This is a genomic window from Edwardsiella sp. A.80236 (genome assembly GCF_044540725.1).
Lineage (GTDB): Bacteria > Pseudomonadota > Gammaproteobacteria > Enterobacterales > Enterobacteriaceae > Edwardsiella > Edwardsiella tarda.
In genome coordinates this window covers 1-56,970 of record NZ_JBIUCY010000011.1, presented here as the reverse complement: position 1 = coordinate 56,970, position 56,970 = coordinate 1, and the positions used below count along the sequence as shown (strand labels likewise).

53 protein-coding genes and 1 tRNA gene (1 of these 54 only partly in view) are annotated in these 56,970 nt (G+C 57.9%); 32 read left to right on the top strand and 22 right to left on the bottom strand.

Annotation, left to right across the window (positions count from 1 at the left end):
• A protein-coding gene (locus ACEQFP_RS10730) for a Kdo(2)-lipid IV(A) acyltransferase (RefSeq protein WP_005281671.1) crosses the window boundary here: on the top strand, positions 1–344 show its 3' portion. It extends 586 nt beyond the left edge of the window; only the last 344 of its 930 coding nucleotides appear in the window; the start codon falls outside the window, past its left edge; the stop codon is at positions 342–344.
• A 25-nt stretch (positions 345–369) separates the two neighbouring features.
• Here ACEQFP_RS10730 and glnE read toward each other — a convergent pair whose 3' ends face one another.
• Together glnE and ACEQFP_RS10720 are read right to left on the bottom strand one after the other, a co-directional pair.
• Complete coding sequence (gene glnE / locus ACEQFP_RS10725) at positions 370–3,207, bottom strand: bifunctional [glutamate--ammonia ligase]-adenylyl-L-tyrosine phosphorylase/[glutamate--ammonia-ligase] adenylyltransferase (protein WP_370546993.1); 2,838 nt, start codon at positions 3,205–3,207, stop codon at positions 370–372.
• 69 nt (positions 3,208–3,276) lie between these two features.
• Complete coding sequence (locus tag ACEQFP_RS10720; protein ID WP_370546994.1) at positions 3,277–4,581, bottom strand: inorganic triphosphatase; 1,305 nt, start codon at positions 4,579–4,581, stop codon at positions 3,277–3,279.
• Between the two features lie 150 nt (positions 4,582–4,731).
• Here ACEQFP_RS10720 and ACEQFP_RS10715 point away from each other — a divergent pair, with 150 nt between their 5' ends.
• From ACEQFP_RS10715 to ACEQFP_RS10700, 4 genes are all read left to right on the top strand, one after another.
• Positions 4,732–5,412, top strand: a complete 681-nt coding sequence (locus ACEQFP_RS10715; protein WP_005281666.1) for a TIGR00153 family protein — start codon at positions 4,732–4,734, stop codon at positions 5,410–5,412.
• Between the two features lie 22 nt (positions 5,413–5,434).
• Positions 5,435–6,700 (top strand): inorganic phosphate transporter, encoded by a 1,266-nt coding sequence (locus ACEQFP_RS10710; RefSeq protein ID WP_005281664.1) that lies wholly within the window; start codon positions 5,435–5,437, stop codon positions 6,698–6,700.
• Between the two features lie 207 nt (positions 6,701–6,907).
• Positions 6,908–7,525 carry a TIGR04211 family SH3 domain-containing protein gene (locus ACEQFP_RS10705; protein ID WP_005295807.1) on the top strand — a complete coding sequence of 206 codons (618 nt, stop codon included), beginning with the start codon at positions 6,908–6,910 and terminating at the stop codon, positions 7,523–7,525.
• Between the two features lie 120 nt (positions 7,526–7,645).
• The gene (locus ACEQFP_RS10700) at positions 7,646–8,893 is read left to right on the top strand and encodes a multifunctional CCA addition/repair protein (RefSeq protein ID WP_005281658.1); all 1,248 of its coding nucleotides are present in this window, start codon (positions 7,646–7,648) and stop codon (positions 8,891–8,893) included.
• A gap of 25 nt (positions 8,894–8,918) precedes the next feature.
• Here ACEQFP_RS10700 and bacA read toward each other — a convergent pair whose 3' ends face one another.
• Together bacA and folB are read right to left on the bottom strand one after the other, a co-directional pair.
• Positions 8,919–9,737, bottom strand: coding sequence for an undecaprenyl-diphosphate phosphatase (gene bacA, locus ACEQFP_RS10695; protein ID WP_035597157.1), 819 nt, complete (start codon positions 9,735–9,737; stop codon positions 8,919–8,921).
• 36 nt (positions 9,738–9,773) lie between these two features.
• Complete coding sequence (gene folB / locus ACEQFP_RS10690; RefSeq protein ID WP_279508740.1) at positions 9,774–10,139, bottom strand: bifunctional dihydroneopterin aldolase/7,8-dihydroneopterin epimerase; 366 nt, start codon at positions 10,137–10,139, stop codon at positions 9,774–9,776.
• A gap of 176 nt (positions 10,140–10,315) precedes the next feature.
• On the opposite strand from folB, the gene plsY reads away from it, so the two are divergent.
• Entirely contained in the window at positions 10,316–10,999 is a 684-nt protein-coding gene (gene plsY, locus ACEQFP_RS10685) for a glycerol-3-phosphate 1-O-acyltransferase PlsY (RefSeq protein ID WP_370546995.1), read from the top strand.
• Between the two features lie 22 nt (positions 11,000–11,021).
• On the opposite strand, the gene tsaD is transcribed toward plsY, so the two are convergent.
• A complete protein-coding gene (gene tsaD / locus ACEQFP_RS10680) occupies positions 11,022–12,047 on the bottom strand; it encodes a tRNA (adenosine(37)-N6)-threonylcarbamoyltransferase complex transferase subunit TsaD (RefSeq protein ID WP_047060505.1) in 1,026 nt (341 codons plus the stop codon).
• Between the two features lie 213 nt (positions 12,048–12,260).
• Between tsaD and rpsU the strand changes: the two genes are divergently transcribed.
• From rpsU to rpoD, 3 genes are all read left to right on the top strand, one after another.
• Positions 12,261–12,476 (top strand): 30S ribosomal protein S21, encoded by a 216-nt coding sequence (rpsU, locus tag ACEQFP_RS10675; RefSeq protein WP_005295814.1) that lies wholly within the window; start codon positions 12,261–12,263, stop codon positions 12,474–12,476.
• Positions 12,477–12,666: 190 nt separating this feature from the next.
• Entirely contained in the window at positions 12,667–14,415 is a 1,749-nt protein-coding gene (gene dnaG, locus ACEQFP_RS10670; RefSeq protein ID WP_035597148.1) for a DNA primase, read from the top strand.
• 235 nt (positions 14,416–14,650) lie between these two features.
• Positions 14,651–16,492 carry an RNA polymerase sigma factor RpoD gene (gene rpoD / locus ACEQFP_RS10665; protein WP_005281642.1) on the top strand — a complete coding sequence of 614 codons (1,842 nt, stop codon included), beginning with the start codon at positions 14,651–14,653 and terminating at the stop codon, positions 16,490–16,492.
• An 88-nt stretch (positions 16,493–16,580) separates the two neighbouring features.
• On the opposite strand, the gene mug is transcribed toward rpoD, so the two are convergent.
• On the bottom strand, positions 16,581–17,075 hold the full coding sequence (mug, locus tag ACEQFP_RS10660) for a G/U mismatch-specific DNA glycosylase (RefSeq protein WP_068871231.1): 495 nt from the start codon (positions 17,073–17,075) through the stop codon (positions 16,581–16,583).
• A 135-nt stretch (positions 17,076–17,210) separates the two neighbouring features.
• On the opposite strand from mug, the gene ACEQFP_RS10655 reads away from it, so the two are divergent.
• A tRNA-Ile gene (locus ACEQFP_RS10655) sits at positions 17,211–17,286 on the top strand.
• Positions 17,287–17,483: 197 nt separating this feature from the next.
• On the opposite strand, the gene fsa is transcribed toward ACEQFP_RS10655, so the two are convergent.
• Positions 17,484–18,146 carry a fructose-6-phosphate aldolase gene (gene fsa, locus ACEQFP_RS10650; RefSeq protein WP_098142663.1) on the bottom strand — a complete coding sequence of 221 codons (663 nt, stop codon included), beginning with the start codon at positions 18,144–18,146 and terminating at the stop codon, positions 17,484–17,486.
• Between the two features lie 144 nt (positions 18,147–18,290).
• Here fsa and ACEQFP_RS10645 point away from each other — a divergent pair, with 144 nt between their 5' ends.
• Both ACEQFP_RS10645 and ACEQFP_RS10640 read left to right on the top strand, forming a co-directional pair.
• The gene (locus ACEQFP_RS10645) at positions 18,291–19,190 is read left to right on the top strand and encodes a glycyl-radical enzyme activating protein (protein ID WP_370547564.1); all 900 of its coding nucleotides are present in this window, start codon (positions 18,291–18,293) and stop codon (positions 19,188–19,190) included.
• 4 nt (positions 19,191–19,194) lie between these two features.
• A complete protein-coding gene (locus ACEQFP_RS10640) occupies positions 19,195–21,627 on the top strand; it encodes a formate C-acetyltransferase/glycerol dehydratase family glycyl radical enzyme (RefSeq protein ID WP_068871146.1) in 2,433 nt (810 codons plus the stop codon).
• 57 nt (positions 21,628–21,684) lie between these two features.
• Here ACEQFP_RS10640 and ACEQFP_RS10635 read toward each other — a convergent pair whose 3' ends face one another.
• Entirely contained in the window at positions 21,685–22,083 is a 399-nt protein-coding gene (locus tag ACEQFP_RS10635; protein ID WP_005281507.1) for a YgiW/YdeI family stress tolerance OB fold protein, read from the bottom strand.
• A gap of 213 nt (positions 22,084–22,296) precedes the next feature.
• On the opposite strand from ACEQFP_RS10635, the gene qseB reads away from it, so the two are divergent.
• Both qseB and qseC read left to right on the top strand, forming a co-directional pair.
• A complete protein-coding gene (qseB, locus tag ACEQFP_RS10630; protein WP_005295876.1) occupies positions 22,297–22,956 on the top strand; it encodes a quorum sensing response regulator transcription factor QseB in 660 nt (219 codons plus the stop codon).
• Complete coding sequence (gene qseC / locus ACEQFP_RS10625) at positions 22,956–24,320, top strand: quorum sensing histidine kinase QseC (protein WP_370546996.1); 1,365 nt, start codon at positions 22,956–22,958, stop codon at positions 24,318–24,320. Before qseB ends, qseC begins: the two co-directional genes overlap by 1 nt.
• Positions 24,321–24,330: 10 nt before the next feature.
• Here qseC and ACEQFP_RS10620 read toward each other — a convergent pair whose 3' ends face one another.
• Together ACEQFP_RS10620 and rlmG are read right to left on the bottom strand one after the other, a co-directional pair.
• Positions 24,331–25,491 (bottom strand): histidinol-phosphate transaminase, encoded by a 1,161-nt coding sequence (locus tag ACEQFP_RS10620; protein WP_068871144.1) that lies wholly within the window; start codon positions 25,489–25,491, stop codon positions 24,331–24,333.
• 161 nt (positions 25,492–25,652) lie between these two features.
• Positions 25,653–26,810, bottom strand: a complete 1,158-nt coding sequence (gene rlmG, locus ACEQFP_RS10615; RefSeq protein ID WP_370546997.1) for a 23S rRNA (guanine(1835)-N(2))-methyltransferase RlmG — start codon at positions 26,808–26,810, stop codon at positions 25,653–25,655.
• A gap of 76 nt (positions 26,811–26,886) precedes the next feature.
• On the opposite strand from rlmG, the gene ACEQFP_RS10610 reads away from it, so the two are divergent.
• Positions 26,887–27,390, top strand: a complete 504-nt coding sequence (locus tag ACEQFP_RS10610) for a M48 family metallopeptidase (RefSeq protein ID WP_005295882.1) — start codon at positions 26,887–26,889, stop codon at positions 27,388–27,390.
• Between the two features lie 55 nt (positions 27,391–27,445).
• Complete coding sequence (locus ACEQFP_RS10605; RefSeq protein WP_098143440.1) at positions 27,446–28,426, top strand: Gfo/Idh/MocA family protein; 981 nt, start codon at positions 27,446–27,448, stop codon at positions 28,424–28,426.
• 13 nt (positions 28,427–28,439) lie between these two features.
• Here the strand turns inward: ACEQFP_RS10605 and ACEQFP_RS10600 are convergent, their stop codons facing one another.
• Entirely contained in the window at positions 28,440–29,357 is a 918-nt protein-coding gene (locus ACEQFP_RS10600) for a DMT family transporter (RefSeq protein WP_035597119.1), read from the bottom strand.
• Between the two features lie 405 nt (positions 29,358–29,762).
• Here ACEQFP_RS10600 and ACEQFP_RS10595 point away from each other — a divergent pair, with 405 nt between their 5' ends.
• Both ACEQFP_RS10595 and sstT read left to right on the top strand, forming a co-directional pair.
• Positions 29,763–30,731, top strand: a complete 969-nt coding sequence (locus ACEQFP_RS10595; protein WP_005281478.1) for a TerC family protein — start codon at positions 29,763–29,765, stop codon at positions 30,729–30,731.
• Between the two features lie 348 nt (positions 30,732–31,079).
• A complete protein-coding gene (sstT, locus tag ACEQFP_RS10590; protein WP_370546998.1) occupies positions 31,080–32,321 on the top strand; it encodes a serine/threonine transporter SstT in 1,242 nt (413 codons plus the stop codon).
• A gap of 47 nt (positions 32,322–32,368) precedes the next feature.
• Here sstT and ACEQFP_RS10585 read toward each other — a convergent pair whose 3' ends face one another.
• The 4 genes from ACEQFP_RS10585 to uxaC all read right to left on the bottom strand — a co-directional run bounded on the left by ACEQFP_RS10585 (position 32,369) and on the right by uxaC (position 37,451).
• Positions 32,369–32,893 (bottom strand): YgjV family protein, encoded by a 525-nt coding sequence (locus ACEQFP_RS10585; protein ID WP_005281469.1) that lies wholly within the window; start codon positions 32,891–32,893, stop codon positions 32,369–32,371.
• Between the two features lie 61 nt (positions 32,894–32,954).
• Positions 32,955–34,445, bottom strand: coding sequence for a UxaA family hydrolase (locus ACEQFP_RS10580; protein ID WP_370546999.1), 1,491 nt, complete (start codon positions 34,443–34,445; stop codon positions 32,955–32,957).
• Between the two features lie 18 nt (positions 34,446–34,463).
• Positions 34,464–35,942, bottom strand: coding sequence for a tagaturonate reductase (locus ACEQFP_RS10575; RefSeq protein ID WP_370547000.1), 1,479 nt, complete (start codon positions 35,940–35,942; stop codon positions 34,464–34,466).
• Between the two features lie 99 nt (positions 35,943–36,041).
• The gene (uxaC, locus tag ACEQFP_RS10570) at positions 36,042–37,451 is read right to left on the bottom strand and encodes a glucuronate isomerase (RefSeq protein ID WP_005281461.1); all 1,410 of its coding nucleotides are present in this window, start codon (positions 37,449–37,451) and stop codon (positions 36,042–36,044) included.
• A gap of 518 nt (positions 37,452–37,969) precedes the next feature.
• On the opposite strand from uxaC, the gene ACEQFP_RS10565 reads away from it, so the two are divergent.
• The 11 genes from ACEQFP_RS10565 to nrdG all read left to right on the top strand — a co-directional run bounded on the left by ACEQFP_RS10565 (position 37,970) and on the right by nrdG (position 47,083).
• Positions 37,970–39,265 carry an MFS transporter gene (locus ACEQFP_RS10565; protein WP_005281459.1) on the top strand — a complete coding sequence of 432 codons (1,296 nt, stop codon included), beginning with the start codon at positions 37,970–37,972 and terminating at the stop codon, positions 39,263–39,265.
• Between the two features lie 181 nt (positions 39,266–39,446).
• On the top strand, positions 39,447–40,214 hold the full coding sequence (gene exuR, locus ACEQFP_RS10560) for a transcriptional regulator ExuR (protein ID WP_005281457.1): 768 nt from the start codon (positions 39,447–39,449) through the stop codon (positions 40,212–40,214).
• Positions 40,215–40,493: 279 nt separating this feature from the next.
• Positions 40,494–40,883 (top strand): fluoride efflux transporter CrcB, encoded by a 390-nt coding sequence (gene crcB, locus ACEQFP_RS10555; protein WP_005281452.1) that lies wholly within the window; start codon positions 40,494–40,496, stop codon positions 40,881–40,883.
• 191 nt (positions 40,884–41,074) lie between these two features.
• Positions 41,075–41,539, top strand: coding sequence for a hypothetical protein (locus ACEQFP_RS10550; protein WP_005281448.1), 465 nt, complete (start codon positions 41,075–41,077; stop codon positions 41,537–41,539).
• Between the two features lie 101 nt (positions 41,540–41,640).
• Positions 41,641–42,321 carry a DedA family protein gene (locus ACEQFP_RS10545; protein WP_005281444.1) on the top strand — a complete coding sequence of 227 codons (681 nt, stop codon included), beginning with the start codon at positions 41,641–41,643 and terminating at the stop codon, positions 42,319–42,321.
• A 52-nt stretch (positions 42,322–42,373) separates the two neighbouring features.
• On the top strand, positions 42,374–42,736 hold the full coding sequence (gene mzrA / locus ACEQFP_RS10540; protein WP_035594201.1) for an EnvZ/OmpR regulon moderator MzrA: 363 nt from the start codon (positions 42,374–42,376) through the stop codon (positions 42,734–42,736).
• A gap of 274 nt (positions 42,737–43,010) precedes the next feature.
• Positions 43,011–43,316, top strand: a complete 306-nt coding sequence (locus ACEQFP_RS10535) for a YqjD family protein (protein ID WP_005281437.1) — start codon at positions 43,011–43,013, stop codon at positions 43,314–43,316.
• Positions 43,316–43,720 carry a phage holin family protein gene (locus ACEQFP_RS10530; RefSeq protein WP_035597111.1) on the top strand — a complete coding sequence of 135 codons (405 nt, stop codon included), beginning with the start codon at positions 43,316–43,318 and terminating at the stop codon, positions 43,718–43,720. Before ACEQFP_RS10535 ends, ACEQFP_RS10530 begins: the two co-directional genes overlap by 1 nt.
• Positions 43,717–44,004 carry a YqjK family protein gene (locus ACEQFP_RS10525; protein ID WP_005281432.1) on the top strand — a complete coding sequence of 96 codons (288 nt, stop codon included), beginning with the start codon at positions 43,717–43,719 and terminating at the stop codon, positions 44,002–44,004. The genes ACEQFP_RS10530 and ACEQFP_RS10525 overlap by 4 nt, the downstream gene beginning before the upstream one ends.
• A 422-nt stretch (positions 44,005–44,426) precedes the next feature.
• Positions 44,427–46,565 carry an anaerobic ribonucleoside-triphosphate reductase gene (gene nrdD, locus ACEQFP_RS10520; protein ID WP_005295902.1) on the top strand — a complete coding sequence of 713 codons (2,139 nt, stop codon included), beginning with the start codon at positions 44,427–44,429 and terminating at the stop codon, positions 46,563–46,565.
• A 53-nt stretch (positions 46,566–46,618) separates the two neighbouring features.
• The gene (gene nrdG / locus ACEQFP_RS10515) at positions 46,619–47,083 is read left to right on the top strand and encodes an anaerobic ribonucleoside-triphosphate reductase-activating protein (protein WP_035597108.1); all 465 of its coding nucleotides are present in this window, start codon (positions 46,619–46,621) and stop codon (positions 47,081–47,083) included.
• Positions 47,084–47,090: 7 nt separating this feature from the next.
• Here nrdG and ACEQFP_RS10510 read toward each other — a convergent pair whose 3' ends face one another.
• Both ACEQFP_RS10510 and ACEQFP_RS10505 read right to left on the bottom strand, forming a co-directional pair.
• Positions 47,091–47,735: an NAD(P)H-binding protein gene (locus ACEQFP_RS10510; RefSeq protein WP_005295908.1), complete on the bottom strand. Its 645-nt coding sequence runs from the start codon at positions 47,733–47,735 to the stop codon at positions 47,091–47,093.
• Positions 47,736–47,775: 40 nt separating this feature from the next.
• Positions 47,776–48,207 (bottom strand): YhbP family protein, encoded by a 432-nt coding sequence (locus ACEQFP_RS10505; protein ID WP_047060858.1) that lies wholly within the window; start codon positions 48,205–48,207, stop codon positions 47,776–47,778.
• Between the two features lie 87 nt (positions 48,208–48,294).
• On the opposite strand from ACEQFP_RS10505, the gene ACEQFP_RS10500 reads away from it, so the two are divergent.
• Entirely contained in the window at positions 48,295–48,678 is a 384-nt protein-coding gene (locus tag ACEQFP_RS10500; protein WP_005295915.1) for a GIY-YIG nuclease family protein, read from the top strand.
• Here ACEQFP_RS10500 and putP read toward each other — a convergent pair.
• From putP to ACEQFP_RS10485, 3 genes are all read right to left on the bottom strand, one after another.
• On the bottom strand, positions 48,599–50,083 hold the full coding sequence (putP, locus tag ACEQFP_RS10495; protein ID WP_005281411.1) for a sodium/proline symporter PutP: 1,485 nt from the start codon (positions 50,081–50,083) through the stop codon (positions 48,599–48,601). The two genes, ACEQFP_RS10500 and putP, sit on opposite strands and share 80 nt — an antisense overlap.
• Positions 50,084–50,412: 329 nt before the next feature.
• On the bottom strand, positions 50,413–50,916 hold the full coding sequence (locus tag ACEQFP_RS10490) for a GNAT family N-acetyltransferase (RefSeq protein ID WP_369115187.1): 504 nt from the start codon (positions 50,914–50,916) through the stop codon (positions 50,413–50,415).
• Positions 50,910–51,431, bottom strand: a complete 522-nt coding sequence (locus tag ACEQFP_RS10485; RefSeq protein ID WP_005281405.1) for an SCP2 domain-containing protein — start codon at positions 51,429–51,431, stop codon at positions 50,910–50,912. Before ACEQFP_RS10485 ends, ACEQFP_RS10490 begins: the two co-directional genes overlap by 7 nt.
• Positions 51,432–51,716: 285 nt before the next feature.
• On the opposite strand from ACEQFP_RS10485, the gene ACEQFP_RS10480 reads away from it, so the two are divergent.
• Entirely contained in the window at positions 51,717–52,712 is a 996-nt protein-coding gene (locus tag ACEQFP_RS10480; RefSeq protein ID WP_005295922.1) for a peptidase U32 family protein, read from the top strand.
• An 11-nt stretch (positions 52,713–52,723) separates the two neighbouring features.
• Positions 52,724–53,602 carry a U32 family peptidase gene (locus ACEQFP_RS10475; RefSeq protein ID WP_370547002.1) on the top strand — a complete coding sequence of 293 codons (879 nt, stop codon included), beginning with the start codon at positions 52,724–52,726 and terminating at the stop codon, positions 53,600–53,602.
• A gap of 62 nt (positions 53,603–53,664) precedes the next feature.
• On the opposite strand, the gene ACEQFP_RS10470 is transcribed toward ACEQFP_RS10475, so the two are convergent.
• Both ACEQFP_RS10470 and ACEQFP_RS10465 read right to left on the bottom strand, forming a co-directional pair.
• Positions 53,665–54,978, bottom strand: coding sequence for a serine dehydratase subunit alpha family protein (locus ACEQFP_RS10470; protein WP_035597099.1), 1,314 nt, complete (start codon positions 54,976–54,978; stop codon positions 53,665–53,667).
• Positions 54,979–55,018: 40 nt separating this feature from the next.
• A complete protein-coding gene (locus ACEQFP_RS10465; protein WP_005281394.1) occupies positions 55,019–56,350 on the bottom strand; it encodes an amino acid permease in 1,332 nt (443 codons plus the stop codon).
• Positions 56,351–56,970 lie beyond the last annotated feature (620 nt).

Here is a 56,970-nt window from a genome sequence, read left to right as displayed (position 1 = left end):
AGATCGTCTGGTACGCGCCGGATCACGACTACGGCCCCAAGAGCAGTGTCTTCGTGCCGTTATTCGCCGTCGAGCAAGCCGCCACCACCACCGGCAGCTACATCCTGGCTCGTATGAGTAAGCCGACCATCCTCCCCTTCACCCCGGTACGTAACGCGGATGACAGCGGCTATACCCTGTATATCCAACCGATGATCCAGGACTTTCCGCTCGACGATCAGTATGCGGCGGCTAGCTACATGAACCGCATCGTAGAGCGCGAGATCATGCTGGCGCCGACGCAATACATGTGGCTCCATCGCCGCTTCAAGACCTGCCCACCAGGCATGCCCTCACGCTACTAATCGACCGTTATGGGACGGCCCTACCTCAGGCGTCGTCCCCGCCCAACCAACGCTGCCAACTTGCCGCCACCCGCGCCCGCTCGGCACTAAAGCGTGTCGCCTCCACCACGCCCGGTAACGCTTGTAACGCCAAGTGATGCAAGGTGTTGCGTAGGGTGACATAGGCTTGCGTTAACCCCGCCGCCTCCTCCTGCGTCATAATCTGATAGCGCGCCATCAGCTCGAAGATACGCACATTGTCCGACCAGTGCGTCAGGCGTGGCTGCGTCGCCGCATAACGCAACACCAGATATTGGGCGATAAACTCGATGTCCACAATGCCGCCAGCATCGCTCTTGATATCGAAGTGCTCAGCGTGACGGCTCCCCAGATGAGCTCGCATCTTGGCGCGCATCTCGCGCACCTCACGTTGCAACGATGCTCCCTCGCGGGGACGACAGAGGATCTCATGACGAATGGCGGCGAAACGTTGGTGCATCGCCTCATCGCCATAGACCGGCCGGGCGCGAACCAATGCCTGATGTTCCCAGGTCCAGGCTTCATGACGTTGATAGTCGCCGAAGGCCTCGAGGGTACTGACCAGCATCCCCGCGGCGCCGGAGGGACGCAGCCGCGCATCGACCTCATACAGGATCCCCGAGGCGGTACGCGTGCTGAACAGGTGCATGATGCGTTGTGCCAGACGGAGATAAAACTGGCGACCGTCGATACTACGCGGCCCCTCAGTCATCACCTCCACGGGGCAATCCAGTAGAAACACCAGATCCAGATCGGAGCCATAACCCAGCTCCCATCCCCCCAGCTTGCCATAACCGATGACGGCAAAACCGCGTGTACTCTGGCCAACCAGGTGCATCGGCTGGCCATAACGCGCCACCATCTGCTCCCATGCCTGCTGCACCACCGCATCGATCATCGCCTCTGCCAGATAGGTCAGATGATCACTGACCTTCATCACCGGCAATACACCGGCAATATCGCTGGCGGCGATACGCAGCTGCTGTGCATGCTTAAACTGGCGCAGCGCCTCCAGACGCTGCTCCTCATCGTCCGGGATACGCAACAGATATTGACGCAGCTCATCACGGTACGCCTCTTGGGCGACGGGTCGATACAGGGTGGCGGGATCGAGCAATTCATCGAGCAACAGCGGATAACGCGCCAACTGATCGGCTAACATCGGCGAGGCGGCGCAGAGGCGGATCAACTGATTCAGCGCCGCCGGATACTCCATCAGTAGCTCCAAATAGGTGGTGCGAGTCACGATGTTGAGCAGCAGAGGGATCAAACGTTGCAACAACGTCAACGCCTCGTCGCGGACACACACCTGCGCCAACAGCGCCGGCATCAGGGTCGCCAACACCTCACGTCCACGCGGGCCGATAGTACGCTTATCCACATCGTGACGAAAATCGGCCAGGGCGCGCTGCAGACGCGCCCGTTCCTCATCATCCAACTGCGGCATCAGCCGTGCCACCTCGGCGGCCTCCAGGCTCTCTTGCCACAATGGCGCAAAATGCAGGGCCGCATCAGCGGCACTCTCCTCCTCGCCATCATCCTCCCCGATCAGGGCGTTGAAGATGGCTCGCACCGCCGACATCCGCGTCTGTAACGCCTGCTGCAATTGTGCCCAATCCGCTAACCCCATGCCGTAGGCGAGGCGAGTACGATTAAGCGCATCGGCGGGTAAGGTCTGGGTCTGCTCATCGTTGATCGCCTGCAACAGATTCTCTAGACGGCGCAAAAAAAGATAGGCATCACGTAACGTCGCCACCTGCTCCGGAGTCAGTAATCCCAACTGACCGATCGCCGCCAATGCCGGTAGCAGTGCACGTTGCTGCAATGCCCGCTCGCGCCCCCCCCGGATCAGTTGGAAGACCTGAGTGATGAACTCGATCTCACGAATACCACCGGCGCCGAGTTTGATATTGTCTGTCAGCCCCCGGCGACGCACCTCGCGCGCAATCATCCCCTTCATATTGCGCAGTGACTGAATCACGCTGAAGTCGATATAGCGGCGGAAGACGAAGGGACGCAACAGACTGTACAGCTCCTGGCTATAGCGATCCTGGCCATCGCCCAGCAGGCGGGCCTTGACCATGGCGTAACGCTCCCAGTCGCGCCCTTGCTCCTGATAGTAGTCCTCCAAGGCAGCGAAACTCAGCACGAGCGGGCCGCTATCGCCAAAAGGACGCAGACGCATATCCACCCGGTAAACGAACCCCTCCACCGTCGGCTGATCCAGCGCCTTGATCAGCCGCTGTCCCAGCCGGGTGAAGAACTGGGCATTATCCAGTTCGCGCCGACCGCCGCGGGTATGTCCCCCCTGTGGGTAAACGAAGATGAGATCGATGTCGGAGGAGAAATTCAGTTCGCCGCCCCCTAACTTACCCATCCCGAGGATCAATAGGGGCTGCGCCTCGCCGACCTCGTTGCACGGCACACCCCACTCCTGACAGCAGCGGGCATAGAGCCAATCACGCGCGCCAATGATCAAGGTCTCGGCCAAGACGCTGAGCTGAGTCAGCGTCTGCTGGCAATCGGCCTGGTTGCTGCTCTGCATCCAGGCGATACGCGCCAACATCTGACGACGGAACAGGCGTAATGCCGTCATTAATGCCGCCTCATCCTGCACCGCAGCGAGATCCTGCGCCAGCCAGTCGGCATACTGCTGCCACTCCGTCGCCTGCGGCGCTTGGCTTTGCAAGCGCTGCCACCACGCAGGATGCGCGACAAACGCATCGGTCATGAAGTCACTCAACGCCAGTACTGACAACGCCGACGGCGCGACAGCCGATAAGCGCGCAGCCTGGCGCTCACCCTGGTCGCGCAACCGCGCCGGCATCTCCCGAAACTCGGACATACTCACTCCTTTGCGTGATAGCATGACTCAATGCGCCGCCATCGGAGACGGCGACATAGAGGACTAGGTTTAGCGCGCGCCGTTGCGCCAGAAAGCCGGTTGATGCAAGGCTTGATGACAGGCCTCCGTCAATGACGCGGCCGCCCCTTGGGCGATGGTGTGCGCTAACGCCTGCCAGGGCATCAGATAAGCATCCACCGCCTCGCTCTCATAGGCACCGCCTAACAGGCGTACCGCCAACATCTGGTGCTGTAGGCGCCCCAGCTTATCCTGGTACTCCTGAGGATGATGGATATGGGCAAATAACGCTTTCAACTCCGCGCCGCAACGCCCCAACATGATATCGGCGAAACGCTTGAATGAGCCGGCCAGTTTGTCGCGACCCGCCGCGTCGACGAAGGGACGCCAACCCGCCTCGGCCACCCAGCGAGTAAGCGCTAACTGAGTCGTCAGAGAGTCATGGCTATAGCAGCATGCCGCCGCCGAGCAATCCGCCTCGGCGAGACGAGACTCCAATGCGCCGATTCCGGCGCGCAACGCCGTGCTCGCCTTACGTGGCACGATGCCACCAAAGAGCGTCAGACACTGGCGCACTGCCGCCAACGCCTCCTGCACCCCACCTCGCGCGGCGGCATCGCCGCGCAACCACGCCTCTTCATGGTACTGCCAGTGTGCCAGGCTATGGCGTAGCGCGGCAGACAGTCCCTGTTCGACGCTGGCGCGTGCCGCCGGACGTAGCGAAGCGAATGGCTGCGCGCGTAGCGCCGGGGCACCAGCCGCCAGACGATAGCCACGTGCCGCCTTGCTCAAACAGCCTAAACGCACGCCCTCTAGCGCCAACAATTGCTCGGCAAAAGCGAACAGATCGGTACGCTCGCCGCTCAACAGCTCCAGCTCGATCTCGTGCAGTGCCTCGCTCCGTCCTGCCGCGCGGATCTCGCCTTGGTCGAGCGCTACTTCAATTTGACTCGCCCCGTAAGTGACCACCCACTTTTCGCGCGTAAAGTCGGTGCTGAACAGCGGTTGTAGCGCCGCTTGTAAGGCATCGAGATCGCACGCCTGCGGCCAAACCTGGGCTGGCAACAGCGTTAAACAGGGTTCAGGGTGCTCCAACGGAATATTATACTCTGGGCGTTGATGTAGACCGCCAAACTCGCTACCGGCAGTCTTCAGCGTCATTTCATAGCGTCCGTCGCAGCCACGGATACGTAACCCCATGTCATAACTACGCAAAGTCTGCCGTTCCGTCTCATAATAGATATTGCTCAACGCCTGAGGCGGCGTATGCTGAAGCGGCCATTGCGCTAGGCTGGCGGGTAATGCCTGTGCGGCGCTGGGAAGTGCGATGAATTTCAGTTCAATTTCCACGGTCATTTTTTCTGTCATATTAAGGTTTTACCGAGGTATGAGATATTGCTCGGGAAAAAATGTAAAAACTGTGTCCAATGTAGGACACATCAGTTACCATGCGCACCTTTCTGACGAACTATGCGCAGAAAACCATCAATTTAAGGTGCATGAGTGATGCCAGTAAATACTATTTTAGGCTTGTTTGCCAAGTCTCCGCTGAAACCCCTGCAAGAGCACGCCAGTCGCGTGCACGAATGTTGTAGCCTACTCATCCCCTTCTTCGCCGCCACCGCGCAGCAGCAATGGGATCAGGCGCAAAGCGTGCGCGAACAGATCTCCAATCTGGAGAAACAGGCTGACACGCTAAAGCGTGAAATCCGGTTGAAATTACCACGCGGTTTGTTTCTTCCGGTTGATCGCGGCGACATGCTGGAGCTAGTGACACAACAGGATCGCTTAGCCAATCGCGCCAAGGATATCGCCGGCCGCGTCATCGGTCGCCGTCTGCAGATCCCGCACGCGATGCAGGCAGATTTCATGAATTACCTGCAACGTTGTCTGGATGCCACCGCCCTATCCAATAAGGTCATCCATGAGATGGATGAGCTGTTGGAAACCGGGTTCCGCGGCCGCGAAGCCGATCTGGTCGAACAGATGGTCATGGAGTTGGATCACATCGAAGACGATACCGATCATTTACAGATCCTATTACGCCAGGCGCTGCTCACCCTCGAGGGTGAACTGAACCCGGTCGATATTATGTTTCTCTACCAAATCATCGAGTGGGTCGGCGGGTTGGCCGACAAAGCCTTGCGCGTTGGTTCCCGCTTGGAACTGATGCTGGCCCGAAGTTAATTACCACACACGGACACAATAGATGGAAATCATTGCCAACCACGGCACATTATTGATTATGGTGGCGGCCTTCTTTGGCTTGCTGATGGCTATCGGTATCGGCGCCAATGACGTCGCCAATGCCATGGGTACCTCCGTCGGCGCGCGCGCCGTCACCATCCGTCAGGCGATCATCATCGCCATGATCTTCGAATTCGCCGGGGCCTATCTGGCCGGTGGCGAAGTCACGCAAACCATCCGTAGCGGTATCATCGATACCAGCGCCTTCGCCGGCCATCCGCAGACATTGGTCTTCGGGATGATGGCCTCGCTGCTGGCCGCCGGGATCTGGCTGATCCTCGCCTCCCTGATGGGCTGGCCGGTCTCCACCACCCACTCGATCATCGGCGCCATTATCGGCTTTGCCTGCGTCTCTATCGGCCCGGAAGCGGTTGAATGGGGCGGCGTAAAAGGCATCGTCGGTAGCTGGATCATCACGCCATTAATCTCCGGCGTCGTAGCCTACGGCATCTTCCTTAGCGCCCAACGTCTCATCTTCAACACCGACAACCCGTTCGCTAACGCCCGCCGCTTCGGCCCGGTCTATATGTTCCTGACCGCGTTGGTGATCGCCCTGGTGACCATCAAGAAGGGGCTAAAACATGTCGGCCTGCATCTGACCGATGGAGAAACCTGGCTGATCTCTATCCTGGTTTCGCTGTTGGTGATGGTGTGCGGCTATCTCTACCTATCACGCAAATCCTTTACCGATGACGCCGACGAGCAGGATCACTTCCGCGGTGTCGAGCGCGTATTCAGCCTACTGATGGTCATTACCGCCTGCGCCATGGCCTTCGCTCACGGCTCCAACGATGTAGCCAATGCCATCGGGCCGTTGTCAGCCATCGTCGCCATCGTGCGCGAGCCGAACGTACTGGCCGGCACCTCCCCCATCGTCTGGTGGATCCTGCCGCTTGGTGGTATCGGTATCGTCGTCGGCCTAGCGCTGATGGGGCGTCGCGTGATGGAAACCGTCGGGACCGGGATCACCGATCTGACGCCAAGCCGTGGCTTCGCCGCCCAGTTCGCCACCGCCTCGACGGTCGTGATCGCCTCCGGCACCGGCCTGCCCATTTCGACCACACAAACGCTGGTTGGCGCGGTGTTGGGCGTGGGCTTCGCCCGTGGTATCGCCGCGCTCAATCTGAACGTGGTGCGTAATATCGTCGCCTCCTGGATCATCACCCTACCTGCCGGAGCCGCGCTCTCCATCGTGCTGTTTTATCTGCTACAAGCCATCTTCGGCTAATCGACTCACTATCTGCCGATAAAGCACAACAAACCGGCCAGAGAGCATAATGCGCTGGCCGGTTTTTTTGTCCCTACACACGCTGGCGAAGGCCACGCCGCGCCATGACAGCTCGGAGAGTTCCCATTTTCAGTTTTTTCATTGCCTCACCGTACACTTGCCCTTACTATCAGGCCAATTTATTCACTAAATGAACTGATTTCCGCTATGCATAAATTCTGCCGCCTCCTCCTCCCTTTGCTCGGCCTTTGCCTGGCTTTCCAGAGCCATGCCGACGAGCAACGCTTCATTTCCGACGCGCTCAGCACCTATGTTCATAGCGGCCCCGGCAACCAATACCGCATCGTCGGCACCATCAACGCCGGCGATCCAGTGACACTGCTGGGCGTGAATCAGCAGACGCAGTTCGCGCAAATCCGCGATGGCAAGGGGCGCAATGTCTGGCTTCCCCTCGATCAACTCAGCAATCAGCCTAGCCTACGCACCCGCGTGCCCCAGCTAGAATCGCAACTCAGCGCCCTGACCGCCAAGCTCAGCCATATCGATGGCGAGTGGCAGCAAAAGACCGCCGAGATGCAACGCAAAGTCGCGGGTAGCGACGACACCATCGCCCGTCTACAGGCGGAAAATCAGCAGTTGCGTCAACAGCTGAGCAATGCCCAGAAGAGCCTCGGTGCCCTCAACTCGCAGTTGGATGACAAGAAACGCGCTATCATCCTGCAGTGGTTCCTGTATGGCGGAGGCGTCGCTGGCGCAGGCTTACTGCTGGGCTTGCTACTCCCACGCCTACTGCCCAGCCGTAAGAAAACGCGCTGGATGAATTAAGTCTCACTCCGACGCCGCATTCTGCGGCGTCGTCGTTCTCACCCGGCATCGATTGCCGTTACCGAACGCTTGCAGTAACATGAAATTAACAATTAACCGACTGTATACCGAGGTTTGAACGTGAAGATTTATCTGGTCGGGGGCGCCGTGCGCGACAAATACCTGCATCTCACCACACACGACCGCGACTGGGTGGTGGTGGGTGCGACGCCACAGTGCCTGCTCGCCCAGGGCTACCAACAAGTTGGCAAGGACTTTCCGGTCTTTCTCCATCCGCATAGCAAGGAGGAGTATGCCTTGGCGCGTACCGAACGTAAGGCGGGACAAGGCTATACCGGCTTTACCACTCACTTCGCGCCAGACGTGACCCTGGAACAGGATCTGCTACGACGCGATCTGACCATCAACGCCATGGCGGAGGACGATACTGGGCGGCTCATCGATCCTTACGGTGGGTTAGACGATCTGCAACAACGCTGGCTACGCCATGTCTCTCCCGCTTTCGTCGAAGACCCGTTGCGCGTGTTGCGCGTCGCACGTTTCGCCGCCCGCTTCTTCTCCCTTGGCTTTCGGGTCGCCGAACCGACCCTGGAACTGATGCGGCAGATGGCACAACAGGGGGAGCTAAACCACCTTACCGCCGAGCGGGTCTGGTTAGAAACGGAGAAGGCGTTGGCAGGCCCCGCGCCACAAGTCTACTTCCAAGTGCTACGCGACTGTGGCGCGCTGGCCATTCTGTTCCCCGAGATCGACCGGCTATTTGGCGTGCCAGCACCGGTCAAGTGGCACCCGGAGATCGACACCGGCATCCATACCCTACTCACCCTGGCGATGGCGACACGCCTGAGCGAGGATCTCGCCGTACGTTTCGCCGCGCTCACCCATGACGTCGGTAAGGGACTGACTAATCCCAATTTCTGGCCTCATCATCACGGCCATGGCCCGGCGGGCGTACGCCTGGTACGCGAGCTATGCCAACGTCTGCGGATCCCGAATCCACTGCGCGATCTGGCCGTGCTGGTCGCCGAGTATCACGATCTGATCCATACGGTCGATCGCCTGCGCCCCAGCACCCTGCTTAAGCTGTTGGATAGCATCGATGTCTGGCGCCGTCCCCAGCGCTTGCAACAGATGATCTTATGCAGTGAGGCGGATGCGCGTGGCCGTACCGGACTGGAGGAGAATGCCTACCCACAAGGCGACTATCTGCGGGCCGCCTATCAGGCGGTCGCACAGGTGGCGGTACGTGAGGTGGTGGCCGATGGCTTCCAGGGGGCGGCGATCCGCGAAGAGTTGCAGCAACGCCGTCTACAGGCGTTGAAGGCGTGGAAGGCCGCGCAAGAAGAGAGTGGGATGGGCAACGCCTAAGCGTGGCCCATCCTTAGACGTCGGCTCAACAGAACAGAACGTAGACCGCCGCCGCCACCACGAAACGATAAATGGCAAAAGGAACGAAGGAGATGCGCTTGATCACGTTGAGGAACGTCTTGATGGCGATCAGCGCGACCACAAAGGCGGTAATGAAGCCGACGCTGAACATCGGCAGATCGCCCCAAGACAGGTAAGGCAGGCTCTTATACAGCTCCAATGCGCTGGCTCCCAACATCATCGGTACCGCGAGGATGAAGGAGAACTCCGAGGCTGCATAGCGGCTGACGCCCAGTAGCATGCCGCCAGAGATGGTCGCACCGGAACGAGAGAACCCCGGCCACAACGCTAAGCACTGGAAACAGCCGATGATAAAGGCCTGGCGATAGGTGATATCATCGAGTCCCACCGCGCGCGGTTGCGCGGGCTTGAGCCACTCCGCCGCCAGCAGTAACAGTCCCCCCACCACCAAGGCATACGCCACCGTTAGCGGGGTAAACAGCGTCTTGATAAAGTCATGAAACAGTAGCCCTAACAGTACGGCCGGTATCATCGCCAACAGGATATGACCCAGTTTTAACCGTCCTTGACTACGTCCTTCATGTAGCGGTGGCCGACCGAAATGGATCCCGATCAAGCCGAACAGGCGGCGCCAGAACATCACGACCACCGCCAGAATCGATCCCAACTGAATGATCACTTCGAACGTTTTGGCTTTATCTCCCTCAAAGCCTAGCCAGTGGCCAACGATAATCATGTGCCCAGTCGATGACACCGGTAAAAACTCGGTTAACCCCTCGACGATACCCAGGATAAACGCATTAAACAGCGTATACAGCTCCATATGTACTCATTTCCTGCAGTGATTGATTAATAACAGTTAGTTAACCGCTGGACGGTGACCACGTTCGATCAGCACGCCGACGTTGCGCGCCTGTGCAACGGCGCCCGGCTTACTCACCCGCAGACGAACCCACGGGCTATTAAAACGCACCAGCAGCAAGGCGGCGACCTCCTCGGCCACACGCTCGACCAACGCGAAACGATTCGGCTCGACGTGTTGCAGGATGGCCTCACTGACCTCGGCGTAACTCAGGCAGTGTGCAACATCGTCGCTCTGTGCGGCCCGGCGATTATCCCAACCGAGCTCAACATCAAACACCAACTTCTGGCGGATCGTCTGTTCCCAGTCAAATACCCCGATGGTTGTGACCACCGTCAACCCTTCGATAAATACGATGTCCATCACGCGATTCCCGTTTTTTTACCCTGCTGCGGATACCACTTCTTGTAGAATGTGCGTATTATCCACAGATATCCAACGCTGTCGCGTACTAATCCCTCTACGGAGTAGAGAGGCGGCACAGAGCGTAGGTGGTTCAACACCCTGAATTTTCCTATCAATAAGACGGAGCTGAATCAATGAGTGCGACTGCGTTAGGCATGATTATTTTCGCCTACCTGTGCGGCTCCATCTCCAGCGCCATTCTGGTTTGCAAAGCGGCCGGTCTCCCCGACCCGAGGGAAAATGGTTCTGGTAATCCCGGAGCGACCAACGTATTACGCATCGGTGGTAAGTTAGCCGCCGGCGCCGTTCTGATCTTCGATGTTTTGAAGGGGATGATCCCGGTTTGGCTGGCGTATAAACTGGACGTATCGCCCTTTTATCTCGGGCTGACCGCCATCGCCGCCTGTCTCGGCCATATCTACCCGGTCTTCTTCCATTTTCGCGGCGGCAAGGGGGTGGCGACCGCCTTCGGTGCCATCGCCCCTATCGGTTGGGATCTGACCGGGTTGATGGTCGGCACCTGGCTACTGACGGTATTGCTCAGTGGTTACTCATCCCTTGGCGCCATCGTCAGTGCGCTCATCGCCCCCTTCTATGTCTGGTGGTTTAAACCCCAGTTCACCTTCCCCGTGGCGATGCTCTCTTGCCTGATTTTGATGCGTCATCATGACAACATCCAACGGCTATGGCGCGGGAAAGAGGGGAAGATTTGGCGACGTGGCGCCAAAGGCCAGCGCGGCGACCAGGTACCGCCGCTATCGGATAAAACCCCGCCGCAAGATCAAGATAATGACCAGGAGCCGCCCGCGGCGCGCTGAGACGGCGACGCGAGCGAAGGGGTTAACCGGGCGCATTCACCGGCGGTAATTCGGCCAACGGCCAACGTGGACGCACCGTAATTGACAGGTCGGCATCGACCCCGCTCTTCAGACGCACCATCCCCGCATAGGCGATCATCGCGCCATTGTCGGTGCAAAACTCTGGCCGCGCATAGAATACTGCCCCGCCACGCTGCTGCATCATCTGCGCCAGACGCTCGCGTAACGCACGGTTGGCGCTCACGCCACCGGCCATTACCAGGCGCTGGAAGCCCGTCAGCTCCAATGCTCGGCGGCATTTGATCGCCAACGTCTCGACTACCGCATCCTCGAAGGCTCGTGCGATATCGGCACGCGTCTGTGCATCATCGCCATTGGCGCGGATCGTATTGGCGGCAAAGGTCTTCAAACCCGAGAAGCTCAAATCCAACCCCGGACGATCGGTCATCGGGCGCGGAAAGACAAAACGGCCCGCGACGCCTTGCTGCGCCATCTTCGATAGCATCGGTCCACCGGGATAATCCAGCCCCAGCAACTTAGCGGTCTTGTCGAAGGCCTCGCCTGCCGCATCATCGATCGACTCGCCCAATAGGCGATACTCACCGATACCGGTGACGCTAATCAATTGGGTATGACCGCCGGAGACCAATAACGCAACGAAGGGAAACGCCGGCGGCGTCTCCTCCAACATCGGCGCCAACAGGTGCCCTTCCATGTGATGTACCGGTACCGCAGGGAGCCCCCAGGCGAAAGCCAACGCACGCCCGACGGTGGCGCCCACCAATAACGCCCCCACCAGTCCGGGTCCGGCGGTATATGCCACGCCATCCAGATCGGCGGGAGTCAGCCCCGCCTCACGCAGCGCCGCCTGGATCAGCGGTACGGTCTTACGAACATGGTCACGCGATGCCAACTCCGGCACCACGCCGCCATAGTCGGCATGCAGTTTAATCTGGCTATATAGCTGATTGGCCAGGATCCCTTTTTCATCGTCGTAAATGGCGATACCGGTTTCATCACAGGAGGTTTCGATCCCCAGAATACGCATGACGGCTCCAACAACTCGTTCTTAACAACTCAAAGTGGCGCATAATAGCACAATTCTGCTATACTACTTCGCTTTCTTACTGCGGCCCAACGCCGTTGAAGGATGAGACAGCGCTTTACAATCGGGTGCTGTTCGGATTAAAATTCCGCACCATTTTTGAACAGCTGGCAGATGGCCAGCGAAAAGACCGATTTTTATCGAGGTGAGAGGCACATGCCGGTAATTAAAGTACGTGAAAACGAGCCGTTCGACGTAGCTCTGCGTCGCTTCAAACGTTCCTGCGAGAAAGCAGGCATCCTGGCTGAAGTTCGTCGTCGTGAATTCTATGAAAAACCGACCACCGAACGTAAGCGCGCTAAAGCGTCTGCGGTTAAACGTCACGCCAAGAAACTGGCTCGCGAAAACGCACGCCGTACTCGTCTGTACTAACCGCAGCGGGTTTTTTCCCGCTTGCCAGTAAGTCACAGACCATGTCGTTGTTGGTATCGCACGGGCAATGACATATGAAGGCCGTGCCTTCCGAAAGGAATGCGCGGCTTGTTCTCGTTTAGAGGCTGTAAAACTGTTTGCCCTCCTCCCCCTAGGGAGCCACCCGGCAAACAACCACTGTAAAGGGCTTATGGCTGGACGAATCCCACGCGTATTTATCAACGATCTCTTGGCTCGAACCGATATTGTCGAGCTGATCGATGCGCGGGTGAAACTCAAGAAGCAGGGGAAGAACTACCATGCCTGCTGTCCATTCCATAACGAGAAGACGCCCTCGTTTACCGTCAACGCGGACAAACAGTTTTACCATTGCTTCGGCTGCGGTGCCCACGGCAACGCCATCGACTTTTTGATGAACTATGATCGGCTCGAGTTTGTCGAAAGCATTGAAGAGTTAGCCACCATGGCGGGGCTGGAAGTGCCCTATGAGTCCGGTAATGGGCCGAGTCAGATGGAGCGCCATCAGCGCCAGAATCTCTACCAGTTGATGGAGGGGCTGTGCAGCTACTATCAGCAGGCGTTGCGTCAACCAGGTGCGACACAGGCGCAGAGCTACCTCGCCGGGCGCGGGATGAGCCAGGCCATCATGGATCGCTTTGCTATCGGCTATGCGCCGCCGGGCTGGGATAATGCCCTGAAGCGTTTTGGCCGCGAAGCCGCCGGGCGGCTCGCGCTCAACGATGCCGGGATGCTGGTCAATAACGATAACGGCCGCAGTTACGACCGTTTCCGCGACCGCATCATGATCCCTATCCGCGACAAACGCGGGCGGGTGATCGCCTTCGGTGGTCGCGTGTTGGGTAACGGTACGCCCAAGTACCTCAACTCGCCCGAGACAGAGATTTTCCATAAAGGCCGCCAGCTATTCGGCCTGTATGAGGCACTACAGCACGCGCCACAACCGGCGCGTTTGCTGGTGGTCGAAGGGTATATGGATGTCATCGCCCTAGCACAGTATGGCATCAACTATGCTGTTGCTTCGCTAGGAACCTCCACCACCGCCGAACACATCCAGTTGCTGTTCCGCCATACCGACAGCGTCGTGTGCTGCTACGATGGCGACAACGCTGGGCGCGAGGCAGCCTGGCGTGCACTGGAGACCGCGCTGCCCTACCTGAGCGATGGTCGCCAGCTGAAGTTTATGTTTCTACCCGATGGCGAAGACCCCGATACGTTGGTGCGTAAAGAGGGAACCGATGCTTTCGAGCAACGCATGAATGCGGCGCATCCTTTGTCGACCTTTTTGTTCGATACGCTGCTGCCGCAGGTCGACTTGAGCACCCCGGATGGCCGGGCCAAGCTCAGCGCCCTCGCGCTGCCCCTCATCGGCCAGGTGCCCGGAGAAACACTGCGCCTCTATCTGCGCCAGGCGCTCGGCCAGAAGTTGGGAATACTCGACGATAGTCAGTTGGAAAAGCTGCTACCACAGCGTAACCCGGCGGTAAAGAATTATCAGCCGCCCAGGTTAAAACCGACGACTATGCGTATACTAATAGCATTGCTGGTGCAAAATCCGGCGTTAGCCAGCGAAGTGCCGACGCTAGAGGGATTGCGCCAACACGCGCTGCCGGGCCTACCCCTGTTTATCGAACTGGTGGAAACCTGTCTGGCACAACCGGGGCTGAGCACCGGACAGTTGCTTGAGTTGTATCGCGATAATAAATATGCGCCACAACTTGAAACATTAGCAACATGGAACCACATGATCATAGAGCCAATGGTGCTCGAGACTTTCGTCGACACGCTTGGCAGCCTATATGATGCCGTGCTGGAACAACGGCTGGAACATCTGATCGCCCGCGCCAGAACCGAGGGTCTGACGCCCGCAGAGCGCGAAGAGGTGCGTTCACTGAACGAGGCGTTAGCCAAAAAGCATTAATGCATAACAGACACCGGCTCCTAAAGAGAGGCGGTGATTAGACATAATCATAAATTTAGCGGCTTGATTGCCGATACCACGCAGGATGTAACGCCTGCATGCCGCAATACCGGGGAGCGGCGACGAATGAAAGTAACCCGCGTACGGTCCTGATGATTCGGGCCTTAAGCATCGTTGGCTGGCATAGATAATCCGACCAACACCAATTAAAACTCTGAAGTGTGGATACCGTCTTATGGAGCAAAACCCGCAGTCACAGCTCAAACTTCTTGTTACCAAGGGCAAGGAGCAAGGCTACCTGACCTATGCTGAGGTCAATGACCATCTGCCGGAAGATATCGTCGACTCCGATCAGATCGAAGACATCATCCAAATGATTAATGACATGGGCATCCAAGTGATGGAAGAAGCACCGGATGCCGATGACCTGATGCTGGCGGAAAACATTGCCGACGAAGACGCCGCCGAGGCGGCGGTACAGGTTCTGTCTAGCGTCGAATCCGAAATTGGCCGTACCACCGACCCGGTACGCATGTACATGCGTGAAATGGGTACCGTCGAACTGCTGACCCGTGAAGGTGAGATCGATATCGCCAAGCGAATCGAAGACGGTATCAACCAGGTGCAGTGCTCTGTCGCCGAGTATCCGGAGGCCATCACCTACCTGCTGGAGCAGTACGATCGCGTCGAGGCGAGCGAAGCGCGTCTCTCTGATCTGATCACCGGTTTCGTCGATCCTAACGCCGAAGAAGATATGGCGCCGACCGCGACCCACGTGGGTTCCGAGCTGCCGGAAGAAGAGCTGAACGACGACGATGATGAAGACGACGATGATGAAGACGGCGACGACAGCGACGACGATAACAGCATCGACCCAGAGCTCGCTCGGCAGAAATTCATCGAACTGCGTGAGCAGTATGAGAAGACGCGTCTGGCCATCAAGGCCGAGGGCCGCAGCAGCGCCAAGGCACAGGAAGAGATCCTAAACCTGTCCGAAATCTTCAAGCAATTCCGCCTGGTACCGAAGCAATTCGATTACCTAGTGAATAACATGCGTGCAATGATGGATCGCGTGCGTGGCCAAGAGCGTCTGATCATGAAGCTGTGCGTCGAGCAGAGCAAGATGCCGAAGAAAAACTTCATCACCCTGTTCACCGGTAACGAAACCAGCATTACCTGGTTCGAAGCCGCGTTGGCGATGGGCAAGCCTTGGGGCGAGAAGCTCAAGGATATGCGTGAAGAGGTCGAGCGCAGCCTGCAAAAACTGCATCAGATCGAAGAAGAGACCGGTCTGACCATCGAGCAGGTCAAAGATATCAACCGCCGCATGTCCATCGGTGAGGCGAAGGCGCGCCGCGCCAAGAAAGAGATGGTCGAGGCCAACCTGCGTCTGGTTATCTCCATCGCCAAGAAGTACACCAACCGTGGCTTGCAGTTCCTGGATCTGATTCAGGAAGGTAACATCGGCCTGATGAAGGCGGTCGACAAGTTCGAATACCGTCGCGGTTATAAGTTCTCGACCTACGCCACCTGGTGGATTCGTCAGGCGATCACCCGCTCCATCGCCGATCAGGCGCGTACCATCCGTATTCCGGTGCATATGATTGAGACCATCAACAAACTCAACCGTATCTCGCGCCAGATGCTGCAAGAGATGGGCCGCGAACCGACGCCGGAAGAGCTCGCCGAACGCATGATGATGCCGGAAGATAAGATCCGTAAGGTGCTGAAGATCGCCAAAGAGCCGATCTCGATGGAAACCCCGATCGGTGACGATGAAGATTCGCATCTGGGCGATTTTATCGAAGACACCACGCTGGAACTGCCACTGGATTCCGCCACCTCGGAGAGCCTGCGTTCCGCCACTCGCGACGTGCTGGCTGGACTGACGGCCCGTGAGGCCAAGGTGTTGCGTATGCGCTTCGGTATCGACATGAACACCGACCACACCCTAGAAGAGGTTGGCAAACAGTTCGACGTCACCCGTGAGCGTATCCGCCAGATCGAGGCGAAGGCGCTACGTAAATTACGTCATCCAAGCCGCTCCGAAGTCCTGCGCAGCTTCCTGGACGATTAATCGCTCCCTCCTTATCCTTCTATCAACCCCCGGCCATCGCCGGGGGTTTCTTTTGATACCACGCCACGCGCCAGCATGACACAAACCTCTAACGCAACGTCTGGTATAACGCCTGATAACTGGCGACCAACTCCGGCAGCGTCGCCCGGTTCAGACCGCTCGGATTCGGTAATACCCAGACCTCACTCTCGCCGATAGGTTGCGCTTGCCGCCCCCAGGCAGGTCGACGGACACCAAACGCCTGGGTGAACGCTTGCTTGCCCAACACCGCTAACGCCTGCGGCTGGTAATGTTGTATCTTCGCCCGTAACGCCTCCCCGCCGGTATGCAACTCGGCCGCCGTCAACTCTGCCGCCGTCACCGTCGGACGTTGCACCAGCGCCGTGATACCACAGCCGGTATCCAAGAGATGCGCTTCCTCAGGCGGCGTCAGTTGACGCTCGGTGAAGCCTGCCAGATGGATTACCTGCCAGAAGCGATTACGCGGATTCGCGAAATGGTATCCCGTATGGGCCGAACTTAAACCCGGATTGATGCCACAAAACACGACTCGCAACCCTGGAGCCAGAATATCTCTACTCATCACAGCGCCTTACTGTTAACCGACTGACACAAATCTTATCGTAATTACAAAGGGCTAGCCATGTTCAAAAAAGCGGCGGGCGCCGTATAGGCACTGGATCTCTCCCTGTGATTTACTCTATAATCCCCGCCACTCGGCCCCTTAGCTCAGTGGTTAGAGCAGGCGACTCATAATCGCTTGGTCGTTGGTTCAAACCCAACAGGGGCCACCAAATTTTATCTTTAGATTCAGTCACTTAAGCCACCTCTAACCGGGTGGCTTTTTTGTTGGCTAATAATGAGTGGCGATAAAATGGCGGTGAATTTTCTGCGCCGCCCTCGCGATGACCCTAAAAGGATCCATCGACACCGCCAGCAGAACGTTTAGGTTAGTGCTCTCACACGACACACTGAATAGGCAAGACTACCGCTACAGGCTACGACGTCCGAAAGCCGCCTGCCAATCCTGTTCAAATTGCATCACCGCCGCCGTCACCGCTGGCGTGGTGATGAACTGTTCGGCGACCTCCGGTGGTAGGGTAATGGCTTGGCAGCCGGCCAGCAGGCAGTCCAACGCCTGACGAGCATGCTTAAAGCTAGCGGCCAGTACTTTTGCCTGTGGCGCGTGTAGCGTCAGCAGGTGCTGCAACTCCTCAACCGTCTTGATCCCATCACCACCCTGCGCATCGAGGCGGTTCACATATGGCGCGATATAGTCGGCGCCAGCCAACGCCGCCAGTAGTCCCTGCCCTGCCCCATACACGGCGGTTCCTAGCGTCGGGATCCCCTCCTGCTTCAATTGTGCGATCGCCGCCAACCCCTCCGCCGTGACCGGAACCTTAACTACCAGATCGGCGATGATGGCGCGTAACGCATGCGCATCCCGCACCATGCCCGCGGCATCAGACGCCATCACCTGAGCAAACAGACGTCCGCGTCCCCCGAGCGCCTCGTGTAAGCGCGGCAACACCTGAGACGGTGACTGGCCACTACGGGCGATGATGCTGGGATTGGTGGTCACCCCAGCCAGCGGCAGGATGCGGGCCAGACGTTGTACCAGCGCACAATCGGCGCTGTCGAGATAGAGTTCCATGCGGATGTCCTTAATCGAGGATGAGGAAAGACTAATTTTTGTGCAGTATAGCGGTGGAAAGCGCAGCAATTATTGATTAACATCAAGCCAACTTTCGTTCGAAAGTTATTAAATCTTCGTAAGAAGAAATGCGGGGTCTTGATGATGATCTTTAATATTCAGCGTTACTCCACGCACGACGGTCCCGGGATCCGTACCGTGATCTTTTTCAAGGGCTGCTCACTCGCCTGCCGTTGGTGCCAAAACCCGGAAAGTTTGCTACGGAGCCCGGAACTGCTGTATGACGCCCGGGGCTGTCTGGCGGCGTGCACACAGTGTCAGGATGCCGCCCCCGCCGTCGCGCTACGCGCCGGGCAGGCGATCTCGCTACACCGCGAGCACGCGGATGCCGCCGCCATTGAGGCGTTGCGTGACTGCTGCCCCAGCCAGGCGTTAACCGTCTGCGGCGAGGAGATCTCCGCCGAGACGATCCTCTCGCAGATCGAACGCGATCGTCCGTTCTATCAACGCAGTGGCGGTGGAATCACCCTCTCCGGCGGGGAACCGTTTATGCAGCCGCGGTTAGCTGAAACGTTGTTACGCCGCTGCTACCAAGCGGGGATCCATACCGCGGTCGAAACCTGTTTACACGTTCCCTGGCGCTATCTGACGCCGTCGTTACCCTGGACAGATCTGTTTCTGGCCGATCTCAAACAGGTGGATTCGGCACGCTTTCGCGCCTGGACCGGCGGCAGCGCACGACGCGTCATGGATAACCTGCGCCGCCTGTCCGCCAGTGGAAAGACGCTGATCTTACGTGTCCCCGTGATCCCTGGCTTCAACGCCGCTCTCGATGATATTCAACGCATCGTCGACTTCGCCGCCGACGAACTGACCATCAGTGCGATCCATTTCCTGCCCTACCACACCCTGGGGCGCAACAAGTACCGCCTGCTCGGTCGGCCTTACCTGGCGCCGGAACAGGCCTTAAACGATCCCGCCTTGCTGGATGCGGCCCGCCACTATGCGAGCCAACGCGGCCTGAGCGTGACACTGGGAGGATAACACCATGACCACTCTGCACCTGAACACTCTGAGCGCACGTATCCGGGCGCATAAAGCGGCCTTGATCAACATCGTCACGCCGCCCATCTGTACCGAACGAGCCCAGCACTATACCGATGCCTACCAGCGTCATCTGGACAAACCGCTCCCGGTGCGACGCGCCTTGGCGCTGGCGGAGCACCTGGCTCGCCGCACCATCTGGATCGATCACGACGAGCTGATCGTCGGCAATCAGGCCAGCCGCCTGCGTGCCGCACCGATCTTCCCGGAGTACACGGTCAGTTGGATCGAGCAGGAAATTGATGATCTGGCCGATCGCCCTGGCGCCGGCTTCAGCGTCAGCGAACAGGACAAGGCCGTACTGCACCGCCTCTGCCCCTGGTGGCGGGGGCAAACCGTGCAGGATCGTTGCTACGGCATGTTCACCGATGAGCAGAAGGCGTTACTAGCCAGCGGGATCATCAAGGCCGAAGGCAACATGACCTCCGGCGACGCGCATCTGGCCGTCAACTATCCACTGCTGCTGGAGATCGGGCTGGATGGGCTGCGCGAGCGGGTTGCCGCGCGCCGCCGCCGCATCGATCTGACCCAACTGGACGATCTGCACGGCGAACAGTTCCTCAAGGCCGTCGACATCACGCTCGAGGCGGTTAGCCAGCACTGCCTGCGTTTCGCCGCCCTAGCCCGACACATGATCATCGATGAGCCACGAGCCGAACGGCGCAGCGAACTGCTCACCATCGCCGACGGCTGTGAACACATCGCCCACCGCCCACCGCAGACCTTCTGGCAAGCGCTGCAACTGTGCTACTTCATCCAACTGCTGCTGCAGATCGAATCCAACGGCCACTCCGTCTCCTTTGGTCGGATGGATCAGTACCTCTATCCCTGGTATCGCCGTGATGTCGAGCTGGAGCAGACCCTCGGCCGTGAACAGGCCATCGAGCTACTGCAAGGCTGCTGGCTGAAGCTGCTCGAAATCAACAAGATCCGCTCCGGCACGCACTCTAAGGCCTCCGCCGGCAGTCCGCTGTACCAGAATGTCACTATCGGCGGGCAGAACCTGGTCGCCGGCGTGCCCCAGGACGCCGTCAACCCGCTCTCCTATGCCATCCTCGAATCCTGTGGGCGACTACGCTCCACTCAACCTAACTTGAGCGTGCGCTACCATGCCGGGATCAGCGATGACTTTCTCGATGCTTGCACCCAGGTGATACGCTGTGGCTTCGGTATGCCAGCCTTCAATAACGATGAGATCGTCATCCCCGCCTTTATCGCGCTGGGGGTCGCACCGCAGGATGCCTACCAATATGCCGCCATCGGCTGTATCGAAACCGCCGTCGCTGGCAAGTGGGGCTACCGCTGTACCGGGATGAGCTTTATCAACTTCGCCCGTGTCATGCTGGCGGCGCTCGAAAGTGGAAGAGACGCCACCAGCGGTCACGTTTTCCTGCCGCAGCCACAAGCGTTATCACAGGGGAACTTTAGCGACTTTACCCAGGTCATGGCCGCCTGGGAGCGTCAAATTCGTTACTACACGCGCAAGTCTATCGAGATCGAATATGTGGTGGACACGGTGCTGGAGGAGAACGCTCACGATATCTTGTGCAGCGCGTTGGTGGATGACTGCATCGAGCGCGCCAAGAGTATCAAACAGGGCGGTGCCCACTATGACTGGGTGTCGGGCCTTCAGGTGGGTATCGCCAATCTGGGTAATAGCTTGGCGGCGGTGAAGCAGCTGGTATTTGAACAGCGACGCATCAGCCAACAGGCACTGGCACGCGCACTGGCAGAAGACTTTGACGGCCCGCAGCACGAACAGCTACGCCAACGCCTGGTCAACGGTGCACCCAAATATGGCAATGATGACGATAGCGTGGATGCATTGCTGGTGCAGGCCTATGGCTACTATATTGACGAGTTATCTCACTACCATAACCCTCGCCATGGACGAGGTCCCATCGGCGGTGGTTACTATGCAGGCACCTCCTCCATCTCCGCCAACGTCCCCTTCGGAGCCGCTACCCTAGCCACCCCCGATGGCCGTAAGGCGCACACACCGTTGGCCGAAGGTGCTAGCCCAGCATCGGGTACCGACCGTCTCGGACCGACGGCGGTGATGGGATCGGTAGGTAAGCTGCCCACCTCGGCCATCTTGGGCGGGGTGCTGCTCAACCAAAAACTGAACCCGGACACGCTGGAGAATGAAAGCGATCGCCAGAAACTGATGCAGTTGCTACGTACCTTCTTTGAGGTCCATCAAGGCTGGCACGTACAGTACAACATCGTTTCGCGCGAGACGCTGCTGGATGCCAAGGCGCACCCGGAGCGCTACCGCGATCTGGTCGTACGCGTCGCCGGCTATTCGGCCTTCTTCACCGCGCTGTCGCCGGATACTCAAGACGACATCATCGCCCGTACCGAGCACGTGCTGTAAAGAAAAACGGCACTGTCCGTTGGACAGTGCCGTTTACCGTAAGCGTTAACCGCTCGATCAATTCATCTTATGCAGACGTTTCACGTCGATCTTCGTGGTGCTCCAATCTTTATCGACTTCCCCTTGGATCTCCACTTTATCTTGCGGGGTGATGGTCTGACCGTTCCAGTACTTATGATCGATCTCGACTTCGATGGTGCCACTCGCATCACGGAAGGTATAGTGATCGCCGCGTACACGCTGTTCGATATGCCCCTGAAGGGTCACCCAGCTATTGTCACTCATCTCTTTCGCCTTCGCGATGGTGGTGACCGCCTGTTGACCGCCGACAAAGCCGCCTTGCTGAGTAGTCTGGGTCTGTTGCGCCGCACCCGGGCCAGAGAAGCCACCCGTCTGAGCGAAAACCGGTGCACTGCACAGGGCCAAGATAGCAACAATCGCCGCACTTTTTTTCATTGTTATACTCCCGTGATGGAATTCAGAAAGCAGTCTCGCCAACTGCCGATGTGTGCATTACACCAAACAGTCCTTAACAAGATCTTAAGTATTGATTCTAGCGCTCAATTATTCCAGCTAGCGCTAACATACTTCACTTCTCCCATCACCGTGCTGTACAAAAGGTTTGCCACACGGTTAAATCGGGCGCAAAACCCAAACGAAGATGACACTATGCGCGTACTGTTAATCGAAGACGATCGCTTGATTGGCGATGGCATCAAGGCCGGCCTCAGTAAGATGGGCTTTACGCTGGACTGGTTCAGTGACGGTAACCAAGGCTTGGCGGCATTAGATGCCGCCCCCTACGATGCCGTCATCCTGGATCTCAGCCTGCCTGGGATCGATGGGTTGGAGATCCTACGTCGCTGGCGCGAGGCGGGGCATGCTGAACCCGTGCTTATCCTTACTGCTCGAGACGCCTTGGAGCAACGAGTTACCGGGTTGCAGCAGGGCGCGGATGACTACCTCTGCAAGCCCTTCGCGCTGATTGAAGTCGCCGCCCGGTTACAGGCGCTGATACGGCGCAACCATGGGCAAACCCAGACGCAGCTCAGCCACGGAGCGGTCACCCTCGATCCGCTGAGTCTCACCGCCACCCTGGATGGCGCCCCATTACTCTTGAAGCCGAAAGAGTTTGCCTTGCTGGAGCTGCTGCTGCGTAACGCCGGTCGCGTGCTACCGCGCAGTCTCATCGAAGAGAAGCTCTACAATTGGGAGGGCGATGTCTCCAGTAATGCGGTCGAGGTTCATATTCACCACCTGCGGCGTAAGCTGGGCAGCGCGTTTATCCGAACCGTCCATGGCGTGGGCTATACCCTGGGAGACGCCTGATGCTGCATCTGCCACGCCGCCTGGCACATAGCCTGCGCGCCCGCTTAACCGGCGGTTTTCTCATCCTGGTGCTACTGGTATGGAGCAGTGCCAGCACCTTGGCCTGGTATCAGACTCGCGCGGCCTTGAATGAGCTGTTCGATACCCAGCAGATGCTGTTCGCCAAACGCCTGCTGGCTTTCGATCTCAGCCAGTTGAAGTCCCCGATCCAACTACCACAAAGCCATGATCTCTTGCGTAAACACCGGGGAGATCAAGATAACGATGCCTTGGCCTTCGCCATCTTCAGCGCCGATGGCCGTATGTTGCTCAACGACGGCGACAATGGCGATAACCTGGTCTACAACTATCGGCGTGATGGTTTCACCGACGGCTATCTCAACAACGATGATGACAGCTGGCGCCTACTCTGGCTGACCACCCCGGACGGCCGCTACCGCATTCTGGTCGGGCAAGAGTGGGACTACCGTGACGACATGGCGCTGAGTATCGTCGCCGCGCAGATGGCTCCCTGGCTAGTGGCGTTGCCGATCATGGTGATCTTACTACTGATCGTGATCAGCCGCGGGCTGGCGCCATTACACCGCCTCGCGGCCACCCTGGGCCGCCGCCGTCCCGATGATGCGACACCCTTGGCGCGTGGCGCCATTCCCAGCGAGGTGTGGCCGGTCGTCGAGTCGCTCAATACCCTCTTCTCGCGCACCACCGCCCAGATGGTACGTGAACGCCGCTTCACCTCCGATGCCGCCCACGAGCTACGCACACCGCTGGCGGCGTTACGCGTCCAGGCCGAGGTAGTTCAGCTGGCGCAAGATGATGCCGCATTACGTCAACGCGCACTCAGCCAGTTAGATCAAGGTATCGATCGGGCGACGCGCCTGGTCGATCAGCTATTAACGCTGTCGCGCCTGGATTCGCTGGCACAACTCAACGATGTGCAGTCGCGCCCCTTGGCCGAGATGCTGCAAGAGGCGGTTATCGAGATGGATGCGAGGGCGCATGCCGCGGGCGTCACCCTGGCCCTCTGTGTCGAGGACACCAACGTCAGCCGCCAAATCCAGCCACTGCTGTTCTCCCTGCTACTGCGTAATCTGCTGGATAACGCCATCCGTTACAGCTCGGCAGGCAGCCAGGTCACTCTGCGGCTGGATAGTCGCTGCCTCCAAGTGACAGACAACGGTAGCGGTGTCGATGACGAGGTACTACAGCGCCTGGGTGAGCGCTTCTATCGCCCTCCCGGCCAGGAGAAAACCGGCAGCGGTCTGGGACTGTCCATTGTGCGCCAGATCGCGACCCTGCACGGTATGCGAGTTCAATTCGCCCATGCGCCGGGCGGCGGCTTCCAAGTCACCCTCCATTGGTAGGCGCCGGCGCTTAGACCCAGCCCTGGCGACGGAAGGCATGCAATTGGGTGACAAACTGCTGCATCTCCTGCGGCGTCCCCAACGTCAAGCGGTTCCAGTTGTTCAATGGCGGGAAGGGGCGCCCCACCAGGATGTGATGCTGTTTCATCCGCGCCTGGTAATCCGCGGCGTCCCCCTTCACTTGGTGGAAGATAAAGTTAGCCTGCGATGGTAGATAGGGCAGCTGCAACTCATCCAACGCCGCGCAGACGATCTGACGCGCGAGATCGGTATTCTTGCGACTCTGCGCCACAAACGCCCGATCCTGTAGTGAGGCCAACGCGGCAACGGCGCCGGCGGTGTTGGTGTTATCCAGCGACATCAGCGCCTCGCTCTGTGCGGCTACCGCCGGTTGCGCCACACCATAACCGATGCGCAACCCCGCCAAGGCATACAATTTAGAGAAGGTGCGCGTCACCAACAGATTCTCATGCCCGGCCTGCACCAGTTCGATGGCGCTGCGAAACGCCGGATCGCTCACAAACTCGGCATAGGCCTCATCGATGACGAAGAACGTGTCCGGCGGCGCCTGGGTGATCCACGCCGCCAACTGATCGGCGGGCGTGATGGTCGCCGTCGGGTTATTCGGGTTGCACAGATACACCAACGACAGCCCCTTGAAGTCACGCGTACGGCGTTGCATCTCTGCCAACGGGAAGGCCAGCTGTGCGTCCAACCCGACCTTAACCACCTCGACGCCCAACGGACGCAGATACAGTTCGGCATAATTAAAGGTGGGGTCCGGCACCACCAGCTGCACCGCCTTCCCCTGGCGCTGCGCCGCGAGCGCCTGAGACTGCAGCACGGCCTGGATACACTCCGAAGAGCCATTGCCTAGGGAAATATGTGCCGGCGTCAGCGCCAATGTCTCGGCCAACGCGGCGATCAACGCCTCGCGTGCCGCATCGGGATAACGGAACGCACCGGGCAACGCCGTCACGATGGCCTGCTGCGCCTGCGGCGACATGCCCAGAGCATTCTCATTGAAGTTTAAGGCCAGCGGATGGGCGGCATCTGGCGCGGCGAGCGGACGCTCGCCCGTCGCTTGCGCCCGAGCAAGGCCGAGCGGACCGGATAACGACAGGGCCCCGAACAGGGCAACGGAAGACTTGAGTAGCGTTCTACGATCCATGGCAAAGTCCTTTTCGTGTCCGCCCCACGCCGTACGGTTAGCACGACGACGTGAAGCGGAAAAATTATCGGCAACGGTAGGCAAATAGCGCCGCTACGCAGCATAGCGTAAAAACATATCGCTACCAATAATTATGCACAAAAAGTGACTTTATATTTCATTTACCGTGGTGTGTTAGCCGTTTTCACTGCCTTGAGCACCACGAACTTACGGTTCATGCCCAAGGTGGTGCAATTGCCGAACAAACGACGCAGTTTCTGGTAGTAATCCAAGTGACGATTCCCGACGATATACAACACTCCGTTGCGTTTCAGGCAACGTCGCGCGGCGACGAACATATCCCAGGCCACCTGATCGGTGATGGAGTGCTGCTGATGAAACGGTGGGTTACACAGCACCGCATCTAACGAGCCGCCTTCACAGCCAGCGAGACCATTGCCGACCCAGAACTCACTGCGCTCCAGGTCCTGTGGGCGGTTGTGCTGCACATTAAGATGGGACGAGGCCACCGCCATATAGGACTCATCGGCGAACAGCACCCGCGCCTGCGGGCAACGGTGCAATACCATCAACCCTAACACCCCATTACCACACCCCAGATCGGCCACCTCACCCTGTAGATCCTCCGGTAAGTGTTGCAGGAAAAAGCGGGCACCAATATCGAGGCCAGTACGAGAGAATACCCCTGCATGGTTATGCATCAGGTAGTCCGTCTCATCCAGCGGCCAAACGGTGGTCGCCGGCGCCGGTGTCGGCTGACGCGGCGCTATCTGGCAATGGATCAGGCGTGCCTTCTTCCAAGCCAATGAGGTATGCGTATCCCCCAGGATCGACTCAAACAGCTGTAGCGTCGAGGTGTGGATGTCGCGCGCCTTCGCCGCGGCAATAATCTGCGTTTCCGGTGTCACCACCGCGCGTAGCGCATGCAGCTGCTGTTCCAACAGCGCCAGCATCTTAGGCAGCTTGATCACCACCAGTCCCGGAGCGTCGGGCAAGGCGCTCAGGCTGTCCAACAGGGTCACCGCCTCTTCATCCAGCCCATTGAGCTGTAAGTTATGGCGCGTCGCCAACTGGCTAACATAGGAGTCACTCACGGAATAGGGACGCCACGCATGCAGGGCACAGGCCAATGCCCCGAAGGCATCGTTGAAAATGATCACCGGACGCCCCTGCGCCTTGGTCAGATCGATCTGTTGCAGTAGATACTCGTCCGCGGCCTCCCAAGCCTGTAGGGACGGATCGTCTGACTGACGGGGAAAACGCTCCAGCGTCAGGTCGGTGATGGCCGGACAACCGGCGCTGGATTCGAGTTGGCTCATCGCCCCTCCGCAAAATCGCCCGCCGACGGCGGGCATCAAGTACAATAGTCCACTATTGTACCTGAAGGAGGGCGAAATGACGTCCCTGAGTTACCTTGCCGGTTATCCGGAACCCCTGCTGGCACAGGTGCGCACCCTGATCGAGCAACGCCGCCTGGCACAGACACTGCGGCAACGTTATCCCCAGCGCCACGACATCACGACCGATCGCGCCCTGTATACCTATGTCATGGCGCTCAAGAACCGCTATTTGCGTAACGCCTCCCCGCTCAGCCGGGTGCAGTACGATAGCCGTATCCAGGTGATCCAGCAGGCGCTGGGATTACACAGCGCCATCTCTCGCGTACAAGGTAGTCGTCTGAAGGCCAAGGCGGAGATCCGCATCGCCACGCTATTTCGTCAGGCCCCTGAACCCTTGTTGCGCATGATCGTGGTACATGAGTTGGCCCATCTACGCGAGAAAAACCACGATAAGGCGTTCTACAGTCTCTGTTGCCATATGGAGCCGGACTACCATCAGTTAGAGTTCGACGCTCGCCTCTACCTCACCTGCCTTGATGTTGAGGGAGACGTATATTGATCGCGTAATGAATATGCTAGCCTGATGGATAATTTTTATCCTTAGGGAGACTGCCATGATCCGCCTCGCCATCATCGGAACCAACTGGATTACCCGGCGTTTTGTCGATGCTGCCCTATCTTGTGGCCAGTACCGCCTCAGCGCCGTCTACTCACGCAGCCTGGAGCAGGCCAGCGCCTTCGCCGCCGACTACGGAGCGACATGCTGCTTCGACAGTCTCGAGGCGTTAGCCCGTAGCGACGAAGTCGATGCCGTCTACGTCGCCAGTCCCAACGCCCTACACTGCCCGCAGACCTTGCTGATGCTGAGCCACGGTAAGCATGTCATCTGCGAGAAACCGCTCGCCTCGAACTACGCCGAGGCACAACGTGCCTTTGATTGCGCGCGCGCCAATGGCGTGGTGCTGTTTGAGGCTTTCAAGACCGCCTATCTGCCCAACTTCGAGGTGGTACGCCGCACGCTGCCACGCCTCGGTCGCCTGCGTAAGGCGTTCCTCAACTACTGTCAGTACTCCTCGCGCTATCCACGCTATCTGAATGGCGAGAATCCGAATACCTTTAACCCGGCGTTTTCCAATGGCTCCATCATGGACATTGGCTTCTACTGCCTGGCCAGCGGCGTCGCGCTCTTTGGTGAACCGCAACGGATCAGTGCCGGAGCCACGCTACTGGAATCGGGCGTCGATGCCCACGGTCACGTCGTCATGAACTATCCCGGCTTCGAAGCCTTGCTGTTCCACTCCAAAGTCAGCGATTCGGCGCTAGCCAGCGAGATCCAGGGAGAAGAGGGCAGCCTGGTGATCGAGCACCTGTCCCAATGCCAGCGAGTCACGCTCATACCGCGCGGCGGCGTCGCGCAGGAGATCGGCGTGTGGCAGGGTGAAAATACCATGGAGTATGAGGCGCAGCACTTCGCCCGCCTGATCCGTGAGGGCAACGTCTCCCACGCCGGCGTCGCGCGTGCCCTCTGCACCGCCCGCCTGCTGGATGAGATCCGCCGCCAGACCGGTGTAGTCTTCCCCGCCGATCACGCCTGACGACACGGGGCCACTAGCGGCGCCCGTGACGGGTACTATGCGCCTGTGGCCCCGATTTTTTGATGCTGATCGCCGCCAACGCTAACACGATCAAGACGATTCCGCTGCCCTCCACCGGCCCCGGATTCTCCCCCAGCAGCCACCAGGAAAACAGCACGCCACAGACCGGTACCGCCAACGTACTCAGGCTGGCTATCCCGGCGGGTAGGCTCTTCAATACGAACAACCACAGGCTCCACGCCAATGCCGTTGCCAGAATGGCGCTATAGGCCAATGCCCAAAATACATAGGGTTGCCAATCCACGCTACGCTGCGGAACCAGCCAAGCCACGACACTCATCACCACGGCGGCGTACAGCATCTGCCAGGTGGTCAACGCCAACAAGTCGATGCCGGGATAACGGGCGTACATGCGTTTCGCGACAATCGCACTCGCGCCCCAGCTGATCCCCGAGAGTACCGCCAGCAATGCGCTCTGCAATGAAGAGAAATCCAGGCGCCAAGGTTGCAACACCAAGAGTAGACCGACGGCGGCGACCACAATCGCGCCATACTGCAACCGGCGCATCCGCTCGCCCAGAAACAGGGCTGCCATGATCACCACCCAAAACGGCATGGTGTAACTGAGGATCGCGACCTTGCCGGCACCACCGCTCATCAACGCCCACTGTGCCAAACCGACCATGCCGCATGTCTGTAGCAACGCGATGGCCAGGGTGTAGCCAAACGGCGTCGGCCGCATGCCACGTCCACGCAGGCGCAGCACCAGTAATAGCAACAGCGCGCCGCAGATACACCGCAATGCAGTGAAGTCGAAGGCACCGATATACAGCGTCACCTGCTTCATCGCAATCCAGCTGTAGCTCCAGATCAACGTCAGGGCGATCAGGCCACCGATCGCCAGGGGGTTAGTTTTTCTTGCAACTGCCATGACATCGCCACCGTTCTGCTTATCTCTTCAATTAACGGCTCACTATAACGGCTTCAGCCCCGTGTTGCATGGCTGCAACCGGCATTGCTTATGCCATCTTGATCTGAATAACGCCGTTCTGATAGCTAAGTATCGCGTATGACGCTGGCCAGGGATTGACCGCTGACACATTTTGCATTATTTTCTGCGCAGCAAAGGGGAGTAACTTCTAATTTGCCGGTTAATCGTCATTACGGTGCGTAACTGCACCCGGTTACCGGGCAACCTCATCGGCTCCCGCCGATGACTGCGTTGTAAGTGAGACCTTGCCGGAAGGCGAGGTGTCTGCAATGCATGGTTAATAAATGCACAGCCGCGGTTCGCCTTCCGACACCATCGGCCGATTAACCATTAAAGGATTCTTCCATGCTCAACTCTGTCGGCACCCCGTGGTTGTGGGGGAGCTTCGCCCTGATCATCGTCATCATGCTGGCCATCGACCTGCTATTGCAGGGTCGCCGTGGCGCTCAGGCCATGACCATGCGCCAAGCCGCCGCCTGGTCGCTGGTCTGGGTCAGCTTGGCTCTACTGTTTAACGCCGGTCTATGGCTCTACCTCAGTGAAACGTTGGGGCGTGAGGTCGCCGACCAACAGGCGCTGGCCTTCCTCACGGGTTACCTGATCGAGAAGGCGCTGGCGGTCGATAACGTCTTCGTCTGGTTGATGCTGTTCAGCTACTTCGCGGTACCGGCCAGCATGCAACGCCGGGTATTGGTCTATGGCGTATTGGGCGCCATCATCTTGCGTACCGTGATGATCTTCGCCGGTAGCTGGCTGGTGACTCAATTCCAGTGGATCTTGTATCTGTTTGGCGCATTCCTGCTGTTCACCGGTATCAAGATGGCCATGAGCCATGACGACGAGGGTGACCTCGGCGATCGTCCACTGGTACGTTGGTTACGCCGCCATCTACGCATGACCGACCGTATCGAGAGTGAGCACTTCTTCACTCGCCGCAATGGGGTGTTATTCGCGACACCGCTGCTGCTGGTTCTAATCCTGGTCGAGTTGAGCGACGTGATCTTCGCCGTCGATAGCATCCCGGCGATCTTTGCCGTGACCACCGACCCGTTCCTGGTGCTCACCTCCAACCTCTTCGCCATCCTCGGCCTGCGCGCCATGTATTTTCTACTGGCCGGCGTCGCCGAACGCTTCTCCCTGCTGAAGTATGGCTTGGCGGCGATCCTGACCTTCATTGGGATCAAGATGCTGATCATCGACTTCTATCACATTCCGATCGCCGTCTCGTTGGCGACCGTTGCCGGGATCCTGGCGCTGACCCTGCTGATCAACGCCTGGGTTAACCATCGTCGCGCAACGCGTTCCCCCCGCTGATGGCCGATGCTCCGGTGTGCTGCGCCGGAGCGTTTCCCCCGCCAAACCCACTGCCTTTCACCATAATGAAATAGAGTAATAGTTGGTTATTGCTATTTTTTTAGTTTCTTATCCTGACACCTGTTTTTGCCGATGTGAGCGAGGTTGGCTTTTTTGCGCACCTTTTCACAAGTTAGTGAAAAAAATACATTAAAAGTAATTTTTTCGTTAATTTTCGACGGCGCCAGCAGAATTTTATAAATTCGTCGTTCCCTATTGAGTCGATTTCCCTATACTGGGGTAGCAAACACATTTAGTTACAGGTTGCCAGAGAGGCAATCCAAAAATATAACAAGTAGGTAATCGATTATGGAAAGACAATCCGGGTTTATGCGCTTTATCCTGCGCGGTAGTCTCGTCGGGCAAATCATGGTGGGGCTCATCTTGGGCATCGCACTGGCCTCCTTCTCCCCCTCTGCGGCCGTCGCCGCCGGTCTGCTGGGGACGTTGTTCGTCAGTGCGCTGAAGGCCGTCGCGCCGGTGCTAGTCTTCATTCTCGTCGCCGCCTCCATCGCCAATCACCGCAAAGGGCAGAAGACCAATATGCGTCCCATCGTGCTGCTGTATCTGCTCGGGACGTTTGCTGCCGCGTTGGTCGCGGTAGTCATGAGTTTCCTCTTCCCCTCCGAGCTGGCGTTGGTCGGGCACAACAACGATATCACCCCGCCGGGTGGCATCGTTGAGGTCATCCAGACGCTGCTGCTGAATGTGGTGGATAACCCCTTCCGCGCGCTGGCTAACGGCAACTTCATCGGGATCTTGGCCTGGGCCATCGGCCTGGGGGTGGCGTTACGCCATGCTTCCGATACCACCAAACGCGTGGTCGGCGATCTCTCCTATGGCGTGACCTTTATCGTCCGCGTCGTGATCCGCTTCGCCCCATTGGGTATCTTCGGCTTAGTCGCCTCCACCCTGGCCGAAACGGGCTTCGATGCACTGTGGGGCTATGCCCACTTGCTGATGGTCTTGGTCGGCGCCATGCTGATGGTCGCACTGGTGCTCAATCCCCTGATCGTCTTCTGGAAGATCCGCCGCAACCCCTATCCGCTGGTCTTCACCTGCCTGCGCGAAAGCGGCCTGACCGCCTTCTTTACGCGCAGCTCTGCCGCCAATATCCCGGTGAACATGGAGCTGTGTAAGAAGCTCAAGCTGAACGAGGATACCTATTCCGTTTCCATTCCGCTGGGGGCCACCATTAACATGGCGGGGGCCGCGATCACCATCACCGTATTGACGCTAGCCGCGGCATATACGCTGGGCATCACCGTCGATCTGCCGACCGCGTTACTGCTGAGCTTGGTCGCGGCGATCTGTGCCTGCGGCGCCTCCGGGGTCGCGGGCGGCTCACTGCTGCTGATCCCACTGGCGTGCAGCCTGTTCGGCATCAGTAACGATGTCGCCATGCAGGTCGTCGCCGTCGGCTTTATCATCGGCGTATTGCAGGACTCCTGTGAGACCGCGCTTAACTCCTCCACCGACGTGCTGTTTACTGCGGCGGCCTGCCAGGCGGCCGAGGCCCCTACGGGTCAAACCTCCGCCGAGTTGAGTTAACCGCCAGCCATATCGACAACGGGCGCCAATGGCGCCCGTTTTTCGCTTTACTCGCTGCGGAAAGGGTCGATACCACGCCGCTGCATGCGGTAAAAACGCACGATGTTATAACCATTGACCAAGAGAAAGCTCCCCTCGATCAGTGACCCCCCTAGCGATCCCAGCCACAGATTATGGATCACCCAACAGGCGGTCGAGCACCACATCACACAGCGCGTCGTCAAACCACGGCAACGGAAGAGTGCCCAAGTACTGGCGATGGTGCCGACGATCGGCAGCACTTCCAGCGGATGCTGCAACTCGCCGACCCCCAGCACCAAGGTCAGTACGATGAACAGAACCATCACCCACAGGTTACGCGTACGCGTTGCGACGACCGAACGGATCGCATTCAACTCGGCACTCATACCGGCGGTACTGGCCCCCATCAGGAAAAAATGCACACCGATGATGGAACTGTACAAGGCTAATTGCAGGCGAAAACGGCGCTCGTCACGATTAAAGAAGGTCGTGATACCGACCAGAAAGGCGACAACGCCCACCCCCTGGGCAAACAGATACGCACTGTTCATGTCCTGATTCCTTCAGGATGGAAGGCGCCCTACGGCGCCCCTGGCGACACGTGATGACCCATTACAACGTGACACCGCTCTTGAAGATCGCCAGCTCGCGAAAGTCGTTCTTCTCGTTACAGGTCGGCTCACCCTCGGCGATCGCGACGATCAGCTCGATAAACGTCTCCAGCAGCTGATCCATCGTCTTGCCCTGCAATAACTGCCCGGCGTCAAAGTCGATCCAATGCGGCTTCTTCTGCGCTAACGGGCTATTTGTCGCCAATTTAACGGTGGGCACGAAACCACCGTATGGCGTGCCGCGTCCGGTACTGAATAGCACCATATGGCAGCCGGCGGCGGCCAGCGCGCTGGTGGCGATGGCGTCATTACCCGGCGCACTGAGCAGATTCAGCCCCGGCGTACGCAGGCGCTCACCGTAACGTAAGACATCCATCACCTGGCTCTGACCGGCCTTCTGGGTACATCCCAGAGACTTCTCCTCCAGGGTAGTGATGCCGCCAGCCTTGTTACCCGGTGAGGGGTTTTCATAGATCGGCTGACGATGGTCGATAAAGTAACGCTTAAAATCGTTAACCATGGTCACCGTCTTGGCGAAGGTGGCCTCATCGCGACAACGGCTCATCAAGATGCGCTCGGCACCGAACATCTCCGGCACCTCAGTTAGCACGCTGGTACCTCCGTGGGCGATGACATAGTCGGAGAAGCGCCCCAATAGCGGGTTGGCGCTGATCCCCGAGAAGCCATCAGAGCCGCCACATTCCAAACCGAAGCGCAGCTCGCTCAGCCGCCCCGGCTGACGCTGGTCGCTTTGCATCAGCGTATACAGCTGCTGCAATTGCGCCACACCGGCCTCCACCTCATCCTCCTCCTGCTGACAGATCAGGAAGCGTACCCGCGCCGGATCGTAGTCGCCCAGCGTCTCGCGGAAGGCGGCGATCTGGTTGTTTTCACACCCCAGTCCCACCACCAGCACGCCACCGGCGTTGGGGTGACACGCCATGTTCTGCAACACGGTACGGGTATTCAGGTGATCATCGCCCAACTGTGAGCAACCGAAGGTGTGACTAAACAGATGAGCGCCATCGATCCCCGGCGCCCCCTCGTTATCACGCAGGAAACGTTGCAACATCTGACGCGCCATGCCGTTAACACAGCCGACGGTCGGCAAGATCCACAGCTCGTTGCGGATCGCCACCTCACCATTGGCGCGACGATACAGCGCGATCGCACGATCCGCCGGTTGCGTCGTCGGTGCGACAAAGTCGGGCTGGTACTGATAGTCGTCCAGATCGCTGAGATTGGTACGCAGGTTCTGGGCATGCACGTGATCACCGGCGGCGATCGGCACTAAGGCGTGGCCGATCGGCAGGCCGTACTTGATGATCATCTCCTGCGGCGCCAGATCGCATAGGGCCAGCTTATGTCCGCGCGCGATCGCCGCACGCAGCGTCAACTCAATGCCATCGCAGGTAATCGTCTCGCCACAGGCTAGGTCACGCAGGGCAACCGCCACGTTATCTTGAGGATGGATCTGAATAATGCTTTGCATAGACATTGGCTCGTTCCCTTAACCGCAAGATACCGACAAGGCGCTCAGCGCCGCACGCATGCCCTGCCGCTCGATAGCCTGTAACGCCGAGCTGACCTGTTGCGCCAATCCCGGCACCTGATTGAGATCTTGCCCCCAATGCGCCTGGTCGCCTAACACCGCCGCGACCAGCTCGTCCAGGCTCTGACGCCCTTCGCGTACCGCCTGCCAACCGTCGGCGTAAAAGGCCAACCAATGGGCATCATCCTGCAGTGGATAAGGCTGCCCATCGCGTTCGCCGCAATAGAAGGCGATCAGGGCGGCTAAGGCGAAACTCAGGCGGAGCGGGGGGCGCCCCTGTTCGGCGCAATAAGCCAACAACTGCGGCAGGATGCGCGTGCGGAACTTGGTCATGCCGTTAAGGGCGATAGACAGCAGTTGATGCTGAATATAAGGGTTACGGAAACGGCTAAGTACCGCCGCCGCAAACGCATTCAACTCCTCGCGAGGTAGATCGAGCTGCGGGACAATCTCTTGGGAGATGGCCTGCTCCACAAAGGCTGCGACTTGAGCATCATCCATACTCTGACCGACACTATCCAACCCCGCCAGGTAGGCCACCGGCACCAACGCGGTGTGAGCGCCATTGAGAATCGCTACCTTACGCTCCTTATAAGGGCGAATATCCTGCACGATTCGAATGTTCAACGGCATCTGCGTAGCAGCGTAGGCATCCAGGCGTAGCGCCTGCGCCAGCCACTGCGGCCCCTGGATGACGAACAGATAAAAGTACTCCGCACTATCGAGGAAACCATCCTGGTAACCCAACTCGCTACACAACATCGCCGCCTCCTCCCGTGGATAACCGGTGACGATGCGATCGACCAGTGTGGAGCAGAAGGTATTGTGCTGACACAGCCACTGGTAGAAATCGGCGGGCAAGGCCCATTGCTCGGCATAGCGCAACACCAGCTCACGCAACGCCTCGCCGTTGTAGTCGATCAGCTCGCAGGGCAACACGATCCACCCTTTATCCGCCGCACCGGCAAAATGACAGAAGCGTTCGTACAACAAACGGGTCAGCTTGGCTGGAAAACTGGAAGGAGGGGCGTCCGTGAGACGATCTTGCTCGGCATAACTGATGCCCGCCTCGGTCGTGTTAGAGAAGACAAAGCGGATGTTGGGATCATGCGCCAACGCCAGGAACTGATCGAACTCCCGGTAGACGTTCAACTCGCGATTAACGCTACGGATCACACGCCGTGTGGCGACCGCCTTCCCCTGTTCATCCAGACCGCGCACCAGCGTGGTATACAGGCCATCCTGGCTATTCAGCGAGGGGGGGAAATCGCTATCGATCGGCCGTACAACCACGATGCCAGCATCCAGATCGGTGTGCTCATTCAGCAGGTCTAGCTGCCAGTCGACGAAGGCGCGCAGGAAGTTGCCCTCGCCAAACTGGATCACTCTATCGGGGTGGCGACGACCGGGAAAGTTGCGACGATTCAGGGTTTGCATCAGGAACTACCTCAATAGCAGGCCCTCCGCCCTGCGGCGGCCCGCGACAATCAATGGGAATCGGCTACGACGCCGCCGTAGCCGAGATCTGCGCGATGATTACAGTTCGATGGCGAAGTAATGCTTGGCGTTATCGAAGCTGATGTTTCTGACCATTTCGCCCAACAGCGCGATATCGGCCGGTGCCTCGCCCTGCTCCACCCAACGGCCGATCATCTGACATAAGATGCGGCGGAAATACTCGTGGCGGGTATAGGAGAGGAAACTGCGGCTATCCGTCAACATCCCGACGAAGCGACTCAGCAGCCCCAACTGAGCCAACTGGGTCATCTGACGCTGCATGCCATCTTTCTGATCGTTGAACCACCAGCCAGAACCAAACTGCATCTTGCCCGGTAGGCCTTCTCCCTGGAAGTTACCAATCATGGTGCCCAGGACCTCATTGTCACGCGGATTCAGGCAATACAAGATGGTCTTCGCCAAGCCACCGTTACGACTTTGGGCGTCCAATAGACGGGAAAGCGGTTGAGCGACCGGCGCATCGTTAATCGAGTCGAAGCCGATGTCGGGCCCCAGGCGTTCAAACATCGGCGTATTGTTGTTACGTAACGCGCCGATGTGATACTGCTGTACCCAACCGCGCTGCCGGTACTCTGCCCCAAGGAACAACAGCACCGCCGTCTTGAACTGGGCGATCTCCGTTGTGCTCGGCGCAGCGCCGCTCAGGCGTCGCGCCAGGATCGCATCCAGTGTGGCCTCATCGGCTTCAGCATACAGCACCACGTCCAAGGCGTGATCGGAGACCTTACACCCCTGCTCGGCGAAGTAATCCATGCGCACCTTCAGCGCCTGGCACAGATCGGCGAAGCGCGTGATGTCGACATCCGCTACCGCGCTCAGATTAGCCATATACTCTGGGAAAATAGCGGCATCGATATTGAACGCCTTATCCGGACGCCAGCTAGGTAATACCTTGGTGGTGAAACTGCTATCGGCGGCGATCGCCCGATGGTGACGTAAATCATCGATCGGATCGTCGGTGGTCCCCACCATCTTCACATTCATCTGACGCATGATTCCACGCGCCGTAAACGCCTCATCGGCTAATAAGTGATTGCATCGCGTCCAGATAGCCTCCGCCGTCGCACCGGATAACAGAGTGTCGCGGATCCCAAACGGACGACGTAGTTCAAGGTGGGTCCAATGGTATAACGGGTTACCAATAGTATGCGGCACCGTCTCCGCCCAGGCCTGAAACTTCTCACGATCGCTCGCATCGCCAGTACAGAAACGTTCTGCTACCCCATTGGTCCGCATCGCGCGCCACTTGTAGTGGTCGCCTTTCAACCAGATGTCATACAGGTTTTTGAAACGATAATCTTCGGCAATCTGCTCCGGAGGAAGGTGGCAGTGATAATCGAAAATAGGCTGTTCTGCCGCATAATCATGGTACAAGCGGCGGGCGAATTCGCTATCAAGCAAAAAATCTTCGGTCAAAAACTGAGACATAATCGGGTTCCTCAGATGCGGTGGATGCACTCGCTCGGGGGTGCGCTGGCGAAAGTTATCACACCAATTTAAAAGTTAGTCCAGAACTTTATCCAGCTTTGCGGACTGTATGACAAAAAACGTCATGACGTGACGAGAAAAGCATCAGTACAGCCAGAGATAGATTCCATAAATTATGATGATCATTATTCCGTAATCCAATTATGGTTTTTGTGATAGCTCTCAATCTTTGAATCTGTATGACAAGTTATCTTAGTCGTCGAAGTAACTCGGCTGAGTGTCAACCAATTTAGCCCATTGTGGTTTGACCAATATTCAGCAAGTACGCCATAGCGAGATTATCCGTCTCATCACTACGCCACTGTCAGGGTGTAGTGGATTGCTGGTGTGCGCCATCATTCCTGGTAGCAGGAGTACACGCTAACCATCGCACCCTTGGCTCCGCCAAGGGGCTAGGCCGTCTTATGCCTAAACGGCGAGCGACATGGTTAAATCATGAAACGGGGGAGAGAGTTTAAATGCGTAAAATCAAAGGATTGCGCTGGTACATGATCGGCCTGGTGACCATCGGGACGGTTCTAGGCTACCTGACGCGCAACGCCATCGCCGTCGCCGCACCCGCACTGGAAGATACGTTACACATCACCACACAACAGTACTCCTATATCATCGCCGCCTACTCTGCCTGCTATACCATCATGCAACCGGTCGCCGGTTATGTACTGGATTTATTGGGTACCAAAATTGGTTACGCGGTATTTGCCTTATTGTGGGCACTGTTCTGTATGGGAACCGCATTGGCCAATAGCTGGGGTGGTCTGGCCATTGCGCGCGGCGCGGTTGGTATGGCCGAGGCGGCGATGATCCCGGCCGGTCTCAAGGCCTCCTCGGAATGGTTTCCCGCCAAAGAGCGCTCAATTGCCGTCGGTTACTTTAATGTCGGCTCTTCCATCGGAGGGATGATCGCGCCGCCGTTAGTCGTATGGGCGATCATGGTACACAGCTGGGAGATGGCGTTCATCATCACCGGTGTCCTAAGCCTGGCCTGGGCGATTGGCTGGCTGATCTTCTACAAACAGCCCAAAGATCAAAAGCGCCTCAGTGAGGAGGAACGCCAGTACATCCTCAGCGGCCAAGAGGCACAACATCAGAGCGGTAACGCCGAGCGCATGTCGGCCTGGCAGATCCTACGCAATCGCCAGTTTTGGGGCATCGCGCTGCCGCGTTTCCTTGCCGAACCGGCTTGGGGGACCTTTAACGCCTGGATCCCGTTATTCATGTTTAAAGCCTATGGATTCAATCTGAAAGAGATCGCCATGTTCGCCTGGATGCCGATGTTGTTCGCCGATTTAGGCTGCATCGTTGGGGGGTATCTGCCGCCACTGTTCCAGAAGTACCTCAAGGTTAACCTGATCGTCTCGCGTAAACTGGTGGTGACGCTAGGCGCGCTGTTAATGATCGGCCCTGGGATGATCGGCCTGTTTAGTAGTCCCTATATCGCCATCGCCCTGTTATGTGTCGGAGGATTCGCTCACCAGGCTCTCTCGGGATCGCTGATCACCCTCTCCTCTGACGTCTTTGGCCGTAATGAGGTGGCGACCGCCAACGGCCTGACGGGGATGGCGGCCTGGACGGCCAGCACCCTGTTTGCCTTGGTGGTCGGCGCGCTGGCCGATACGATCGGATTCAGCCCGCTGTTCGCCTGCTTGGCCGTCTTTGATCTGCTTGGTGCGCTGGTCATCTGGACGGTACTACAGAATCGTAACGCGAACGACCCCTTACCGCGCCCTCAACCCGCTAACGCTAACGCCTAATCTCTTCTGCGCTAAACACCCGCCACTAGGCGGGTTCTTAGCCCCTGTCATTTTGTTCGCGGAGGGTCACACTCCACACGCTTGCGGCTAGTGACAACACGGTGAAAAGTGGTATAACAACTCGCATCATGACGTCGAGTCACTCGACGCCTGCGTCTTCACCCTCTAACCGAGCACGAATATGGAATGCACGAGACTCTACCAACAGCTGGCCGCCGAACTGAAACAACGCATTGAGGGCGGCGTCTACCCTGTCGGCGATAAACTCCCCGCCGAGCGCTTCATCGCCGAGGAGATGGATGTCAGCCGCACCGTGGTGCGCGAGGCCATCATCATGCTAGAGGTCGAAGGGTATGTTGAAGTGCGTAAGGGCTCCGGCATCCACGTGATCAGCAACCAGCCCAAATCGCTGATCCTGCCAGATACGGCTATCGAGTTTGCCAGCGCCGGGCCATTCGAACTGTTACAGGCTCGTCAGTTGATCGAGAGTAATGTCGCCGAGTTCGCCGCGACACAGGTCACCAAGCAGGATATCGTCGCGCTGATGGAGATCCAGGAGCGTGCTCGCCAGGAAGACCGCTTCCGCGACTCGGAGTGGGATCTCAAATTCCATGTCCAGGTCGCGCTGGCGACACAGAATAGCGCCATGGCTACCATCGTCGAGAAGATGTGGAGCCAGCGCATTCATAACCCCTATTGGCAAAAGCTGCATGAGCATATCGATGATAAATCGATCGAAAGCTGGTGCGAAGATCACGATAAGATCCTCAAGGCGTTGATCCGCAAAGATCCGTATGGTGCGAAGATCGCCATGTGGCAGCATCTGGAAAATACCAAGCAGATGCTGTTCCACGCGACCACCGATGATTTCGAGTTCAACGTCGACCGCTACCTATTCGCCGAGAACCCGGTGGTGCATCTAGACGCCGTCGCCAACGGCAATAAATAACGCCCCCATTGTATCCGACATAAATAGGCTCCTATAATATCTCTAGGTGATGGTGTTCCACCCTTAATTCATGAGATGGATTAAAAACCGCCGGGGATAACCGAGAGTCAGTCGAGATAGGTCATCACGTCCGCTTTCGCTGCTCCCTGCCCCGCGCTGATGACGCCTGGCAAAACGACGCGTTTCTCCGTCATCGGCGGGGCGTGCGCTTGCCCGGCGTTGTTCGTTTCCCGTGGCCTGCGCATTCCCCCATAACTTAGGTTTGTAAAGGAGTCCGCCATGAATTATGGCCTCACACTGTTAGTCGTCGCCTGTGGCGGCGCACTCGGCGCCATCAGCCGCTTCCAAATCACCAATTGGTTCAATTCCTGGTTTGGTAACGCGTTTCCCTATGCCACCCTCACCGTCAATGTCATCGGCTGTTTCATCATGGGTGCCCTGGTTTCCATGCTGAATAGCGGCGCGTTGATTGCGCCACACTGGCGTCCGCTGATCGGGGTCGGCTTCCTCGGTGCATTGACGACCTTCTCGACCTTCTCTTTCGATACCTTTGCTCTTTTTAGCGAGGGGTTCTGGCTGAAAGCCATGGTGAACGTGCTACTCAACCTGATCTTGTGCATGGCTGCCGTCAGCGCCGGTTACTATCTGCTCATGTCTCGTAGTGCGTAAAATGGGAGAGTCGGGAGAAAGTCCGCTTTATCAGTCTGTTCCAGCGATTTTGTCCTACAAAACTGGCGGGCGGATAGTGTATAAATTGCGCAAAATTACCCGATAAATCCCTATTTTGGGCTGTTTCAGCGTCAACGATTTTGCTAAAGTGAGCGCCTGTTTTTCTGTCTGTATCTGGAAACGACAAAATATTGAAGCGTGTAACCTCTGCCTCCTTATTGCTATTGCTTCTCTGCTGGGCCGCTACGGCCATCGGCAAGATGGGGGCATGGCATTATCAGGCCACGGTCTCGCTTCCCCTCGCCCCGCTCCCATGTAATACGGCAGGATACCACGCCGATTATCGTGAGCCGGCTGGCAATCTCTGCCTGCGTCGCATCCAGCACAACCGGAAGATCAGCGCGCTGATCCGTTCGCATCAATGCGGCGGCAGCGAAGCTGAACGCAATGGCGTCATCCCACCAGACATGGCGCCACCGGAAACACGCCGTCCCTATACGCCCCAAGCGTCGGGTTACGACGGCGATGATGCCCGCCTATCACGCATTCTGCTGCGTACTCTCCAGCTTCCTCCTCATCATCATCGGCTAGGAGGCTGGAAAGAAAGCAACATCCTGTATCGCGGCCAAGTGACCTATCATCCCGCGCTCGCCTAAACTCATGGTGTTATATGAGGCGAACGTTGGCCACGAGCTCCTCCGCTCGTATTGGCTGAAGCGGTAAGCGTTCCCTCCGCAATCTCTGCTAGGAATTCGTGATGGAAATTATTCAACAACTCATTACTGCCCTGTGGCATCAGGACTATGAAACGCTAGCGAATCCTGCGCTGGTATGGACGATCTACGGCATTCTTTTCGTGATCCTGTTTCTGGAAAACGGTCTACTGCCAGCCGCCTTTCTGCCAGGCGATAGCCTGTTGATCTTGGTTGGGGTCTTGATCGCCCGCGATACGATGGACTTCCCGCTGACGCTCTTGGTGCTCACCTCTGCGGCCAGCCTAGGCTGCTGGCTCGGCTACTTACAGGGACGTTGGCTGGGTAATACCCATCTAGTACAAAAATGGTTATCGCATCTCCCCTCGCACTACCACCAGCGTGCCCATCAACTATTCCATCGCCATGGCCTCGCCGCCCTATTGATCGGCCGCTTTCTGGCGTTTGTACGCACCCTATTGCCATTAATCGCCGGGCTATCGGGGCTAAACGGGGCTCGCTTTCAGTTCTTCAACTGGGCCAGCGGATTGCTGTGGGTACTGATCCTCACCACGCTGGGCTACATCTTGGGTAAAACACCGCTGTTTTTACGCTATGAAGATCAACTGATGAACCTGCTGATGCTACTGCCACTGGCCCTACTGATCTTTGGCCTGGGCGGATCACTGCTGGTGCTGTGGCGGAAAAAACATCGCCAGCCTAGCAGCAAAGGCCCGAGGGAATAACGTGAGCCAGGCATATCAACCGCCATGCATAACTCGCTGGGGCTGGAAACGTCTGTTAGGCCTGTTGCTATTTATCGTCGCGGCGCTAGCGGCGGTGATCCTACCGCAGTTGAGCCATAAAGAGGTATCGCTCCAGATCCGCGCGACCCATAGCGGCCTGGCGACGCCCGACGGCTTCTTCGTCTATCAAAAATTGGATGAGAATGGCATCGACATCGCCAGTATTACACCGGATCGCGATGGCCTGGTCGTACGACTGGCGCGCCCAGAGCAGCACTCTCTCGCCTTGCAAGTTCTACTGCGTGAGCTGCCCCCCGGCTACAGCATCGCCGACAAGATCCTACATCGCTCGCTATTTCATCGGAGTGAGCGAGCTGGTGAGGCACTCTCCTACAGTGGTGGCAACGACCATTGATACCGAGGTGGGACGCTGAAGCGTCCCACCTCCGATTCCCCCGCTGTACGCCCCGCTCCAGCACCCGTTAGCCTAGGAGGCCGCACTAAATCCGGCGCCCCGCCTGGCGATGCCACACTATCTGCCAGGGATAGCGAGAGTACGCCTAAACTGTCTGCAATATTTTACGATAAAGCCAAATTATTACAGGCTGTTGACCCGCCATACCCTTTGCACTCTCCCTAAAAGCCAGCTATGTTGAAAGTCCATGTCAGTAACGTGAAGGAGCGTAACAATGGCTAACGATTCCACCGCTGAACATCTGCGTGCCGAGCTAAAATCTCTGGCTGACGCGCTGGAAGATGTCCTCAACTCATCCACGGATAAACCCAAAGCCGAACTGGAAAAACTGCGGGCCCGTGCACACGATGCACTGCACAACAGCCGCGAGCGTCTGAGCCAGGCCGGCGAGAATGTCGCCACCCAGACCCGCGAAATGGCTGGTCGTGCCGATGACTACGTGCGTGACAACCCGTGGACCGGTGTCGGCATCGGCGCTGCCGTGGGCGTGGTACTCGGCGTACTGTTGGCTCGTCGCTAATGGTCGGCGAGTCATCCTCTGCCCAGGGTTCCACCCCCGGGATCCTGGGTAGCGTCCGGCGTGTCGCCACCCTGCTGGCTGGCATGGCGGAAACCCGCCTACGTCTGGCGGTGGTCGAGTTGGAAGAGGAGAAGGCAAACCTGATCCAGCTGCTGCTCATGGCTGGCGTCACCTTGCTGTTCACCGCTTTCGCACTGATGAGTCTACTGGTGTTCCTGTTTTGGGCGGTCGATCCCAACTATCGGCTCTTAGCCTTGGGGATCGCCACGGCAGTACTCTTCCTGTTCGCTATCATCGGCGCATGCTGGACGCTCAGCAAAGCACGTCGCTCGACCTTGCTCTCCGCCACGCGCAACCAACTGGCGATCGATCGCCAACTGCTTGAGCGCAAGGAGAAACCATGAATCGTCATCGCCAGGCATTGGCCGACGAAAAGGCGTTGCTACTGCAACAGATCGCGCTACAGCGTCTGGATCTTCACCGTGAGGTCATGCATACCGAGCAACTCTGCCAGCGTCTTGATCGCAGCCTCGGCGTTTTATGGCGTCTACGTCGTCCTCTCTCTCTGCTCGGTGGCGTGATCGCCGTCTATGCGGCGCGTCACCCTTCGCGTCTCATGGGGGGCGCCAGACGCGTCGTCGCCCTATGGAGCGCACTACGCCTCGCTCGGCGCACCTTCTATCCTTGATCGTCCCCGCTCTCCCTCGGCATTAGCGTGCCGATACCGGCTCTCGTCCTCAATAACATAGACCGCAGGATCCTTACGCTTCCGCACATGACACCCCAGTGGGGAGGATATGAAGTGATTGTTAGCACGTTTCTTATACTCACACTCACTATTTCTCAGTGAAAAAAGGGGCTAAATCACCTTCTGTATAGCGATTCTACCGAAGCTAAAAATCCTTGATTTAGGTCAATCAAATTTGCTTTATAAAATCCTCATTCCCATATATAGTGTCTGAAACTCAAGACAGCAACTACATATAGTAGTTATCCACAAAGCATCCACATGTGCCGCGTGAAGCCTTATCGCACGCGGCTTCGTGTTGTGGATAACCGGTAGATGGTTAACGGATGCCATACATACCACAATCACAGGAGCAAAAAACGGTGAAACCTATAGTGATTAAACGGGACGGTTGTCAGGTGCCCTTCAACGAACAGCGTATCAAGGAAGCGGTGCTGCGCGCATCGCAGGCTGCTGGCGTAGATGATGCCGATTACTGCGCAACCGTTGCCCGCGTAGTCGCTATGCAGATGGCCGATCGCGAACGTGTCGATATTAACGAAATCCAAAACGCCGTAGAGAACCAGCTGATGGCGGGCGACTACAAGCAGCTTGCACGCGCCTACATTGAGTACCGTCATGACCGCGACGTCGCTCGTGAACAACGCGGCCGCCTTAATCAAGATATCCGTGGCTTAATCGAACAGAGCAACCCGGCGTTGCTCAACGAAAATGCCAACAAAGATAGTAAGGTGATCCCGACTCAGCGCGATCTGCTGGCCGGTATCGTCGCGAAGCATTATGCCAAGCAACACCTACTGCCACGCGACGTGGTACAGGCGCATGAGCGTGGCGAGATCCACTACCACGATCTCGACTACTCTCCCTTCTTCCCGATGTTCAACTGCATGTTGATCGATCTGAAGGGGATGCTGACCAATGGATTCAAGATGGGGAATGCGGAGATCGAGCAACCCAAATCCATCTCTACCGCCACCGCAGTCACCGCTCAGATCATCGCTCAAGTGGCTAGCCATATCTATGGCGGCACCACCATTAACCGCATCGATGAAGTGCTGGCTCCGTTCGTCACGGCCAGCTTCGAGAAGCACCGCCAGATCGCCGAGCAGTGGAATATCCCGGATGTAGAAAGCTACGCCCATGCCCGTACCGAGAAAGAGTGTTATGACGCATTCCAGTCGCTGGAGTATGAAGTAAACACCCTGCATACCGCCAACGGCCAGACGCCGTTTGTCACCTTCGGCTTCGGTTTGGGCACCAGCTGGGAGTCCCGTATGATCCAGCAGTCGATCCTGAAGAACCGCATCGCCGGTTTGGGCAAAAACCGCAAGACCGCGGTCTTCCCCAAGCTGGTGTTCGCTATCCGCGACGGGCTCAATCACAAGCTGGGCGATCCGAACTATGATATCAAGCAGCTGGCCCTAGAGTGCGCCAGCAAGCGGATGTATCCGGACATTCTCAACTACGATCAAGTCGTGAAGGTTACCGGCTCGTTCAAGACACCGATGGGTTGCCGCAGTTTCCTCGGTGTTTACGAGGAGAATGGCGAAATGATCCACGATGGGCGTAACAACCTGGGCATTATCAGCCTGAACCTGCCGCGTATCGCACTGGAGGCCAAGGGTGACGAAGCCGCCTTCTGGAAACTGCTCGACCGCCGGCTGGAGCTGGCTCGCAAGGCATTGATGACGCGTATCGCTCGCCTGGAAGGGGTCAAGGCTCGTGTGGCGCCGATCCTGTATATGGAAGGTGCCTGTGGTGTGCGTCTGAAAGCCGACGACAATATCGCCGATATCTTTAAAAATGGCCGGGCCTCTATCTCACTGGGTTATATCGGCATCCATGAGACCATCAACGCCCTGTTCGGTACCAAGACGCATCTCTTCGATGACGAAACACTGCGCGCCAAGGCTATCGCCATCGTCGAGCGCCTGCGTCAGGCGACCGATACCTGGAAACAAGAGACCGGTTATGGTTTCAGCCTGTATAGCACGCCGAGCGAAAACCTCTGTGACCGCTTCTGCCGTCTCGATACCGCCGAATTCGGCGTGATAGAAGGTGTGACGGATAAGGGCTACTACACCAATAGCTTCCACTTGGATGTGGAGAAGCAGGTCAACCCATACGATAAGCTGGACTTTGAGGCGCCCTATCCGCCGCTGGCTAACGGGGGATTCATCTGCTACGGCGAATATCCCAATCTCCAGCACAACCTGAAGGCGCTGGAGGATGTCTGGGACTATAGCTACCAACGCGTGCCCTATTACGGCACCAATACGCCGATCGATGAATGTTATGAGTGCGGTTATACCGGTGAATTCGCCTGTACCAGCAAAGGGTTCAGCTGCCCGAAATGTGGCAACCACGACTCCGCCAAAGCCTCGGTAATCCGCCGGGTATGCGGCTATCTCGGTAGCCCGGATGCGCGTCCGTTCAATGCGGGCAAGCAGGAAGAAGTGAAGCGCCGCATCAAACACCTGAATAACGGTCAAATCGGTTAACCGCGTCGCGTGACGCCAGCCCGCCGCTGGCGTCACGCGCAGGACAACACGCCATGAATTACCATCAATACTACCCGGTCGATGTGGTAAACGGCCCCGGCACACGCTGCGTACTATTCGTTGCCGGTTGTGTTCACCAGTGCCCGGGGTGTTATAACAAAAGTACCTGGCGCCCAGACTCCGGCGTGCCCTTTGGGCCGGAGATGGAAGATCGCATCATCGCCGATCTCCAGGATCAGCGCATCAAGCGGCAAGGCCTCTCGCTGTCGGGGGGCGATCCGCTCCACCCCAACAATACGGCGGCGATCCTCCAGTTGGTGCGGCGAGTCCGCGCCGAATGCCCCGGCAAGGATATCTGGATCTGGACCGGCTATCGTCTGGATGAGTTGAACGCCGAACAACAGGCCATCGTGGATCTGATCAACGTCTTGGTCGACGGTAAATTCGTTCAGGCGCTAAAAGATCCCATGCTGATCTGGCGGGGCAGTAGCAATCAGGTCGTTCATTATCTGCGTTAACGCGTGCTTAGGCGTCGCAACACTCCGCGAGCCGTGCAAGCTGTTCCGACTCCAGGATCTGTAGACGGTAAGGCGCGGGATGCAACGCACAATGCAGCATGGCTCGCGCCACGCTATCAGCCTCCACCGCACGCCACTTCTCCGGTAATAAACGGAAGAATGGCTCGGAGAGCTGCTCCAGTAGGCGTGGTTTCGCTCGCTCCCCCTGAAGCAATGAGGGGCGTAACAGCGTTAAGCGACGCCACGCCTGCAACTCAAGCGCCTTCTCCATCTCACCCTTAGTCCGGCTGTAAAGGAAAGGAGACTGAGGATTCGCACCCAGCGCGCTCACTACCACGTAATGCTGGCAGTCATGTTGCAGCGCCACCTCACCGCATTCCACCACCAGCGAATAGTCGACATAACGAAACGCGCTATCACTACCGGCTTCCTTGCGGGTCGTCCCCAAGCAGCAAAAAGCAACGTCACATGGACCCTGCCAAGCCAGCATCGCACGGCAAATATCCGTCTCCACCGGATTGATCAACTTAGCGGACGACGGCAACGCCGTGCGAGTCGGCGCATAAATCTGTGAGACACGAGGTTCCTGTTCCAATAACGCCAATAATGTCTGCCCAATCAGACCAGTCGCACCAAGCAGTAATACGTTCATCGGTTGTTCCTCCCCCTTCTCAGTATACGCGCTCTCCATCCTAGCGCTGCCAATGACGCTTATGACCGAAGCCACAACGATTATCGGTCATCTTGACCTGCATCAGTCGCAGCGCCCAGATCGGTGCCGGCCGTAGCCGGGCCAATGGGAAACGACGATAGTAGCGACGCCGCGCCCGTGCCTCATCCTCTCCCGCCAAGCGGGCGATGTGTGCACGAAACTGAATACCCTGGATCTGCGCCACATTACGCGTCTGACGCGCCACGGTCCCGGCAACCCATGGATTGCCCAACATCAACTGACCATGCTGCGACTGGGGCGAGGTCAACAGATACAGGGTCATGGAGGCCTCATCCCAGGCATAAAAGCAGCTGGCACACCACACGGCCTCGCCCTGACCGGTAGCCAGTGTCACCACATGTTGCCGCGCCAAAAAATGCCGGATTGCGGCCAGATCGTCGTCCGAGGTCAGCGCCGACCTATCGCCACGCAGAGGCTCGTCCTCGACACCCTCGTCGCGTAAACTGACACTCATCATACTCCCTCGCAGGACACATCCATGACTGACACTGTAACGCATAATCGTTGGTATCTGTATATCTTGCGAACGGCGACGGGCGCACTGTATACCGGAATCACCACCGATATCGCACGCCGTCTTGCACAGCACCAGAGTGGACGCGGCGCCAAGGCGTTGCGTGGCAAGGGACCACTGACACTGGTATTCCAGGCCGCCATCACGGCACATGGCGAGGCGCTACGCGTAGAGTACCGAATCAAACGGTTGAGTAAAAAACAAAAAGAGAGGCTGGTCAGCGACCAGCCTCTCTCTCCGTGGCAATGGTTAGCCGACAATGGCCAACTTACTTCGTCAGATAAATACGATTCGCCTGAGCAAAACGTTCGCGCATCTGCGGCGACGGCCCCTTGCCCAGTAGGCTAACCACGATGATGGCCAGCGAGGCCAACACGAAGCCCGGAATGATCTCATACAGGTGGAACCAGGCATATTGCTTCCAGAGCACCACCGTCACCGCCCCCACCAGCATACCGGCCAAGGCGCCATTGCGTGTCATCCCCGGCCACAGCAGGGAGATGATGATCACCGGGCCGAAGGCGGCACCGAAGCCGGCCCAGGCATAGCTGACCAGATCGAGCACATAGTTATCCGGATTGGCCGCCAGCGCTATGGCGATCAGCGCGATCAGCATCACCATGCTACGACTGACGATCACCAGCTCGCGCTGGTTAGCATGCTTACGCAGAAACGCCTTATACAGATCCTCGGTCACCGCGCTGGCGCTAACCAGCAACTGACAACTCAGAGTACTCATCACCGCCGCCAGAATAGCCGACAGTAAGATACCGGCGATCCAAGGGTTAAACAGCAGCTTAGACAGCGAGATAAACACCCGCTCCTTATTCTCATGCACCTCCAACGCCAGTTGGGGGTGGGTAGAGAAGAAGGCGATACCGAAGAAACCGACCGCCACCGCGCCGCCGAGGCAGAAGATCATCCAGATGATGCTGATGCGACGCGCCTTACGAATGGTGTGATGTGAATCCGCCGCCATAAAACGCGCCAGAATATGGGGCTGACCGAAATAACCGAGCCCCCAGCCCATCAGCGAGATGATCGCCACCCAATCCAGGCCACGGAACAGATCCAGGTAGGCCGGGCTCTGCTGAGCAATGGCATGCATCGCATCATCGAAGCCGCCGACACTGACGATCACCATCACCGGCGTCAGGATCAGGGCAAAGATCATCAGCGTCGCCTGTACGGTATCCGTCCAGCTGATCGCCAAGAAACCGCCGATGAAGGTATAAGCAATCGTCGCCGCCGCACCGGCCCACAGCGCGCTCTGATAGCTCATGCCGAACGTGCTCTCAAACAGTCGGGCACCAGCAACCACGCCGGAGGCACAATAGACGGTGAAAAACACCAGGATGATCAGCGCGGAGATCAAGCGCAGAATACGCTGCTTATCTTCGAAACGCTGGGTGAAGTAATCCGGCAGCGTCAGGGCATTGTTGTTCAGTTCGGTGTGTACCCGCAGACGTCCCGCCACGATACGCCAGTTGAGGTAGGCGCCGACCACCAACCCGATAGCGATCCAACTCTCCGATAACCCGGCGACCAGCACCGCGCCCGGTAACCCCATCAGCAGCCAACCACTCATATCCGAGGCCCCGGCCGATAACGCGGTCACCACGCTACCCAAGCGCCGTCCACCGAGGATGTAGTCAGAAAAGTTATTGGTGGCACGATAGGCCAGTAGGCCGATCAGGATCATGCCGAAGATATAAATCAGAAAAGTGATTAGTGTCGGTGTATTAACACTCATCCTGTACCCCTGTCATCACGGTGTCATGCACCGCTTTTTTTGTTGTGAAAAGAGGCGCTGTCCACGGCATTAGACGACAGACAAGGCACGCCTGGTATCGTGCCCGCCAGGGCGCTAAACCCGGCATGCATAGTGCGATGCAACAGTGAAACGCCCAATACGCGATCAGGCGCGGAGAAAAGCGCAGAAGATAGCGATAAATGCGTGGAGCAGGCAAGGCTACTCGTCCGCGTACCAGTCGGCACGCGGGGGGATGCATGATAGACCCAGCAGGGAAGAACGACAAGCGTTCAGAAGATAGGCGGCGGGGCAGCGCCCGCCGTCATCGTTTAAAAGCGAGCGAACGGTGCAGCGTATTCGATGCGCCCACGCGTCTGAGCCAACGCGTCGGGAGCCAGGGCATAGACCTGAAAACTCGCCTCACAGCCCGGCCAACGACAACTTAGCCCATGCTCAGCCGCATTGACGAAGCCAAAACGGCGGTAGTAGTGTACATCACCTAATACGACGACAGCGGCATAGCCGAACTCATTCAGCGTATCCAGCCCCTCATAGACCAATTGCTCGCCGATGCCCTGGCGACGATAGCCCTCGTCCACCACCAGCGGCGCCAAGCCCACCCACTGACACTCCTCACCGGCGACCGTTACCGGACTGAAGGCGGCATAGCCGATCACCCCACCCTCGTCATCCGTCGCCACCACGCCCAAGGTCAATAGGCCATCTTCGCGCAGACGCGCCACCAACTCGGCCTCGGCACGACTCGGAAAGCTCGCCCGGAGCAACCGCTCAATGCCCGGGGCATCGACAGGGATCTCCGCCCGGATCAACATGTAGTTACCGCACGCGCGCGCGTCGACGTGCCCTCCTGGAGTCCCGCAGCGACGAAGTCGGCCAGCTGCATCAATACCATGCGTAACGGTGTCGGCATCGACTCCACATCGATAGCATCCATCAAATTCTTCACATACAGCCCCAGTTCGGTATCGCCTTCGATACGTAGGCGACGCTGGAAAAACAGCGTGTCGGGATCTTCTTTACCGGCCGCGATCAGGATCAGATCGTTGGCATCCGCGCTGAAGGTCACATCCGCCGGTTGCTGACGGCTGACGCGCAAGCCCCCCTGCTCCGCCGTGACACACCAACACAACCCGAGGTCACGCACCTCGACTTGTAACCAACGCCCATCGAGAAACGCCAGTTCGCCTTCCGCTAGCGCTTGGCGAAACTGCCAAGCGAGCAGCTGCTCCAACACCTGCCGTTGCAGAGCAAACGGCGTAATTTTTAACGGCAGGCTCAACAATGCCGGCCCCTGACGCACGATCCGTGCTCGCAATTGTTCCAACACCGCGGTGACTCCTTCTGATCAGATAGCGTCTATTCTGCCATATCCGGCCAGCTAGACTGCGTCTTATATCAACAAAAAGCCCCATCGATGTCACGGACTAATACGCCGAGCCTACGCTATTTGGTAACAGACCATCAACACGTCAGAAACTGCCTCAAGTCAAAACAACTACATAACGTCTTATCTAGAATGAGCGGCGATAACGATGACGCCAGCAGGGCGGCGTCTCCGATCCTTACTACGCGCCAAGGGAAGTATCCCGTGGCCCATCTCAGGAAATCGCATATGGAGCTGCTGTGCCCCGCCGGTAATCTGCCCGCCCTCAAAGCGGCTGTGGATAACGGCGCCGACGCCGTCTACATTGGATTGAAAGACGATACCAATGCCCGCCACTTCGCCGGTCTCAACTTTAATGAGAAACGGCTCCAGGAGGCGCACGACTATGTACGACGCCATGGTCGTAAACTGCACATCGCCATCAATACCTTCGCGCATCCGGACGGCTATGCACGCTGGCAACGAGCGGTGGATATGGCCGCACAACTGGGTGCCGACGCGCTGATCTTGGCCGACTTGGCGATGCTGGAGTACGCGGCCGAGCGCTACCCCCATATCGAACGCCACGTATCGGTGCAGGCCTCTGCGACGAACGACGAGGCGATTCGTTTCTATCAACGTCACTTCGCCGTAGCACGCGTGGTGTTACCGCGCGTGCTCTCCCTGCATCAAGTCAAACAGCTGGCGCGAACCAGCCCGGTGCCGCTGGAGGTGTTTGCCTTCGGCAGCCTCTGCATCATGTCCGAGGGGCGCTGCTACCTCTCTTCCTACTTGACCGGTGAGTCACCGAATACCGTCGGTGCCTGCTCCCCGGCCCGCTTTGTACGCTGGCAACAGACGGCTCAGGGCATGGAGTCACGGCTCAACGATGTCTTGATCGATCGTTACGCTAACGGTGAAAACGCCGGCTACCCAACGTTGTGTAAGGGCCGTTATCTGGTGGATGGCGTGCGCTATCACACGCTGGAGGAGCCGACGAGTCTGAATACCCTCGCCCTGTTGCCGGAATTGATGGCGGCCAACATCGCCTCGGTCAAGATCGAGGGGCGGCAACGCAGCCCGGCCTACGTCAGCCAGGTAACCCGCGTGTGGCGCCAGGCGATCGATCGTTGCCGCCAGGCTCCCGAGAGCTTCACCCCCGAGCGCGCCTGGATGGATGCGCTCGACGCCGTGTCCGAGGGGGTACAAACCACCCTCGGCGCCTATCATCGTCGCTGGCAGTAAGGAGTCCCACCATGCAATATGCGCTCGGCGCGGTACTTTACGGCTGGCCTGCGGCCAGTCTGGAGACATTCTATCAGGCCGCCGCCGACAGCGAGGCCGACATCATCTATTTGGGCGAAACGGTATGCAGCAAGCGACGGGCACTCAAGGTCGGTGACTGGTTAGCGCTGGCCAAAACGCTGGCCGCAAGCGGCAAGCAGGTGGTGCTCTCCACCTTGGCACTGATTCAGGCACCCTCCGAGCTCGGCGAGTTACGCCGCTATGTAGAGAACGGCGAGTTCCTCATCGAAGCCAACGATCTGGCGGCGGTCAATTTAGCCGCCGAGCGCCGCTTGCCTTTCGTCGCCGGACCGGCGCTCAACTGCTACAACGCCGTCACCCTACGTCTGTTGCTACGCCAAGGGATGGTGCGTTGGTGCATGCCGGTGGAGCTATCGCGCGACTGGCTACGCAACATACGCCAACAGTGTGAGCAGCTCGGTATCGCGGGACGTTTCGAGATCGAAGTCTTCGCCTATGGTCATTTACCGCTCGCCTACTCCGCACGCTGTTTTACCGCGCGCGCCGAAAACCTCCCCAAAGATGAATGCGAGACCTGCTGTCAACACTATCCACAGGGGCGCCGCGTGCTGTCACAAGAACAACAGCAGGTCTTCGTGCTTAACGGCATCCAGACCCTGAGCGGTCACTGCTATAACTTGGGGAATCATCTGCATGAGATGCAAGGATTGGTCGATGTGGTGCGCCTCTCGCCGCAAGGTATCGACACGCTAGACATGCTGCGCCGATTCCGGGCTAACGAGCGGGGAGACGCCCCACTCACCTTGGATAAACAGGAGGAGTGCAACGGCTACTGGCTCCAACTCGCCGGGCTCACCCTGCAAGCCTAGCTTAGCAACGCAACGCGGGCGCACTCGGCGCCCGCAACATCACTCCCCCACCCGTTATCTTATCAGGACGCCTTACGGGCCATAATCTCGATGATCTGGGTATCCGTCTGACGCATCGCGCCACTCGCCAAGGCACACAGATTGGCGATCGACTGATCCACATCGTGCGCCACGATGCCCTCATTGCCGCTTACCGCACTGTCATCCAAGGCCATCAACACCGCCTTAAAGGCGGCACTGGCGCTGGTGGAGACCTTCATCGCGCAACTGTTGGAGGCGCCATCACAAATCATGCCACTGACATCACCGATCATGCTGCCGATAGCCATCGCTACCGCCTCATAACGTCCATCGATCAACCAGGCAATGCCCGCCGCCGCCCCCATCGCCGCCGTGGTGGCGGCGCACAAGGCCGATAACGCTGGCAGCTTGCTATGGATATAGATCGCCGTCAGATGCGACAGCATCAATGCCCGCGTTAATTGCTCCTGAGAAGCCTGGAGATACTCGGCTACCACCACCACTGGCATGGTCGCGGTGATCCCCTGATTGCCGGAGCCGGAGTTACTCATCGCCGGCAACACCGCCCCCCCCATGCGGGCGTCAGAAGCCGCCGAGGTGCGGATCATGATCTCGCTGAGCAGATCGTGAGAGAGCAGGCCACGCTCACGCTGCTGGGCCAGCGTAGCGCCGATGTGCAGACCATAGCGGCTGCGCAGCCCCTCACGCGACAGCGCGCCGTTCAGTTCGGCCGCATCCAAGATAAAGGCGATTCGCGCCAGTGGCACGTCACAGGCGAAACGGTAGACTTGCTGCAACGAAGCGCGCGCCAAGCAGTAGCCCGCCTCGCTCGCCTCGCCGACGCCATCGGCAGCGAAGATCAGCTGGCCGTTATGCTCCACGCGAATCACCCGAGTATGGTCGCCCGCGATAGTCACCTCGGCCCACGACTCACCGGCATAGACGCGTGCGCAAGCGAGTAACACCTGCTCGCAAGGCTGCTCCATTCCCACACTCACCTGCCCGGCGGCGAGCAATGCTTTAGCTGCCGCGATCGCCTCGGCGGAGGCATGCTTGATCACCTCCAGCCCCGCGTCGGCATCACCGCCTAGCGCGCCCAACGCCGCCGCAATCGGCAGGCCCACCATCCCCGTGCCAGGTACCGTGACTCCCATACCGTTCTTCATGAGGTTAGGTGAGACGCGGCATACGATACGCTCGACCGGCGCAGCCAGTTGGCGAGCGGCCAACGCAGCGGCCAACGCCAGCGAGATTGGCTCGGTACAGCCCACCGCCGGTTTGACCTCCTGGCGGACTGCGCGGATAAACTCATCCCACAACAGCGCGTTATCGCAAGGATTGGATGTGTTATTCATAGTTCAGCCCTTTATCGAGAAACGAGTCGCACGTCATCCCTTAGGAAAAGGCCAGCAGCGGTGAAATACACAGCAACAGCCCGGTGACGATGATCACCCATAGGGAGACGCCCTTATACTTATGCAGCGCCGGCACTCGGTACACCAAGTAGGCGGGGATCAGACACCCCACGAGGCCGAAGATCGGGCTACATACCGAGGTAAAACTCAACACCGGCGCATTGAGGATAATCGCCCCCCACGCCAGCAAGACGGCAAAGACCATGATGCCGTTCTGAACCCAACGCGCGTTAATACGCTCGGGCGGCAAAACACGCCGCAATAGATTCATCACGATGCCTTGAGTCGCCTCCCGGAAGCCCAGGTAGACGCCAAAGAACGCGGTCATCACGGCGAAGATATTGAGAATGACGCTCACCACCGTGACCCAATTTCCGGCACCACCATCAATAAACTGCGCCGCGATGGCCAGAGCAGAAATATTCTGCTGATAGGCCTTCACCGCCTCGTCATGCCCCATCGCTAAGGTGAATGAGACGGCGTAGAAGAAGACCGTGACAAAGAGGATGCCAAAGGCGATATTCATCGCCCGCAGCGCCTTGTAGCGGGCAACCTCACGTGACTTCGCCTTCGCACGGTACGAAATCACCATCGGGCTGAGCGTCTGAATGAACAGGATCGAGGTCAAGGTAAACGGCAGCGTAATGACCGCGTTCTTGATCAACAATGCCAACGGCGGCAACGCGCCAGCGTTATACAGATGCCACATTCCCACCATCGCTACACCTAACGCCGCGACGACCAGCAGCTTGGTCAACACCATGAAGCTGGAGAGCTTAAATAGCAGCTGCTCACCCCGCGATGAGATGGCGACCAGCACACAGATCAGCGCCAAACCATAGAAGGGGTTGTCCGATAACAGCCCCTCGGTCACGCCAAAGGTATGCAGGTACGAGGCACTGTCGTTCGTGATGGCCGTCGAGTAGACGAACATCCAGATCACCAACATCACAAAATAGAGCGCCCCCAACAGAATGCCCCAGTTCTTTCCCAGGTAGCCGCTGATCACACTCGGGTAGTCGCGACACTCTGGCGCCTCGGCCAAGGTGTTAATAAACAGGCGCTGAAACAAGTACATCGCCGGATAGCCCACCACCGACGAAAGCAGGAAGACCCACAACCCCATTAGGCCGACCTGAACCGGTAGGAAGACGATCCCCGCGCCGATCGCCATCCCGATACTCATGATGACCCACCCCACATCGGTGCTGTCGAAACGCGTCGCCTCACGCCATTCACGTTCGCTCATGCCGCCTCGCGCCGAAACGGGTATATCGCTCATTACCACACTGCTTGCTTGTGTCGTTTCCATCGTCGCTCTCACTTGCCAGTAAGCGGCGGGATCCACGGCAAATCACAGCCTGCCTCTGCCGTCTCGGAGCCGCCTGTAGAGAATTATCATCGTTATCATTTACAGAGTCGGATGCCGCGCAGCAGGGCGATGGCGCAATAACATCATCGGGTGCAGGATCTATTATTGTGGCGAGATCATAACGCGCTTGCGGGAGAAAAAATTTTCAACTCATCGCTCTGCGATAGCGGTCTACATAAAAACTTTTCTCTAAAAAGGGAATTATCTTGAATATTTACCTACACAAATGGCAAAAGGTAAAATTATTTTTTATACAAACACGTAATATGCAAATAATGCATTGATATATCGTGTCTTTCAGCGAGTAGTGAACAGCGGGGAGGGAAACAGACGCTAACAAGATGACGCGCCAGCATAAATAAAAATGTGTTGTTGATCGCAATTTTTTGGCGACCAAGCGCACACTTTAGTCAATAACTCTGTTTTTATATAAAAAAACACTATCGATCAGAATGATTAACTAGTGCTTTACGGGGTATCGATAGTAAAAATCCACCTCTTGAAGAGGTGGCTTTAAATGGGGCCCCCTAAAAGGGGGCCTTGTTCGTTTTAATCCTGTA

Excerpts from the sequence above, each read along its gene's own strand:
- ACEQFP_RS10575 (WP_370547000.1), bottom strand. The coding sequence starts at position 35,942 with ATGCAAACCCTGAATCGTCGCAACTTTCCCGGTCGTCGCCACCCCGAT.
- fsa (WP_098142663.1), bottom strand. The coding sequence starts at position 18,146 with ATGGAACTCTATCTCGACAGCGCCGATTGTGCGCTGGTACAACGTCTG.
- rpoD (WP_005281642.1), top strand. The coding sequence starts at position 14,651 with ATGGAGCAAAACCCGCAGTCACAGCTCAAACTTCTTGTTACCAAGGGC.
- ACEQFP_RS10715 (WP_005281666.1), top strand. The coding sequence starts at position 4,732 with ATGCCAGTAAATACTATTTTAGGCTTGTTTGCCAAGTCTCCGCTGAAA.
- tsaD (WP_047060505.1), bottom strand. The coding sequence starts at position 12,047 with ATGCGTATTCTGGGGATCGAAACCTCCTGTGATGAAACCGGTATCGCC.
- putP (WP_005281411.1), bottom strand. The coding sequence starts at position 50,083 with ATGAGTGTTAATACACCGACACTAATCACTTTTCTGATTTATATCTTC.
- ACEQFP_RS10595 (WP_005281478.1), top strand. The coding sequence starts at position 29,763 with ATGCTCAACTCTGTCGGCACCCCGTGGTTGTGGGGGAGCTTCGCCCTG.
- ACEQFP_RS10610 (WP_005295882.1), top strand. The coding sequence starts at position 26,887 with ATGACGTCCCTGAGTTACCTTGCCGGTTATCCGGAACCCCTGCTGGCA.
- ACEQFP_RS10525 (WP_005281432.1), top strand. The coding sequence starts at position 43,717 with ATGAATCGTCATCGCCAGGCATTGGCCGACGAAAAGGCGTTGCTACTG.
- mug (WP_068871231.1), bottom strand. The coding sequence starts at position 17,075 with ATGAGTAGAGATATTCTGGCTCCAGGGTTGCGAGTCGTGTTTTGTGGC.
- ACEQFP_RS10720 (WP_370546994.1), bottom strand. The coding sequence starts at position 4,581 with ATGACCGTGGAAATTGAACTGAAATTCATCGCACTTCCCAGCGCCGCA.
- dnaG (WP_035597148.1), top strand. The coding sequence starts at position 12,667 with ATGGCTGGACGAATCCCACGCGTATTTATCAACGATCTCTTGGCTCGA.
- ACEQFP_RS10545 (WP_005281444.1), top strand. The coding sequence starts at position 41,641 with ATGGAAATTATTCAACAACTCATTACTGCCCTGTGGCATCAGGACTAT.
- ACEQFP_RS10510 (WP_005295908.1), bottom strand. The coding sequence starts at position 47,735 with ATGAACGTATTACTGCTTGGTGCGACTGGTCTGATTGGGCAGACATTA.
- ACEQFP_RS10490 (WP_369115187.1), bottom strand. The coding sequence starts at position 50,916 with ATGTTGATCCGGGCGGAGATCCCTGTCGATGCCCCGGGCATTGAGCGG.
- folB (WP_279508740.1), bottom strand. The coding sequence starts at position 10,139 with ATGGACATCGTATTTATCGAAGGGTTGACGGTGGTCACAACCATCGGG.
- ACEQFP_RS10645 (WP_370547564.1), top strand. The coding sequence starts at position 18,291 with ATGATCTTTAATATTCAGCGTTACTCCACGCACGACGGTCCCGGGATC.
- exuR (WP_005281457.1), top strand. The coding sequence starts at position 39,447 with ATGGAATGCACGAGACTCTACCAACAGCTGGCCGCCGAACTGAAACAA.
- plsY (WP_370546995.1), top strand. The coding sequence starts at position 10,316 with ATGAGTGCGACTGCGTTAGGCATGATTATTTTCGCCTACCTGTGCGGC.
- qseB (WP_005295876.1), top strand. The coding sequence starts at position 22,297 with ATGCGCGTACTGTTAATCGAAGACGATCGCTTGATTGGCGATGGCATC.
- ACEQFP_RS10480 (WP_005295922.1), top strand. The coding sequence starts at position 51,717 with ATGGAGCTGCTGTGCCCCGCCGGTAATCTGCCCGCCCTCAAAGCGGCT.
- ACEQFP_RS10565 (WP_005281459.1), top strand. The coding sequence starts at position 37,970 with ATGCGTAAAATCAAAGGATTGCGCTGGTACATGATCGGCCTGGTGACC.
- ACEQFP_RS10585 (WP_005281469.1), bottom strand. The coding sequence starts at position 32,893 with ATGAACAGTGCGTATCTGTTTGCCCAGGGGGTGGGCGTTGTCGCCTTT.
- ACEQFP_RS10710 (WP_005281664.1), top strand. The coding sequence starts at position 5,435 with ATGGAAATCATTGCCAACCACGGCACATTATTGATTATGGTGGCGGCC.
- ACEQFP_RS10635 (WP_005281507.1), bottom strand. The coding sequence starts at position 22,083 with ATGAAAAAAAGTGCGGCGATTGTTGCTATCTTGGCCCTGTGCAGTGCA.
- ACEQFP_RS10530 (WP_035597111.1), top strand. The coding sequence starts at position 43,316 with ATGGTCGGCGAGTCATCCTCTGCCCAGGGTTCCACCCCCGGGATCCTG.
- ACEQFP_RS10580 (WP_370546999.1), bottom strand. The coding sequence starts at position 34,445 with ATGCAAAGCATTATTCAGATCCATCCTCAAGATAACGTGGCGGTTGCC.
- sstT (WP_370546998.1), top strand. The coding sequence starts at position 31,080 with ATGGAAAGACAATCCGGGTTTATGCGCTTTATCCTGCGCGGTAGTCTC.
- ACEQFP_RS10535 (WP_005281437.1), top strand. The coding sequence starts at position 43,011 with ATGGCTAACGATTCCACCGCTGAACATCTGCGTGCCGAGCTAAAATCT.
- ACEQFP_RS10465 (WP_005281394.1), bottom strand. The coding sequence starts at position 56,350 with ATGGAAACGACACAAGCAAGCAGTGTGGTAATGAGCGATATACCCGTT.
- ACEQFP_RS10500 (WP_005295915.1), top strand. The coding sequence starts at position 48,295 with ATGACTGACACTGTAACGCATAATCGTTGGTATCTGTATATCTTGCGA.
- ACEQFP_RS10705 (WP_005295807.1), top strand. The coding sequence starts at position 6,908 with ATGCATAAATTCTGCCGCCTCCTCCTCCCTTTGCTCGGCCTTTGCCTG.
- nrdG (WP_035597108.1), top strand. The coding sequence starts at position 46,619 with ATGAATTACCATCAATACTACCCGGTCGATGTGGTAAACGGCCCCGGC.
- bacA (WP_035597157.1), bottom strand. The coding sequence starts at position 9,737 with ATGGAGCTGTATACGCTGTTTAATGCGTTTATCCTGGGTATCGTCGAG.
- ACEQFP_RS10640 (WP_068871146.1), top strand. The coding sequence starts at position 19,195 with ATGACCACTCTGCACCTGAACACTCTGAGCGCACGTATCCGGGCGCAT.
- ACEQFP_RS10620 (WP_068871144.1), bottom strand. The coding sequence starts at position 25,491 with ATGGATCGTAGAACGCTACTCAAGTCTTCCGTTGCCCTGTTCGGGGCC.
- rpsU (WP_005295814.1), top strand. The coding sequence starts at position 12,261 with ATGCCGGTAATTAAAGTACGTGAAAACGAGCCGTTCGACGTAGCTCTG.
- uxaC (WP_005281461.1), bottom strand. The coding sequence starts at position 37,451 with ATGTCTCAGTTTTTGACCGAAGATTTTTTGCTTGATAGCGAATTCGCC.
- ACEQFP_RS10600 (WP_035597119.1), bottom strand. The coding sequence starts at position 29,357 with ATGGCAGTTGCAAGAAAAACTAACCCCCTGGCGATCGGTGGCCTGATC.
- rlmG (WP_370546997.1), bottom strand. The coding sequence starts at position 26,810 with ATGAGCCAACTCGAATCCAGCGCCGGTTGTCCGGCCATCACCGACCTG.
- ACEQFP_RS10475 (WP_370547002.1), top strand. The coding sequence starts at position 52,724 with ATGCAATATGCGCTCGGCGCGGTACTTTACGGCTGGCCTGCGGCCAGT.
- glnE (WP_370546993.1), bottom strand. The coding sequence starts at position 3,207 with ATGTCCGAGTTTCGGGAGATGCCGGCGCGGTTGCGCGACCAGGGTGAG.
- ACEQFP_RS10605 (WP_098143440.1), top strand. The coding sequence starts at position 27,446 with ATGATCCGCCTCGCCATCATCGGAACCAACTGGATTACCCGGCGTTTT.
- crcB (WP_005281452.1), top strand. The coding sequence starts at position 40,494 with ATGAATTATGGCCTCACACTGTTAGTCGTCGCCTGTGGCGGCGCACTC.
- qseC (WP_370546996.1), top strand. The coding sequence starts at position 22,956 with ATGCTGCATCTGCCACGCCGCCTGGCACATAGCCTGCGCGCCCGCTTA.
- ACEQFP_RS10470 (WP_035597099.1), bottom strand. The coding sequence starts at position 54,978 with ATGAATAACACATCCAATCCTTGCGATAACGCGCTGTTGTGGGATGAG.